Annotated in this window: 45 protein-coding genes (1 of these 45 running past the window's edge); 31 read left to right on the top strand and 14 right to left on the bottom strand. The window is 60.8% G+C overall.

Translation table 11 applies throughout. The features are described from left to right. The 5 genes from ccmI to DevBK_RS09350 all read left to right on the top strand — a co-directional run. Window positions 1–978: the 3' portion of a c-type cytochrome biogenesis protein CcmI gene (ccmI, locus tag DevBK_RS09370; RefSeq protein WP_317185230.1), read on the top strand. The gene continues 99 nt to the left of window position 1, outside the view; only the last 978 of its 1,077 coding nucleotides appear in the window; its start codon lies off the left edge, out of view; it ends in the stop codon at window positions 976–978. Continuing rightward, window positions 975–1,451 carry a cytochrome c maturation protein CcmE gene (gene ccmE / locus DevBK_RS09365; RefSeq protein ID WP_317185229.1) on the top strand — a complete coding sequence of 159 codons (477 nt, stop codon included), beginning with the start codon at window positions 975–977 and terminating at the stop codon, window positions 1,449–1,451. The genes ccmI and ccmE overlap by 4 nt, the downstream gene beginning before the upstream one ends. Further along, a complete protein-coding gene (locus tag DevBK_RS09360; protein ID WP_317185228.1) occupies window positions 1,448–3,421 on the top strand; it encodes a heme lyase CcmF/NrfE family subunit in 1,974 nt (657 codons plus the stop codon). The genes ccmE and DevBK_RS09360 overlap by 4 nt, the downstream gene beginning before the upstream one ends. After that, window positions 3,418–3,897: a cytochrome c-type biogenesis protein gene (locus DevBK_RS09355; RefSeq protein ID WP_317185227.1), complete on the top strand. Its 480-nt coding sequence runs from the start codon at window positions 3,418–3,420 to the stop codon at window positions 3,895–3,897. Before DevBK_RS09360 ends, DevBK_RS09355 begins: the two co-directional genes overlap by 4 nt. A 107-nt stretch (window positions 3,898–4,004) precedes the next feature. Next, window positions 4,005–6,818, top strand: a complete 2,814-nt coding sequence (locus DevBK_RS09350; protein ID WP_317185226.1) for a bifunctional [glutamine synthetase] adenylyltransferase/[glutamine synthetase]-adenylyl-L-tyrosine phosphorylase — start codon at window positions 4,005–4,007, stop codon at window positions 6,816–6,818. A 35-nt stretch (window positions 6,819–6,853) separates the two neighbouring features. Here DevBK_RS09350 and DevBK_RS09345 read toward each other — a convergent pair whose 3' ends face one another. Then, window positions 6,854–8,509, bottom strand: a complete 1,656-nt coding sequence (locus tag DevBK_RS09345) for a HAMP domain-containing sensor histidine kinase (protein ID WP_317185225.1) — start codon at window positions 8,507–8,509, stop codon at window positions 6,854–6,856. Window positions 8,510–8,778: 269 nt separating this feature from the next. Beyond that, entirely contained in the window at window positions 8,779–11,415 is a 2,637-nt protein-coding gene (pepN, locus tag DevBK_RS09340; protein ID WP_317185224.1) for an aminopeptidase N, read from the bottom strand. A gap of 313 nt (window positions 11,416–11,728) precedes the next feature. On the opposite strand from pepN, the gene DevBK_RS09335 reads away from it, so the two are divergent. Both DevBK_RS09335 and DevBK_RS09330 read left to right on the top strand, forming a co-directional pair. Beyond that, window positions 11,729–13,579, top strand: a complete 1,851-nt coding sequence (locus tag DevBK_RS09335; RefSeq protein ID WP_317185223.1) for an ABC transporter ATP-binding protein — start codon at window positions 11,729–11,731, stop codon at window positions 13,577–13,579. Between the two features lie 266 nt (window positions 13,580–13,845). After that, window positions 13,846–15,702 (top strand): ABC transporter ATP-binding protein, encoded by a 1,857-nt coding sequence (locus tag DevBK_RS09330; protein WP_317185222.1) that lies wholly within the window; start codon window positions 13,846–13,848, stop codon window positions 15,700–15,702. Between the two features lie 34 nt (window positions 15,703–15,736). Here the strand turns inward: DevBK_RS09330 and DevBK_RS09325 are convergent, their stop codons facing one another. Beyond that, window positions 15,737–16,108 carry a DoxX family protein gene (locus tag DevBK_RS09325; RefSeq protein WP_317185221.1) on the bottom strand — a complete coding sequence of 124 codons (372 nt, stop codon included), beginning with the start codon at window positions 16,106–16,108 and terminating at the stop codon, window positions 15,737–15,739. Between the two features lie 86 nt (window positions 16,109–16,194). Then, window positions 16,195–18,177 (bottom strand): putative bifunctional diguanylate cyclase/phosphodiesterase, encoded by a 1,983-nt coding sequence (locus DevBK_RS09320; RefSeq protein WP_317185220.1) that lies wholly within the window; start codon window positions 18,175–18,177, stop codon window positions 16,195–16,197. Window positions 18,178–18,405: 228 nt separating this feature from the next. Between DevBK_RS09320 and DevBK_RS09315 the strand changes: the two genes are divergently transcribed. Together DevBK_RS09315 and DevBK_RS09310 are read left to right on the top strand one after the other, a co-directional pair. Next, window positions 18,406–20,880 (top strand): beta-mannosidase, encoded by a 2,475-nt coding sequence (locus DevBK_RS09315; protein ID WP_317185219.1) that lies wholly within the window; start codon window positions 18,406–18,408, stop codon window positions 20,878–20,880. A gap of 98 nt (window positions 20,881–20,978) precedes the next feature. Further along, on the top strand, window positions 20,979–21,893 hold the full coding sequence (locus DevBK_RS09310; protein ID WP_317185218.1) for a DMT family transporter: 915 nt from the start codon (window positions 20,979–20,981) through the stop codon (window positions 21,891–21,893). Here DevBK_RS09310 and DevBK_RS09305 read toward each other — a convergent pair. From DevBK_RS09305 to DevBK_RS09295, 3 genes are all read right to left on the bottom strand, one after another. Then, window positions 21,890–23,191: an NAD(P)/FAD-dependent oxidoreductase gene (locus tag DevBK_RS09305; RefSeq protein ID WP_317185217.1), complete on the bottom strand. Its 1,302-nt coding sequence runs from the start codon at window positions 23,189–23,191 to the stop codon at window positions 21,890–21,892. The two genes, DevBK_RS09310 and DevBK_RS09305, sit on opposite strands and share 4 nt — an antisense overlap. Before the next feature lie 63 nt (window positions 23,192–23,254). Further along, window positions 23,255–24,628: an FGGY-family carbohydrate kinase gene (locus DevBK_RS09300; RefSeq protein WP_317185216.1), complete on the bottom strand. Its 1,374-nt coding sequence runs from the start codon at window positions 24,626–24,628 to the stop codon at window positions 23,255–23,257. A 75-nt stretch (window positions 24,629–24,703) separates the two neighbouring features. After that, window positions 24,704–25,153: a universal stress protein gene (locus tag DevBK_RS09295; protein WP_317185215.1), complete on the bottom strand. Its 450-nt coding sequence runs from the start codon at window positions 25,151–25,153 to the stop codon at window positions 24,704–24,706. Between the two features lie 141 nt (window positions 25,154–25,294). Here DevBK_RS09295 and dusA point away from each other — a divergent pair, with 141 nt between their 5' ends. Beyond that, the gene (gene dusA / locus DevBK_RS09290) at window positions 25,295–26,317 is read left to right on the top strand and encodes a tRNA dihydrouridine(20/20a) synthase DusA (protein ID WP_317185214.1); all 1,023 of its coding nucleotides are present in this window, start codon (window positions 25,295–25,297) and stop codon (window positions 26,315–26,317) included. Here dusA and DevBK_RS09285 read toward each other — a convergent pair whose 3' ends face one another. Continuing rightward, window positions 26,318–27,004 (bottom strand): TIGR02281 family clan AA aspartic protease, encoded by a 687-nt coding sequence (locus DevBK_RS09285; protein WP_317185213.1) that lies wholly within the window; start codon window positions 27,002–27,004, stop codon window positions 26,318–26,320. It lies immediately after the preceding gene. A 185-nt stretch (window positions 27,005–27,189) separates the two neighbouring features. Here DevBK_RS09285 and cobT point away from each other — a divergent pair, with 185 nt between their 5' ends. Next, the gene (cobT, locus tag DevBK_RS09280; protein ID WP_061908009.1) at window positions 27,190–28,212 is read left to right on the top strand and encodes a nicotinate-nucleotide--dimethylbenzimidazole phosphoribosyltransferase; all 1,023 of its coding nucleotides are present in this window, start codon (window positions 27,190–27,192) and stop codon (window positions 28,210–28,212) included. Here cobT and DevBK_RS09275 read toward each other — a convergent pair. Together DevBK_RS09275 and DevBK_RS09270 are read right to left on the bottom strand one after the other, a co-directional pair. Then, complete coding sequence (locus DevBK_RS09275) at window positions 28,193–28,825, bottom strand: DUF6683 family protein (protein WP_156464019.1); 633 nt, start codon at window positions 28,823–28,825, stop codon at window positions 28,193–28,195. The two genes, cobT and DevBK_RS09275, sit on opposite strands and share 20 nt — an antisense overlap. A gap of 71 nt (window positions 28,826–28,896) precedes the next feature. Further along, complete coding sequence (locus DevBK_RS09270; RefSeq protein WP_061908011.1) at window positions 28,897–30,420, bottom strand: sensor histidine kinase; 1,524 nt, start codon at window positions 30,418–30,420, stop codon at window positions 28,897–28,899. 272 nt (window positions 30,421–30,692) lie between these two features. Here DevBK_RS09270 and DevBK_RS09265 point away from each other — a divergent pair, with 272 nt between their 5' ends. Continuing rightward, window positions 30,693–31,172, top strand: coding sequence for an Lrp/AsnC family transcriptional regulator (locus DevBK_RS09265; protein ID WP_061908104.1), 480 nt, complete (start codon window positions 30,693–30,695; stop codon window positions 31,170–31,172). Window positions 31,173–31,175: 3 nt separating this feature from the next. Further along, window positions 31,176–31,580, top strand: coding sequence for a VOC family protein (locus DevBK_RS09260; protein ID WP_061908012.1), 405 nt, complete (start codon window positions 31,176–31,178; stop codon window positions 31,578–31,580). 1 nt (window position 31,581) lies between these two features. Here DevBK_RS09260 and moaA read toward each other — a convergent pair whose 3' ends face one another. Beyond that, entirely contained in the window at window positions 31,582–32,595 is a 1,014-nt protein-coding gene (gene moaA / locus DevBK_RS09255) for a GTP 3',8-cyclase MoaA (RefSeq protein ID WP_317185212.1), read from the bottom strand. 116 nt (window positions 32,596–32,711) lie between these two features. Then, on the bottom strand, window positions 32,712–33,302 hold the full coding sequence (locus DevBK_RS09250) for a L,D-transpeptidase (protein WP_244484042.1): 591 nt from the start codon (window positions 33,300–33,302) through the stop codon (window positions 32,712–32,714). A gap of 248 nt (window positions 33,303–33,550) precedes the next feature. Here DevBK_RS09250 and rpiA point away from each other — a divergent pair, with 248 nt between their 5' ends. The 5 genes from rpiA (at window position 33,551) to DevBK_RS09225 (ending at window position 39,780) form a co-directional block, all read left to right on the top strand. After that, on the top strand, window positions 33,551–34,249 hold the full coding sequence (rpiA, locus tag DevBK_RS09245) for a ribose-5-phosphate isomerase RpiA (RefSeq protein ID WP_061908013.1): 699 nt from the start codon (window positions 33,551–33,553) through the stop codon (window positions 34,247–34,249). Between the two features lie 34 nt (window positions 34,250–34,283). Continuing rightward, the gene (locus tag DevBK_RS09240; protein WP_061908014.1) at window positions 34,284–34,799 is read left to right on the top strand and encodes a DUF2059 domain-containing protein; all 516 of its coding nucleotides are present in this window, start codon (window positions 34,284–34,286) and stop codon (window positions 34,797–34,799) included. Window positions 34,800–34,904: 105 nt separating this feature from the next. Further along, window positions 34,905–36,281: a glutathione-disulfide reductase gene (gene gor, locus DevBK_RS09235; RefSeq protein WP_317185211.1), complete on the top strand. Its 1,377-nt coding sequence runs from the start codon at window positions 34,905–34,907 to the stop codon at window positions 36,279–36,281. An 89-nt stretch (window positions 36,282–36,370) separates the two neighbouring features. Continuing rightward, window positions 36,371–37,747 (top strand): class II 3-deoxy-7-phosphoheptulonate synthase, encoded by a 1,377-nt coding sequence (locus DevBK_RS09230; RefSeq protein WP_061908108.1) that lies wholly within the window; start codon window positions 36,371–36,373, stop codon window positions 37,745–37,747. Between the two features lie 110 nt (window positions 37,748–37,857). Further along, window positions 37,858–39,780 (top strand): PAS domain-containing protein, encoded by a 1,923-nt coding sequence (locus tag DevBK_RS09225; protein WP_317185210.1) that lies wholly within the window; start codon window positions 37,858–37,860, stop codon window positions 39,778–39,780. A 39-nt stretch (window positions 39,781–39,819) separates the two neighbouring features. Here the strand turns inward: DevBK_RS09225 and DevBK_RS09220 are convergent, their stop codons facing one another. Further along, complete coding sequence (locus DevBK_RS09220) at window positions 39,820–40,248, bottom strand: response regulator (RefSeq protein ID WP_061908016.1); 429 nt, start codon at window positions 40,246–40,248, stop codon at window positions 39,820–39,822. A gap of 216 nt (window positions 40,249–40,464) precedes the next feature. On the opposite strand from DevBK_RS09220, the gene DevBK_RS09215 reads away from it, so the two are divergent. From DevBK_RS09215 to gltX, 3 genes are all read left to right on the top strand, one after another. Then, window positions 40,465–41,451, top strand: coding sequence for a hypothetical protein (locus DevBK_RS09215; protein WP_062630857.1), 987 nt, complete (start codon window positions 40,465–40,467; stop codon window positions 41,449–41,451). 93 nt (window positions 41,452–41,544) lie between these two features. After that, window positions 41,545–43,212: an NAD+ synthase gene (locus tag DevBK_RS09210; RefSeq protein ID WP_317185209.1), complete on the top strand. Its 1,668-nt coding sequence runs from the start codon at window positions 41,545–41,547 to the stop codon at window positions 43,210–43,212. Further along, window positions 43,209–44,534, top strand: coding sequence for a glutamate--tRNA ligase (gene gltX, locus DevBK_RS09205; RefSeq protein ID WP_061908019.1), 1,326 nt, complete (start codon window positions 43,209–43,211; stop codon window positions 44,532–44,534). The genes DevBK_RS09210 and gltX overlap by 4 nt, the downstream gene beginning before the upstream one ends. On the opposite strand, the gene DevBK_RS09200 is transcribed toward gltX, so the two are convergent. Further along, window positions 44,479–45,639: a DUF2865 domain-containing protein gene (locus tag DevBK_RS09200; protein WP_062630859.1), complete on the bottom strand. Its 1,161-nt coding sequence runs from the start codon at window positions 45,637–45,639 to the stop codon at window positions 44,479–44,481. The genes gltX and DevBK_RS09200 overlap by 56 nt on opposite strands. A gap of 140 nt (window positions 45,640–45,779) precedes the next feature. Here DevBK_RS09200 and DevBK_RS09195 point away from each other — a divergent pair, with 140 nt between their 5' ends. The 10 genes from DevBK_RS09195 to DevBK_RS09150 all read left to right on the top strand — a co-directional run bounded on the left by DevBK_RS09195 (window position 45,780) and on the right by DevBK_RS09150 (window position 56,943). Continuing rightward, window positions 45,780–46,793: a fumarylacetoacetate hydrolase family protein gene (locus DevBK_RS09195; protein ID WP_317185208.1), complete on the top strand. Its 1,014-nt coding sequence runs from the start codon at window positions 45,780–45,782 to the stop codon at window positions 46,791–46,793. Window positions 46,794–46,931: 138 nt separating this feature from the next. Further along, window positions 46,932–47,381: a c-type cytochrome gene (locus DevBK_RS09190; protein WP_317185207.1), complete on the top strand. Its 450-nt coding sequence runs from the start codon at window positions 46,932–46,934 to the stop codon at window positions 47,379–47,381. Between the two features lie 280 nt (window positions 47,382–47,661). Further along, on the top strand, window positions 47,662–49,080 hold the full coding sequence (gene cysS, locus DevBK_RS09185) for a cysteine--tRNA ligase (protein ID WP_317185206.1): 1,419 nt from the start codon (window positions 47,662–47,664) through the stop codon (window positions 49,078–49,080). A gap of 315 nt (window positions 49,081–49,395) precedes the next feature. Beyond that, window positions 49,396–49,779 carry a VOC family protein gene (locus tag DevBK_RS09180; protein ID WP_317185205.1) on the top strand — a complete coding sequence of 128 codons (384 nt, stop codon included), beginning with the start codon at window positions 49,396–49,398 and terminating at the stop codon, window positions 49,777–49,779. After that, window positions 49,766–50,239 carry a GFA family protein gene (locus DevBK_RS09175; protein ID WP_061908023.1) on the top strand — a complete coding sequence of 158 codons (474 nt, stop codon included), beginning with the start codon at window positions 49,766–49,768 and terminating at the stop codon, window positions 50,237–50,239. The genes DevBK_RS09180 and DevBK_RS09175 overlap by 14 nt, the downstream gene beginning before the upstream one ends. Next, a complete protein-coding gene (locus DevBK_RS09170; protein WP_317185204.1) occupies window positions 50,239–50,739 on the top strand; it encodes a GFA family protein in 501 nt (166 codons plus the stop codon). Before DevBK_RS09175 ends, DevBK_RS09170 begins: the two co-directional genes overlap by 1 nt. 18 nt (window positions 50,740–50,757) lie before the next feature. Beyond that, window positions 50,758–52,401, top strand: a complete 1,644-nt coding sequence (gene cimA / locus DevBK_RS09165) for a citramalate synthase (protein ID WP_317185203.1) — start codon at window positions 50,758–50,760, stop codon at window positions 52,399–52,401. A gap of 146 nt (window positions 52,402–52,547) precedes the next feature. After that, a complete protein-coding gene (locus DevBK_RS09160; RefSeq protein ID WP_317185202.1) occupies window positions 52,548–54,344 on the top strand; it encodes a LysM peptidoglycan-binding domain-containing protein in 1,797 nt (598 codons plus the stop codon). A 278-nt stretch (window positions 54,345–54,622) separates the two neighbouring features. Next, window positions 54,623–54,937, top strand: coding sequence for an ArsR/SmtB family transcription factor (locus DevBK_RS09155; protein ID WP_244487048.1), 315 nt, complete (start codon window positions 54,623–54,625; stop codon window positions 54,935–54,937). A gap of 110 nt (window positions 54,938–55,047) precedes the next feature. Then, window positions 55,048–56,943 carry an ABC transporter ATP-binding protein/permease gene (locus tag DevBK_RS09150; RefSeq protein ID WP_317185201.1) on the top strand — a complete coding sequence of 632 codons (1,896 nt, stop codon included), beginning with the start codon at window positions 55,048–55,050 and terminating at the stop codon, window positions 56,941–56,943. Window positions 56,944–57,671: the final 728 nt, after the last annotated feature.

Genomic DNA, 57,671 nt, shown 5'->3' with positions numbered 1-57,671 from the left:
AGCGCAGATACCACCAGCCATTTCCGCCAATTGCTCGCCGGGATCGATAGCGATCTGGCAGCCGGCAAGATCAATGCCGATGAAGCGATTGGCGCCAAGGGCGAGTTGGCGCGCGAAATGATCCGGGCAAAGTCGGAAGCCAAGCCCGCTGCCGCCGGATTCGGCCGCGCCGCGCTTGTCTCCGGTTCCGCTCTTGTCGCCGCCATTGCGCTCGGTGGTTATGCTCTTCTTGGCAGCCCCAATATTCCCGCTCAGCCCCTCGCCTCGCGCGCCGATGTGGCGGCGCAAAACATGGATATCGACGCAGCCATTTCCCGCATTGAGACCCGGCTTGCAGAAGATCCCAATGACATTCGCGGCTGGACCGTCCTCGCGCCGGCCTTGGTGCAGGTCGGCCGCTTCACGGATGGCGCCAACGCCTATGGCCGTGTCATCGCGCTATCGCAACCGACGGCGCAACTCTTGACCGACCAGGCTGAGGCGCTGCTGCTTGCGGCGGATGGCGCAGGGTCTGATGAGGCTATGACGCTGCTGCGCCAGGCAACCGAACTCGACCCCACTGACCCGCAGCCGCAGCTTTATCTGGCCGCCGAGCTGACGCGGACTGCAAAATATGACGATGCCGCGCGCTATTGGCAGTCGGCAATCGACCTCGCGAGTGGGGCGGAGCCGTGGCTACCCGCTGCCCGGCAGGGGCTTGCAGTGGCGCAAAACGACGGTGTCGATGCGACGGCCGCCGATCAGGCAGAGATGATCGGCGGAATGGTCGAGAGTCTCTCCACACGGCTTTACGACGAGGGCGGAACCATCGAAGAATGGACGCAGCTCGTGCGCTCCTACATCGTGCTTGGCGATCTGCCGAATGCGCAAAAGGCTTATGATGCTTCGGTCGCAGCCTATCCCACGGCGTTCGAACGGGGTGAGCTCGACACGCTAGCCCTGAGCGCAGGATTGAAACTGAACGGAGACGCGCAATGACCATGCCTTCCGCAGTCCGCCGCAAAGGCTGGTCGCGCAAGCAGAAGCGTCTGGCTGTCATTGTCGGCCTCGGAGTCGTCCTGGCTATTGCTGCGGCGCTGGTGCTGACGGCGCTGCGCGACCAGATCGTCTTTTTCTATTCGCCATCCGAAATTCAATCGCGTGGTGTCGAGCCCGGTCACCCAATCCGTCTTGGTGGTCTCGTCAAGGATGGCACCTGGGTCCGCGCTGGGCAGGACAATAGCTTTGTCGTCACAGACGGCGGCACCGAGATCACGGCGCGCTATAGCGGCATCTTGCCGGACCTGTTCCGCGAAGGGCAGGGCGTCGTCGCCGAGGGCTCGGTCGGTCCTGATGGCATTTTCACCGCCACCAATGTATTGGCGAAACACGACGAAAACTATGTGCCCAAGGAGGTCGTCGAGGCGCTGAAGGCGCAGGGCGAATGGCGGCCGGAGGGCACAGCGCAATGAGCATCGAGCTCGGACATTTCGCTCTGATCCTTGCCTGCGCCATTGCGCTGGCATCCTCCATTGGCGGGCTGACGCTTTGGCGCAGCGGCGAACGTCTGGCTTCCGTCTTGGCGCAATCGGCTATTCTCCAGTTCGTGCTTGTGGCAGTCGCGTTTCTTGCCGTGGTGCAGGCCTTCGCGACATCCGACTTCAGCCTAGCGCTGGCGGCGAACAATTCGCACTCGCTGAAGCCGCTGATCTTCAAAATCTCCGGCGTTTGGGGCAATCACGAAGGCTCGCTGCTGCTCTGGATCCTGATCCTTGTACTGTTCGGTGCTCTGGTCGCGGCGTTTGGCCGGCGTCTCCCTGCGGACCTTCTCAATCTGGTGCTCGGGACGCAGAGCCTTCTGGTCGTCGCCTTTGGCGGCTTTACACTTTTCACGTCCAATCCGTTCGCGCGTCTTGCGCAGCCGCCGATAGAGGGCGCCGACCTTAATCCGATCTTGCAGGATATCGGCCTCGCCATTCATCCGCCGCTACTCTACGCCGGCTATGTCGGCTTTTCGATCTGCTTTTCCTTTGCTATCGCCGCGCTGATTTCCGGCCGTATCGATCAGGCGTGGGCGCGCTGGGTGCGGCCCTGGACCATGCTGAGCTGGATCTTTCTGACCCTCGGCATCGCCATGGGTTCGTACTGGGCCTATTACGAACTTGGCTGGGGCGGCTGGTGGTTCTGGGACCCGGTCGAAAACGCCAGCTTCATGCCCTGGCTGGCGGGCACGGCGCTGCTTCATTCGGCGCTAGTGATGGAAAAGCGCAATGCGCTCAAAATCTGGACGATCTTTTTGTCCATCATCACCTTTTCGCTGTCGCTGCTCGGCACTTTCCTTGTCCGCTCCGGCATCCTGACCTCGGTCCATACCTTTGCCAGCGATCCGACGCGTGGTCTCGTCATTCTCGCTATTCTCGCCGTGCTGATCGGTGGCGCCTTCCTGCTGTTCGCGCTGCGTGCCAGCGCCTTGCGGCAGGGTGGCCTGTTTGCGCCCATCAGCCGCGAGGGCGCATTGATCCTCAATAACCTGTTCCTGGCGACGGCTGTCGGCGCGATCCTTGTGGGCACGCTTTATCCGCTCGTGCTCGACGCGCTGATCGGCACCACGATTTCCGTCGGCGCGCCGTTCTTCGATCTGACTTTCGGCGCGCTGATGGCGCCGCTCTTGCTGGTTCTGCCGTTTGGACCGCTCTTGCCTTGGAAGCGCGCGGATATGGTGGCCGCGGGGCAGCGGCTGATCGGGGCCGCGGGACTGGCCATTTTCCTCACAATTTTGGTGTCTGCGCTCGGCGGCGTCTCGATTTCTCTCGCCCCGCTAGGCTTGCTGCTTGGCTTCTGGGTCACCTTCGGCGCTTTTGCTGAACTGATCGAGCGCGGCAAGATCGGGCGCATTCCAGTGCGCGAAAGTTTGCGCCGTCTGGCGGGCCTGCCACGCAGCATCTGGTCGACGGCGATTGGCCATATGGGCTTGGGGCTGACAGTGCTCGGCATTGTCTCTGTCAGCGCCTGGGAAACCGAACTGGTCACAACGCTCTATCCTGGAGAGACGACGCAACTTGCCGGCTATTCTCTGACATTTGACGATTTCTCCCAGATTCCGGGCCCGAACTATATGGCCGACACCGGCCATTTCACCCTGACCGCGCCTGGTGGCGGCACGACCAATCTTGAGGCCGAGCGGCGGACCTATGTCGCGAGCGGCATGCCAACGACAGAAGCGGCAATCGCCACCTTTGGGCTGTCGCAGTTCTATCTGCAGCTCGGCGAGCCGCTCGACAACACCCATGTCGTCCGCATCTGGCACAAGCCCTACATCCTCCTGATCTGGCTCGGCGCCATTGTCATGGCGGGGGCAGGGGTGCTGTCGCTAACCGATCGGCGGCTCCGCGTCGGCGCCCCACAGCGCGCCACCAAGCACGTCCTGGAACCGGCCGAATGAAGCGGCTCTTGGCCTGTCTTGCTCTGATGTTGGCTCTGGTATTTCCGGCCCTGGCGGTGTCGCCAGACGAAATGCTGTCCGATCCGGCGCTGGAGCAACGGGCGCGGGCTATTTCGTCGGGGCTGCGGTGTCTCGTCTGCCAGAACCAGTCGATCGACGACAGCGACGCCGATCTCGCTCGGGATTTGCGCATTTTGGTACGCGAGCGGCTGGTGGCCGGTGAGAGTGACGCCGAGGTCCAGCAATATCTCGTCGATCGCTATGGCGAGTATGTCCTCCTCAATCCAAGGCTCAACGAGCATACCTGGCTCCTCTGGATCGCGGCGCCGGCGCTGCTGGCTGCGGGCCTGGGCGGCATTTGGATCGCCAGCCGTAGGCAGTCTCCGCCCCAGGCTGGGGATGATCTGTCGGACGAGGAAAAGCGCGTCCTGGCTGAACTTTCCCAAACTGAAGGCGATAAGACGGGCAGGGCCTAGCCCGACTTGCTGGGTCGGAGGAGGCGGGTTATGCCTCTTTAATGAGCACCGTCCTTTCGCCTTTGCCATCCACTCCTCACCCAGCATTTGACGCGCTTTGCCCTGACTTGCCACCCTCGCTCGGCCAGCAGGTTCGGACGCATGCTGGTCTTTTAGGGCCACTGCTGCAGTCGGCGCCCTATTTGCTGGAACTGGCGCGCGTGCATGCGCAATGGCTGATGGACGCGATCGAAACGGGCCCCGATGTCGCTTTCGGCGCCCTGTTGGCCGAGGTGAGCAGTGCTGGCCGGTCGGGTGACGAGGCCGGGCTTGGGCAGTCCCTGCGCATCGCCAAGGGCCGGACTGCACTGTTGGCGGCGGTTGCCGAAACCGGTGGCGCATGGACGACGGCACGCGCGACGGAAGCGCTTTCCGACCTGGCCGACGCAGCGCTCGAAGCGGCGCTCGATCTCTTGATGGGGCAGGCCGCAGACAAGGGACAACTGGTTCTGCCGCGTGAGGAAGCTCTGGCGGCCAATTCCGGTCTCGCGCTCTTCGCCCTCGGCAAACATGGCGGGCGCGAACTCAATTACTCCTCCGATATCGATATCGTCGCCTTCTTCGATCCGCAAAAGCCTGTGCTTGTCGATCCGAGCGAGGCGACGAAGATATACTCGCGCATGGTGCAAAAGCTCGTCGGGCTGATGGAGGATCATCAGGCTCATGGCTACGTTTTCCGCACCGACCTGCGCCTGCGGCCCGATCCTGGTTCAACGCCGGTGGCGCTCTCGGTCGATGCGGCGATTGCCTATTACGAAGTGCGCGGCCAGAATTGGGAGCGCGCCGCCTGGATCAAGGCGCGGCCCTGCGCGGGCGACAAGGCGGTGGGTGAGGCGTTCATCAAGGAGCTAGCGCCCTATGTCTGGCGCAAGCATCTCGACTACGCGACAATCACCGATATCCAGGCGATGAAACGCCAGATCAATGTGTCGAAGAAAGTCGGCGATATCCGTGTCGAAGGGCACAATGTCAAACTTGGTCGTGGCGGTATCCGCGAGATCGAGTTTTTTGCGCAGACCCAGCAACTGATCGCCGGTGGCCGGGACAAGTCGCTGCGGGTGCGGCCGACTTCGCATGCACTGGCCGCGCTTGCCGAAGCCAATTGGATCGCGCCGACGACGGCGAAGGAACTGACCGAGACCTATTGGTATCTCCGCGCCGTCGAAAATCGGCTGCAAATGCTGCGCGACGAACAGACCCACATCATGCCCGATACGCCCGAAGCCGTTGCCGTTATCGGCCAGCTGATGGGCGAGCCTGATCTCGCAACATTCGAGAAGACCTATCGCGCCGCGCTCGAACGGGTCGCCCGCTATTATGCCGAGCTGTTCACCGAAGGCGAAACGCTGGGGACCGTCGAAGGCAACCTTGTTTTCACCGGCAGCGATGACGATCCGAACACACTAGAAACCCTCACCAATATGGGCTTCGTCGACGCCCACAAGGCAATCGAGATCGTGCGCAAGTGGCACTATGGCAGCTATGCCGCCACGCGCACTTCCGCGGCCCGCGCGCATTTGACCGAGCTTTTGCCAGCGCTGCTGACGACGCTCGCCGCGGCGGGAAGCGCCGATCTGGGTCTCGCGCGTATGGACGACTTTCTCTCGCGCCTGCCTGCTGGCGTGCAGCTTTTCGCGCTGCTGCGCAATCATGCGCAATTGCGGTCGCTGCTCGTCCAGTTCATGGCCTCGGCCCCGCGCATGGCGGAGGCGGTTATTCACCGCGCGCACGTGGTCGATGGTCTGATCGACCCGGCCTTTGCCGACGATGTCACCCATCGCGATGTGCTGGTTGGAAAGGTCGATACCTTCCTCGCCGATGCGCGCTCCTATGAAGATCTGATCGATCGCGCCCGCATCATCGGGCAGGAGCAGAAATTCCTCGTGGCCGCGGGGCTGCTCTCGGGCACAGTCTCTGCGACGGTTGCCGGTGAACAGTTCACCGCCTTGGCCGAGACCTTGCTAAACCGGCTTTTTGCCAGCGTAGAGGATGAGTTCGCGCGGCGCCACGGCCGAATTGCCGGCGCATCGACCGCCTTGCTGGCCTTCGGCAAGATGGCCAGCCGGGAGATGACGTTCGCTTCCGATTTGGATTTCATCCTGCTTTACGACGCTCCAGATGCAGAGTCCGACGGCGAGCGGCCATTGGCAACATCTCATTATTTTGCGCGGCTTACCCAACGTCTGGTTGCCGCGCTCGCTGCGCCGACGGCCGAAGGCGTGCTTTACGAGGCCGACATGCGGCTGCGGCCTTCGGGGAATGCCGGACCACTCGCTACCAGCATTGGCTCCTTCCATCGCTATCAGCACGAAGAAGCCTGGACCTGGGAACACCTGGCACTTGCGCGCGCACGCGTCGTCGCTGGGGCTCCGGCCTTGCGCACAAAAGTCGATGCCGAGATCGCCGAAGTCATGGCCATGCCACGCGACGTCGGGAAAACCATCGACGATGTGGTCTCCATGCGCGCGTTGATGGCCAAGGAGCGCAAGCCGCGCCATGCCTTCGATCTCAAGCTGGCGCCGGGTGGCCTCGTCGATCTCGAATTCATCGCCCAATCCGCTCAGCTCGTTGCGAGCAGGATGATCGATCTGCCACAGGCCGCGCCGCCGCGCGTTCTGATGCGCCTCGGCAAGCTTGGGCTGGTGCCGAGGGGCGAAAGACTGGCGGAGATCCACCAGATCTACGCGACCATTCTACAGGTGATGAGTTCAGCGCTGGTTGCGCCGTTCAGCGAGACGGCCTGGTCTCCAGCGTTCGAAGAGCTTTTGGCCCAACTCTGCCACTATCCCGATTTCCGGCTGCTCAAGGCCGATATTGCCCAGATGCAGGACGAAGTCTCAGCAGCAGCGGCTGAGTGGTACGAAAAAGCGCGAACGCTGTAACGCCTATCGGTCGGTGCGCATCGGACCAGTTGCGATCATGCTGCCACTGTCGCCTTGGATAGGTCTGCCCCGATCGGGAGGGAGATGGCAACGGTCGTGCCGATCGCAGGCGTTGAGTCGATCACCATGCGGCCGCCGCTCAATTCGGCAATGGCGCGGGAGATCGAAATCCCGAGGCCCGGGCCGACGCCTTCCTTGGTGAAAGTCGCATCGCCAAGGGCGAATGGCTGACCGAGGCTGCTGAGGCGTTCTTCGTTCATACCGATGCCGGTATCGGTCACTTCGATCACGACGCCATCTTCAGCCGCGAACGTAGCTAGGGTCAGCTCCCCGCCTGGCGGCGTAAACCGAATGGCATTCTCGACGATATTGGCGACCATACGGACGAGGGCCAGGCGATCGCCATTGAGCACGGCACCACAATTGGCGCTGACGGCAAGCTCGAGACCGGCGCGTTTGATCTGCGCCTGGAAACGGCGGCTTACGGAATCGATGACCTCATCAACCGGCACCTTGTCGGACCGGAGCACCTTCTGGCCGTTGTCGAGTTCGGCGAGGTCGAGAATGGCAGAGAACGAGTTGAGCAGATGCTCGCCGGAATTACGGATCGACTGCACATAATCGGCATAGCGCGGATCGCCGAGCTTGCCATAGGTTTCCCGTCCCATCAGTTCGGCAAAGCCGATGATGTGGTTGAGCGGCGTGCGGATGTCGTGGCTGAGATGGGCAAGGAAATTGGTCTTGGCGCGGCTCGCAGCCTCGGCCTTGATCTTTTCCTCATGATAGCGCCGCGCCAATTGGCGCTGCTCTTCTCGGATCGTCGTGAGCAGAACGTCGGCCCGGCGCCGTTTGGTTTCGTCCGACACGAGGGTCATGAACCCGCCATTGTCCAAAGGACGCTCTTCGATCATCAGGCAGGAGCCATCGACCTGATGCAATTCGAGTAGGCGATTGCCGCGATCTTCGCGCAGTAGCTTGAGGTAGCCGCCTGTCAACAAGCGTCCCAGCGCTTCCGAGTAGGTAATATCATTGTCGCGGAGTTTGAGGCGCGCGCGATAATCCTCATTGCAGACGATCATGCGGCCTTCTTCGGTCCAGCAGGCAGCGCCCATGGGGATGGCCGCCGTCAGGACTTCGAGCGTTTCGAGCTGTAGATCAACTTCGGTGTCGTCGTCGCGGCGGCGACGCAGTGTAAAGGCGGTCATAAGACCGGCAAGGGCGAGGGCTGCGGCGCCGCGGCCTGCGATGCCAGCCAGCGCGCCGGACTGTTCGCCTTCAATGCTGAGAAGCCCATGCTCGCCAGCGGGGACCAATTCGGAAAAGAGCGGTCGTTGCTCTGGTACGCCACCTTGGATGAAGCTGGCGCTGACGATCCCGGGATAATCACCCAGACTGCCCGCCAAAGTCGCTTCGGCGGTTTCCGGCGCAACGGTGGCGACGCGCGCTGCAACAGCGGTGCCCATCAGAGCCAGCTCGCGCTTTACCTCTGCCAATGTCGAATAGACGTCATAGGCAACAAAGAGTGTTGCGGCGATAAAAGCTGTTCCGGCGACTGACATCGTGACCGATGTTGTCTTGTTGCGCCGGCTGCGGGGTGCAGTCTTGCCGTGGTGGCGGACACGCCAGAAATTTCGTCCATTGCCCGCGCCGATTTCGTCAGCACTGGCGCCGGAGGTCTCCGACGACTGCATAAAATTCTCCAGAACTAGAAGAGGTTAGTCTCGAAGCGATTTGCCCGTTAACGATTAATGAATCATCCCGAGGGGTGTTGTCCAGAGTCCTCACAAGGGCTGTTTTGGGCTTGTCAAAAAACGCGAGTCTCTTGAGTCACTTAGGCTCAAAGAAAAATAGTTTAAGAAAAAGGGTCCCGAAGAACGTCTCCGGAACCCGCCTGTGGAATACTCGTCTGAGGTGCCCAGAAGCCGTGGCTTAGCGCCAAACAGCGAGCTGTGATTTGGGGTCAGCCGGCGAGGATTCGATCCAAAATCTCGCCGGTATTTCGGCTAAGCGCGTGCTGGCTCTTGAGTGCCTCAAGCGCTGCCCGCCCGATCTCGCGGCGATTGGCTTCAAGGAGCGGCAATGTCCGGAAGCCTGTCAGGATACGCGCCGCGACCTGCGGATTGACCTTATCGATTTCCGCCGCCGCTTCCGTGACGAAACGGAAGCCAAGCCCATCGGCGCGTGCGAACTGTTCGAGATTGCTCATGACAAAGCTGCCGAGCAGGGAGCGCAGGCGATTGGGGTTAGTCTTGGGGAAGTCCGGTGCCGAAAGGATAGCGCGAAGGCGCTCGATCACCCCGTCGTCCGGCGCCTGCGAGGACGCCACCAGCCACTTGTCGAACACCAGCGGATCGCCGCCGAAACGCGTTCGGAAATCCCCAAGTAGAGCAGGCGCGGCCTTGGTCCAGTTATGCGCCGAGATGGCCAGCGCAGCGTAGCGGTCCGTCATATTGGTCGCCGCGTAATACTGCGCCTCAGCCAGGTCCGCACCGAGATCCGACCCTGCCGTCAGCAAAGCAAGCAGCCGATTGCGCAGCGACCGGCGTCCGGCTTGCTCCGCATCGGGGCTATAGGGTCCGGAAATAGCGAGATCGCGATAGACGGATTCAAGCTGTGCCGCAATTGGGTCAATGATGGTTTTGACAAGGCTTGCCCGCGCCGCGCTGACCGCGCTTGGATCCACATTGCGCCCGATATGCCGCGCAATAACGGTTTCGTCCGGAATGCCGATCGCCTGCGCCTTGAAGGCCGGATCGAGGGATGGATCGTTGAGCGTATCCATCATCGCCTGCCGCAGGGCATCGATATCGCCGGTCGTCGGCTTCGCGCCAGTGGCGCTCTTGGCGAGCAATTGCGTTGCAACCGTCTGCATCGCGTCCCAGCGATTGAACGGATCGCTATCATGCCGCGCGAGGAAGAGTAGATCGCCATGACCGAGCCCCGTCTCGAGCTTGATGGGAGCTGAAAAGCCGCGGAACAGCGACGGCACGGGCCGATTTGCAACGCCGGAAAAAGTCAGAGTGACGCTTTCCTGGTCAAGGACGATGAGGTCACCCTCTACGCGACCGCCACTGACTTCGGACCAAGTCACAGGGTGTCCATTCGGTCCGATAAGCCCAAATTTGACGGGAATAACGAAAGGCGCCTTTTCCGGTTGGCCTGGAGTGGGCGCCGTCCGCTGGCTTAGGCTCAGCGTGTAGGTTTGGCTCGCGGCGTCATAAGTGTCGCGCGCGTTGACGATTGGCGTTCCCGCCTGGGTGTACCACTGGGCAAACTGATTGAGATCCACCTCATTGGCGTCCTCGAACACCTTGATGAAAGCTTCGATCGTTGTCGCCTCGCCATCGTGGCGCTCGAAGTAAAGGTCCATTCCCTTGCGGAAGCCAGCTTCGCCGAGGAGCGTTGCCAGCATGCGTACGACTTCAGCGCCCTTCTGGTAGACGGTTGTTGTATAGAAGTTGTTGATCTCGCGGTAATGATCAGGCCGCGGTGGATGCGCCAGCGGACCGCCATCCTCGGGAAACTGCGTTACGCGCAGGTTTTCGACATCGTGGATGCGTTGCACCGGGCGGCTACGCTCGTCGGACGAAAATTCCTGATCGCGATAGACCGTCAGACCTTCCTTGAGGCACAGCTGGAACCAGTCGCGACAGGTGATGCGGTTGCCGGTCCAATTGTGGAAATATTCGTGCGCGATGACGCGCTCGATATTGGCATAATTGGCGTCGCTCGCGATCTCGGGCAGCGCAAACACCAACTTGTCGTTGAAGATATTGAGGCCCTTGTTCTCCATCGCGCCGAAGTTGAAATCGCTGACAGCGACGATGTTAAACACATCGAGATCATATTCCCTGCCGAAGCGCTTTTCATCCCAGGCCATGGAGCGATTGAGGCTATCCATGGCATAGACGCACTCGGCTTCCTTGCCATGGGCGCAATAGATGGCGAGATTAACCTTACGGCCGCTCATCGTTGTGAAGCTGTCGGTAATCGAGCCCAGATCGCCGGCAACGAGCGCGAAGAGATAAGCGGGCTTGGGGAACGGATCTTCCCAAAGCGCGAAATGCATGCCGTCGGAAGCCTCGCCCTTGTCGACGAGGTTGCCGTTCGAAAGCAGCACAGGCGCGGTGTCTTTGGGTGCGGTGATCCGCACCTTGAACGTGGCGAGGATGTCGGGCCGGTCGAGATAGTAAGTGATGCGCCGGAACCCCTCGGGTTCGCATTGGGTGCACCAGGTCCCGCCCGAGCGATAGAGCCCCATCAGCTTCGTATTGGCGTCGGGCTGCAGGTTCACTTCCGTTTCGAGCACGAAGCGGCGGAACGGCGGCTCCACAACGGTCAGGCCGGTCTCGTTTGAGGCATAGGCCGAGAGCATCAGCGGCAGGCCGTCAATGGCAATGGAATCGAGCGTCAGTCCGTCGCCATCAAGCACCAGCGGCGTGCCCGGCGCCGTTTCAGGTCGCGGCTCCACCGTCATCTGCGTGCGCACCCGAGTCCCAGCCGCAGTGATCTTGAAGTCCATGTCCACGGCGACGATCGCGTAGGGCGTCGGGGCATAGTCCTTGAGAAAAATGGTGTGCTCGGTCTCGGTGCGCATTAGGCGATCCAATACAGCGTTATTTCTGGCGGTCTAATGTGGCCATCGGGTAACAGCCGACTCTCTCCATTTGTGTATTCTACGCCGCTCTTGGCTGCATAGCCCAATTCTTCGTGCCCATAGGGCGGTGCGAGGAGGAGGAACGGGCAATGCACCACGCAGCTCCTCTGCGCCACTTGGGGGCGTACCGAGCGCGGTCCTTGAAGTTTTCCTGGGTGGTTCGACCATTGCCAGCTCTGCTGACGGCCATTGTCATTGCCGTCGCATAGCGTTTGGCCACGGTGTCCTTCCGGACGGTAGGTATGGTGACGTTATGTTGAAATGGTTCGAAACGCGGCTCGACGCTTACCCTGCAGGTGAGCCGACGGAGCCGCCAAAGGGGCTGCTCGCCTTCTGCTTGCACTATAGCCTTGGCGCCAAGAAGTGGCTGGCCCTCATGGCCTTTGCCGCCGCAGCCGTTGCTATCGGCGAAATCCTCGTCTTCGGTTTCATTGGCGATGTGGTCAATTGGCTCGCCGACGCCGATCCCAACACGTTCCTTGAGACGGACGGTTGGAAGCTGGCGCTCATGGGCGCGATGGTTGTGTTCATCGTGCCGGGCTTTGCGCTTCTTTCGACGCTGACGATGAACCAGACACTCCTGGGCAACTTCCCCCAGCGCATCCGCTGGATGGCCCATCGCTATCTGATCCGTCAGTCGATGAGCTATTTCCAGGATGAGTTTGCCGGCCGTATCGGCGCCAAGCTGATGCAGACCTCGCTCGCCGTGCGCGAAGTGGTCATGAAACTTCTCGACATGCTTGTCTATGTCGTCGTCTATTTCACCGGCGCCGTGATCCTTGCCGCTTCCGCCGACTGGCGGCTGGCCATTCCCTTTATCGGATGGCTCGTTGTCTACGTCGCGCTGATGGTTTATTTCATCCCGCGCATGGGCAAGATTTCCCAGGCCCAGGCAGACGCGCGGTCGATGATGACCGGCCGCATCGTCGACAGTTACACCAATATCGCGACGGTAAAGCTGTTCAGCCATTCCAACCGGGAAGAGTCCTATGCCCGCGAGGCGATGGACGAGTTCTTGGACACCGTCTATCGCCAGATGCGGCTCTTCACCTGGCTCAACATGTCGGTGCTCTGGTCCAATGCGCTCCTGCTCTTTGCGGTGGGCGCGACCGGCATCTGGCTCTGGATGCAGGGGGTGATGAGCCCGGGCGCACTTGCTGTCGCTCTCGGCCTCGTCATGCGCTTCCAGGGCATGAGCCAGTGGGTTATGTGGGAAATGTCTTCCCTGTTCGAGAACATCGGCACGGTCAAGGACGGCATCAACTCCTTCTCGCTGCCGCGCGTCGTGTCCGACAAACCGGGCGCCAAAGCCATCGGTCGCGTTGCGGGCGACATCAAGTTCGACGACGTCTCCTTCCACTACGGCAAGGATTCCGGCGTCATCGAAGGCCTCAGCCTCAATATCCGCCCCGGCGAAAAGATCGGCCTCGTCGGCCGGTCCGGCGCGGGCAAGTCGACCATCGTCAATCTGCTCCTGCGCTTTTACGATCGGCAGGACGGCCATATCCTTGTGGACGGCCACGATATTGCCGAGGTCCAGCAGGAGAGCCTGCGCGCCAATGTCGGCGTGGTGACCCAGGATACCTCGCTGCTCCATCGCTCCGTTCGCGACAATATCACCTATGGCCGCCCCGATGCGACCGAAGAGGAGATGATCGAAGCGGCCAAGCTGGCCGAGGCCCATGACTTCATCCTCAACCTCACCGACTACAAGGGTCGCACCGGTTACGACGCCCATGTCGGCGAGCGCGGTGTGAAACTCTCCGGTGGCCAGCGCCAACGTATCGCTATTGCCCGCGTACTCCTGAAAAACGCACCGATCCTCGTGCTCGACGAAGCAACCTCTGCTCTCGATTCCGAGGTCGAGGCTGCCATCCAGAGCCAGTTCGAGCTGCTGATGCGCGGGAAGACGGTGATCGCCATCGCCCACCGCCTTTCGACCATCGCCATGATGGATCGTCTCGTGGTGCTCGACAAAGGCCAGATCGTCGAGCAGGGTACTCATGCCGAGCTCGTCGATTCAGGCGGCATCTATAGCCAGCTTTGGGCCCGCCAATCAGGCGGTTTCCTGGAAATGGATCAGGTGGAGGACGCGGCGCAATAAGCGCCGCTCCGTTTCCGACATAGAGTTATCAACCCGCTGCCCCGAGGGGCAGCACCAACCAAGGAGATCCCAAATGGGAGATATCATCATGACGCGACATATGGGCAACCCGAGTGCATTTGCCCTGAGCCAACCCAAACCCACCGATCGGCACCGAACCTGACTTGGAAGCCAGTATCGCTAGGAAGAGTGGAAACCAGCTTTCCTTCCCAGCAATACGACTAAGGATGCTCCTGTTAGGCGCGGCTCAATAAAATGAGCAGAAAATGTTCAACCGCGTCATCGAATTCTTCGACAATCTCTATTCGCCCGTCGCCCTGGCCAAGAACCGCCAGCCGCCCATGGGCCTCCGACCTTTCGTCAGCTACTTCATTGGCCAATTCAAGCGCGCCTTTGCTATCCGCATAGGCCTTGTCGCCATCGGCTCGGTCGCCGATGCGCTCATGCCCGTTTTCGTCGGCATGATCGTGGGCATGCTGGCCACTACCAATCCCGGCGAAATCTTCGACCAGCACGGCCAGACCCTTTTGTGGATGGTCTTTGTGGTGGTGCTCGTCCGGCCGCTGACCTTCCTCCTCGATACGCTGGTGCGCAACCATGCCATTGTGCCCAATCTCGTCGACATTATCCGCTGGCAAAGCCATTGGCATGTCATTCGGCAGAGCTGGACCTATTTCCAGAATGACTTTGCTGGCCGCATCGCCAACAAGGTCATTCAGGTCGGTGAAGCCATCGAGATCGGCGTCAACCTGACCATCGACGCCGCCTGGTATGCCTTGGTGTTCGTCGTCGTCGCCATCATCGTCCTGGCACAGCTCGATCTGTTGCTGCTGGTGCCTATCGGCGTCTGGCTGCTGCTTTATGCGGTACTTTTCACCATCACCATGCCGCTCATCGCTCGTTACTCCGAAGAGCTTTCGGAAAGCAAATCGGTGATGACCGGTCGCATCGTCGACAGCTACACCAATATCCAGACGATTAAGACCTTCGCCACCGGCAAGCACGAGGATCGGTATGTCTCCGACAGCGTGCTCGACCACGCCAAGAGCTTTCGCAAGCTCATGCGCGTCTTTACCTATATGTGGTCGACGCTCTTCCTGCTGAATGCCGGTCTGGTGGTCTCAGTCACCTGGCTGTCTCTTACCGGCTGGAACAATGGCACGCTGACTGCTGCCGCGGTGGCGACGGCGATTCCGTTCGCCCTTCAGATCATGAACATGAGCGGCTGGATCCTTGAGATCGGGTCGAACATTTTCCGTCAGATCGGCACGACGCGGGATTCGATGGATACTATTGCCCAGCCCCTCACCATGCTCGACGCGCCCGAAGCGGTCGCTCTGCCAGTCACGGCGGGTGGCCTGCACTACGACAATGTCAGCTTCAATTATTGGCGGGGCAAGGAAGGCAGCGTCATCGATGCCTTCAACCTGACGATCAAGCCAAGCGAAAAAATCGGTCTCGTCGGACGTTCGGGCTCGGGCAAGTCGACGCTGGTCAACCTTGCCCTGCGCATGTTTGATGTTCAGGATGGTTCGATCCGTATCGACGGCCACGATGTCCGCTCGGTAACCCAGGAAAGCCTTCGCGCCGCCATTGGTCTTGTCAGCCAGGACACCTCGCTGCTCCATCGCTCGGTCCGCGAAAATCTCAAATACGGCCGCCATTCGGCGACTGACGAAGAGATGATCCGGGCCGCCGAGCAGGCCAATGTGCACGAAGTCATCATGGGCCTGTCCGATCCGCAGGGTCGTCGGGGCTATGATGCCCATGTCGGCGAGCGGGGCGTAAAGCTCTCGGGCGGCCAGCGCCAGCGCGTCGCAATCGCCCGCGTTCTCCTCAAGAACGCACCGATCCTCGTGCTCGACGAAGCGACCTCCGCCCTCGATTCCGAAGTCGAAGCGGCAATCCAGGAGCAGTTGACCATGCTGATGCAGGGCAAGACGGTGATCGCCATCGCCCACCGTCTCTCGACCATCGCCGCCATGGATCGTCTGGTCGTGCTCGAAAAGGGCCGGATCGTCGAGGAGGGGACGCACGCCCAACTCCTCGCCTCCGGCGGGCACTACGCCATGCTCTGGGAACGCCAGTCTGGTGGGTTCCTTGATTTAGAAGCCGCGCAATAGCAAAAAGCCCCGGCAGCGATGCCGGGGCCTTTTCTCAGCGGATGATCGGAAAGAGATTCCGTATCCTGGGCTCGCGCAACCACAGCGCCACCCAAACCAAAATACCGAAATAGACGCTGAACAGCGTGTGGCTGAAAAGCGGATTATCGACCCGCAGATTGGCCGCCAGCGCCGCGCTCAAAAGCCCGGTCGTCAGCACGGCGCCCAATAGGCCCGTGCGCGGAATGATATAGAGCACAGCGCACAGCACCTCGATGAGGCCAATAAGCAGCATGTATTTTGCTGGCCAGCCAACGACGGTCATCGGCTCCAGTGCCAGCGTCGAATTCATCAGCTTTGGCGCTGCCGAAGCACCGAGAAGAAACAGCGTGACCAGCACGCTCAATACCCAACCTGTCCTGATCATCTTATCCTGTCCATCCCGGCTCACTGTTGAGCCACTGACCTTGCGACGATCTTCAGGCGGCAGTTTCGACACGCCATCGCGAAAATTCAACTCGTCGTGCCGTATTGGCGCAAGCGGTCGCTCTTTCTGCCGTCTCCTGGCCTCGCGGCCAGTTCAAGCGCCGCTTCCGGCGCCATGGGGCGGCCAAAGAGATAGCCCTGCATCACTGTGCCACCGAGCCCGACCAGAGCTTCAAGTTGCTCCTCGGTCTCGATCCCCTCGAACACGCAGGACATCCCAAGATTGCGGCAGAGGTCGATCATCGTCTTGACGATGGCGCGGCTCGTGCTGTCGGTCGTGACCTCGGCAACAAAGCTGCGGTCGATCTTGATCCGATGCAGCGGCAAACGCTGCACATGGGTAAGGCTCGAGTGACCCGTGCCGAAATCGTCGAGCGCAATCCGTGACCCGAGATTGAGGAGGCGCGACACCGCTTCATTTGCCTGATGCAGATCGCGCATCACCGCCGTTTCGGTAATCTCGAAATCGATCCGCGTTGGCTGGTCCGCAGCTTGTACCAGCGCAATCACCTCATCGACGGCCGCATCAGAGCCGATATCGTGCGCCGAAAGATTGACCGACAGGCGCACGCCACGCGGAAGGGTTTTGCTGACCTCGATCGCCTTGCGCAACACCACCTGTGTGATCCGCCCGATCTGCCCCATGCGCTCGGCCATGGGGATGAAGTCGGCGGGAGACACTTCGCCAAGATGTGGGCTGCGCCAGCGTGCGAGCACTTCGTAGCCCGTCGTCTCGCCAATCGAGACGTCGAATTGCGGCTGTAGCAGGATATAGATTTCGCTGTCGAGATCGGCAGCGTGCAGCATCTGCTCCATCCGGCGGATCTGCCGGAGGTCATGCGCATCGATGGCCGAAAAGATCATCCAGCGGCCGCGCATATCGCGCTTGGCCAGCCAACTCGCATAATCAGCATGATCGAACAGCGTCTCTGGCGTGTCATCGACGCTTGAAGCGGCAAACCCGATCGAGGCGGTGACATGGGCCGTGCCCTGCACCAGAGTGATCGGCTGGCTAACGATATCGCCAAGCCGCTTGCCAAGCCGCTCCAGATTTTTGCTGCCGGTGTTTTCCGTGACGATCAGCGCAAAATTATCACTATCGAGGCGGGCAAAAAACGAATGCGGTGGCTTGTTCTGGTCGAGCCGCTGCGCGATTTCCCGCAGCACCTGGTCACCCATGAATTGTCCAAACACCTCGTTGACGGCCTTGAACGCATCGAGATTGAGCCGCGCCAGCGCAATAGTCCGGCCCTCGCGCCCCGCTTCTTCGAGACAGGCGCCGAGCGTCTCGTGGAACGAGCGCCTATTGGGCACGCCGGTCAAGCTATCGAGCCAGGCGAGGCGGTGGTTTTCCTCAAGCAGCGCCTGTGTCTCGGCCTGCTTCTGGGCAATTGCCGTGCGCGAGGCAACGAGACCGGCAAAGTCCCGATAATTGCCGAAAAGGATCACCGTCAGCGTGGCCGTCACAAGCAACATGTTGACGGCGATGGCCAGCAGCGTCGGCTCACCCGCGGTGCCGAAAACCAGAAGAAATGGAACGATGACGATCGCGCTGATCGCCAGCGCCGCCTGACGCACGCGCAAAAGGCAGAACATGCAGCCGATCACAGTGATGCCCATGAAAAAGGCCACGTGGGACTGCTGATATTGATCGCCATAAGGAAAAAGGCTCAGCGACCACCAGGTGAAACCAACGGCCAGCATCGGCCCGAGGATGACCAGCATGCGCAGCCCGCGCCGTGCCTTCTCGACCGTCACCGGACGCTTCCCATCGCGCATCCAGATCACAATGCGAAGGGTGCAAAGGACGGTCAGGACGCCAGGGACGATCAGCGTCAATCCATGCGGCGCGACGGCATAGTGCGTGGCGGCCAGAATGATCGAATTGGTCAGCAGCATGACATACATCAGCGGCACTTGCAGGCGCAGGGCATCCCATTGCGCAAGCGTCAGCTCTGCCGTCGCCTGCCCACCGAATACGCTGCGGCAAAATTGCCGGAAAACTGCCATCGAACGCCCCTAACCAAGGAAGACTAAGCATTAACTTCCTAATAGATCAGTAAATCCAGTGTCGCATTCTCCGCACAAGCTGATCGCAACGATGCAAAAGATAAAAAATGCGCGCTCGCGGGCATTCCAACCGTTCCCTCTTCACGCTAAAAGCGCTTCCGAAATCGATTTCAGCAGCTGCGCCATCCGCTGCGAGAAGAGGCCGGGCCTGCCCGGCAGGAGGACGAATTGACCATCCCAAGCTTCAATACTGCGCTGAACCTGCACGGAAAATACGCGCTGACCGCCAACTCGCGCGATATTGCCACGACCATTAATCTGCCCGGCGATGTTCACGGCGCTCTCCTCGCCGCCGATCTCATTCCCGACCCCTATTACGGCGAGAATGAAAAGGTCGTGATGTGGGTCAATGAGACCGCTTGGACCGTCGAGCGCCGCTTTGAAGCCTCGGCCGCTGATATCAGTGGCTATCTCACCCTGACACTCTCGGAAGTCGATTGCATCGCCACCATCTTCCTCAACGGCGAAGAGATCGTACGGACGGACAATAGTTTCGTTCGCCACGATATCGACGTCACCGGAAAGGTCCGCGCTGGCGAAAACACGCTCCGCATCGAATTCGATATCGCGCCCGATGTCGCGAAGGCGCGCTCGGATGCGCACCCGTTCCCGATCCCCTTCACCTATAATTACCAGACCAATGGCCTGAAGGGCATCCACATGAACTTCATTCGCAAGGCAGCCTGCCATGCGGGTTGGGACTGGGGCATCTGCACCATGCCCATCGGGGTCTACGGCACAATGAGCCTCCGCAAATCGCGCCTTGCCCGCCAGGAAAGCGTCGAGGTCAATCAGGCCCACGGCGCCAATTCGGTCGAACTCTCGATCAAGACGCGCATCTTCGCCTTTGCCCATGGCGAAGTCGAACTCGAACACACGATCGCTGGCCAGACCATCACCGATAAGGTTTCCGTCCAGAAGGGCGAGAACGTCTTCACCCACAACGTAATCATCCAAAATCCAAAGATCTGGTGGCCGGCCGGGCAGGGCGAGCAACCGCTTTATGAGCTGACCACCAATCTTGAAGGCGAAGTGACGACCCGCAAGATCGGCCTTCGCAAACTCGAATGGATCATCGAGAAGGACGAGATCGACCACTCGTTCAAGTGTCGCATCAATGGCCGCGACATCACCATGATGGGCGCCAACTGGATCCCTGCCGACGCCATTCCCTCGCGCATCACGCCAACAGTCATCCGCGATCTGCTGGAGAGCGCGAAAGCTGCCAATATGAACATGCTCCGCATCTGGGGCGGTGGTCAGTACGAGCCGGACTATTTCTACGATCTCTGCGACGAGCTCGGCATCCTGCTTTGGCACGATTTCATGTTCTCGTGCATGAGCTATCCGTCCAACCGCGAATTCCTCGCCTCGGTCGAAACCGAAATCACCCAGCAGGTGCGCCGCCTCAGTCACCACGTCTCCATTGCCCTTTGGTGCGGCGATAACGAAGTCATCGGCTCGCTCAATTGGTATCCGGAAACCAAAGCCGATCCCGGCCGCTATCTCGCCAATTACGACCGCCTCAATTCGATGCTGCATCGCATTGTCGAGGATGAAGATCCCGCCCGACGCTTCTGGCCGTCTTCGCCATCGCTGGGATACATGGACTTTTCCGATGGCTGGCACTCCGACACCCGCGGCGATCTCCACTATTGGGACGTCTGGCATTCGGCGAAAAGCTTTGACGCCTATCGATCGGTTAATCCGCGTTTCGCCTCCGAATTCGGCTTTCAGTCCTTCACTTCGATGAACGTCATCGAAACCTTCTCGGAAGAAAAGGACCGCAATCCGTCCTCGCCGGTCATGGAAAACCACCAGCGCAACAATGGCGGCAATGCCCGTATCATCGAGACGATGACGCGCTACTTCCGCTTCCCGCGCGATTTCGACCAGATGGTGTTTTTGAGCCAGATCCAACAGGGTCTCGCCATCAAGACCGCCATCGAATATTGGCGCTCCACCAAGCCGCGCTGCATGGGCACGCTCTATTGGCAGATCAACGACATCTGGCCGGTTGCAAGCTGGTCCAGCCTTGATTACGGCGGGCAGTGGAAACTCATGCAATACATGGCCAAGCGCTTCTTCCGCCTGGTCAATGTCGTCGCCGTCCCCAATGCTGAAAACACCGCAATCAGCCTCAAGGGCATCAACGACACCGGCAGCGCGGCGTCTCTCACACTTGACGTTCAAGCCGTCAAAGTCACTGGCGAAACCCGGACGGTCTTTTCGGGCAAAGCCGCCGTCGGTCCCGACGCTGCTAGCGTTCTCGCAACTATGTCGCTCTCCGATCTTGCGGACGACGAGTTCCTCTACTTCTCATGGAAGGACGCTGCCGGAACAACGATCGGCGAAAACGACTACTTCCCCAAGCCCTATAAGGCCTATGAATTGGTCCAGCCCACGATCGCTTCCTCCTGGTCCGATCGCGACGGCCAGGCGGTCCTGACACTCGTTTCGGACAAGCCAGCCGTATTTGCGACAGCGACAGTCGATGTTCCCGGTTACTTCTCGGACAATGCGCTAACCCTGCTTCCTGGTAAGCCGGTCGAGCTGGTGTTCCACCCGCGCCACGGCGCGAGCGTCACTTCGGCCGATTTGCGGAACTCGCTGAAGATCCGCAACCTGGCCGAAACCTTCTAAACTTCCATACAAGTTTTTGTCGCCCGGCGATTGACTGGGCGGCAGCTTTCTTCCACCCTTGATCCGGGCCGCGCCTCCTGCGGCCGCATGGATAGAAAATGTCTGCTCCCTTCGCCCCGCCCCAAGAGCATAGGCTCCTCGGGATCGGCTTGGCGCTTGCCGCCTATTTCATGTTCACGGGCATCGACTCCTCCGCCAAATGGCTCGGGCTTGTCGGCATTTCGGCCGTGCAGATCGTGTTCCTGCGCTATGCCATTCATCTGGCTTTGGTGGCGACTGTCCATCTGCCGCGCCATGGCCGGGTCATGATCAGGACGGGGAGCCTTAAACTCCAGTTCTTTCGTGCGCTTGCTCTACTCGGGTCCACCGTCTGCAATTTCGTCGCGGTGCAATACCTGCCTTTGACCGTTACGGGCGCCATTGCCTTCACAGTCCCCCTGTTGATCTGCGCACTCTCCGTCCCCTTCCTCGGCGAAACCGTCGGTTGGCGGCGGTGGACCGCTATTGGCGTCGGCTTTATCGGTGTGCTGGTGATCGTTCGACCAGGCACCAACGCCTTTCACCCAGCCTCACTCCTCAGCCTTCTCGGTGCAGTCAGCACTGCGGCCTATATGCTGCTCACGCGCCGCGTCTCCGCTTTCGACAGCCCTGCGACCAGCCAGTTTTATGTTGGCATTTTCGCGACCGTGGTGCTGCTGCCGATCGTGATATTTTTTTGGTCCTGGCCGACGACGCCAGATGGTTGGATCGCCTTCTTCGCCGTGGGCATCTTTGGCTTTCTGGGCCATCAGTTGATCACCATGGCCTCGGGTCTGGCACCGGCGACTGTGCTGGCGCCATTTTCGTATTTTCAGATCATCTTCATGGCGCTTTCGAGCTGGCTGATTTTCGCCCAGCCGCCCGATTTCTGGCTCTATGTCGGCGCGCCGATCGTCATTTTGAGCGGGCTCTACATCTGGTTGCGCGAGCGGAGCTTGGCCAAGCCCGCGCCCTCAGTTGTTGTGCCCCACTAGCCGACCTTGCCCTCTTCGACTTCCCGCAAGGGCTCTGCAGAAGTCGCCCGCCCGTGGGTGATCAACCGCGCGCTGCGCTGGCCCGTCAGATAAATCCAGAGCCAGCTCATCGCGACGAAGATGCGGTTTTTGACGTCGACCAGAAAGTAGATATGCGCGATGCCCCAAACCCACCAGGCGAGCCCGCCGGTGAGTTTGGTCCAGCCAAAGTCGAGGACCGCTGCCCGCTTCCCGATCGTCGCTAGATCGCCGGCATGGCTATAAGAAAATGGATGCGCGCTCATATCGCCCTTGAGCCGCAGTAGTGTGGTCTTCGCCGCATGTGCCCCTGCTTGCTTGGCCGCAGGCGCCACGCCCGGCACAGGCTTGCCATTCTCCTGGATGATGCTCGCCGTGTCCCCGACGACGAAAATCTCCTTATGTCCCGGCAGCGACAGGTCCTTCTCGACCTTGACCCGTCCCGACCGATCCGGCTCCACGCCCAGCCACTCTGCCGCTGGCGACGCCGCAACCCCAGCGCCCCAGATAATGGTCTTGGTCTCAAGCCGATTGTCGCCATAGCTGACGCCATCGGCGTCGATATTTTTGACCTTTTGTCCTAGCTCCACCTCGACCCCGAGCCGCTCCAGCGCCTTGAGCGCATAGTCCGAGAGCTCGGGCTCGAAATTGAGCAGTACGCGATCGGCACCTTCGATCAGCACCACGCGCACATCGCCAGGCGCTATGGTCCTGAACTGCCCCGCCAGCGCCGACCGCCCCAGTTCGCTGATCGCGCCCGCCATTTCGACCCCGGTCGGCCCGGCTCCGATGATGGCAAATGTCAGCAGAGCCCGCCGCCGCTCTGGATCGGCCTCACGCTCTGCCGCCTCGAAAGCCAGCAGCAGCTTTCGGCGAATGCCGGTCGCGTCTTCGAGCGTCTTCAGCCCCGGCGCAAACTGCTCCCATTCGTCATTGCCGAAATAAGCGTGTTGCGCTCCGGTCGCGACGATCAGACTGTCATAGCGCTCCGGCTCGCCATCCTCGATCATCACCTGTTTGCTGGCAACGTCGATCCCGGTCACAGTCGCCATGATCACGCGGACATTAGTCTGGCGTCGCAGCACATGCCGGATCGGCCAGGCAATTTCCGATGGGCTCAGCGATGCCGTCGCGACTTGATAGAGCAGCGGCTGGAACAGGTGGTGATTGCGCCGGTCGATCAGCAGCACATCGACATGGGCGTGCTTGAACGCCTGCGCCGCGGCGATACCGCCAAAGCCTCCACCGATGATGATGATCCGGTGCTTTGGCGTCGTCATGGCGGCCTCCATATCTGCCTCAAACATTGGGTTTGGGCAGCGCGCCGTCAATGCCGCTTAAGTCTACCCGGTGACATGATCCCGCCAACGCTGCGCATAGGCCGGAAAACCTGGATGCCTCAGCGGCGCGATCGGCGAATCGTGCTGCTCATGCGCAGGCTGCCCTCCGAACAACAGGCTTGCCCCCAGGCTCGTTCCCGTCCCATCGCCCGAAGCGTGCACCGGCCGCTCGGCCAAAGCCGCTAGCGCCGCCGCAAATACGCCATTGCGCGCCAATGGGCCTTCGATGGTGATAGTCTGTCCCAGCCCACAGAGTTCGAGGCATTCGCGGGCGACGAGCGCGAGATAAAGCGAGGCTGCTGCCGTCCGCTCTCCATCGCTCAAGCCATCGGGCGCCACGGTCCAGCGCCCCTTCTTGCCTGCAAAGGGTCCGACACCCGGCGCAAAGGTCGGCAAAGCTTGAACATCGCGCGCGATGACCGATGTCAGATCAGCCTCTGTCGGCTCGACGATCTTATCCACCAGCGCGTCAAATTCGCGCCCACCCATGAACCGCGCAGTTGGCACGGGCCGTCCAAAAGCATCGACATTGGCAAGGCTATCACGCATCTGGTCGAGCTGCGCCGTGTCCCCACCCACTGTCATCGCAATGGCCCAAGTCCCAGTCGAAAGGATCGTGAATGGCGCAGCGCGACGCCCCAGATGCGGCACCAGAGACGCATTGGAATCGTGAATCCCACAGGTCACGGGCGTGTCTGCTGCAAGACCTGTCAGCGCCGCGATATCAGGCCTAATGGCGCCTAATATCGAGGCCGCCGGACGGATCGCCGGAAACAGCCCACGCCACCCCTGCTCATCCACCAGCGCAGAAAAATCTCCGCTGTCTGGCGCCCAAAGGTCAGTATGGCAGCCGAGCGAGGTGACTTCGCTGGCGAGCACGCCCGTCAACCGCCAAGCCCAATATTGGGGATAGGTGAGAATGCTCGTCACCCGAGCGAAGTCCTCGGGGAAGGCGCGCGATTGCCAAAAAATCTGCGCCCCGAGATTGAGGCCGTTCGGCAGTTTTGGTGACAGCGTCTCGGCAAATTTCGGCCGCGCTCGGTCATAGGCTTCGTCCGAAGCCGCCGGGCCATCATATTCATAGTCGAGCACCGGCAGCGCCAGCCGATCGCCAGCTATCAGCGCGGCGGTGGCACCATGCGTTGTGATGGAAATTCCATCGACGCCATGCTGACGATGCAACTGACCGAGACTATCGAGCACAAAATCCCACAACCCTTCCACGTCGGCATGCGGATAAGGCGCATCGCGAAGGACAGTATTGGGTCGGCTGAGCCCGCCCAATTGCGTCTCGCTTGCCGCATCGATCAAAACCACTTTTGCATTGGTCTTGCCGATATCGATCACGGCGATATGGCGGGGCAGGGACTGTGTCATGGCGCAGCGCTCTCCGTCGGGGCTTAAGCCCCATAGCGGAATTCAAACCGCCGCGCCATGGCTAACATGTTAGCGCTATTTGATGATCAGCACCGGTATATCGGCATGGGCCAAAACCTCTGCCGCCTGGCTGCCAAGTAGCAGCCGGCCAAGCCCGCGGCGTCCATGCGATCCCATCACGATCAGGTCCGCATTCAACTCCCGCGCGGCCGCGATAATGCCCTCGGCTGCCGGTAGGTTCGGGACGTGCTTGACGGACATTTCGAGCCCGGACGCTTCACCCAGCTTCAATGCTGCGGCCAAGGTCGCCTTTGCGGATTCCGCTTTGGCCTTGTCGAGTTCGCCGATCATATTGGTCGTGTCGACCATCATCATTTCCGGCCCCGGCGCCACGATCATCGACGTTTCGGTCACGGTCACCGCCGTCAGTCGCGCGCCGAGCTTTCCGGCAATATAGATCGCCTGAGTCAGCGCCTTGGTGCTGAGATCGGACCCGTCGATGGCGCAGATGATGTTGGAATACATTCATTCCCCCTTTGGCTTGGACTGGTGTGACATTGGACTAATGCATGCGTGTCCGCTTTGATCCAGATCAGTCCATTGCCCGCCGCCACGGAAAGGTCTATTCCACGCACCTCCTGATTAAAAAAACGTGTTTGCGCGCTGATGACCGACCAGAAGCGCGGCCATGCCGTTTCCCTCGAGACCGCACGCCGCTTCTCCGTTGCCCCGATGATCGACTGGACGGATCGGCATTGCCGTTACCTCCATCGCATCCTCACGCGTCGCGGTCTCTTGTTCACCGAAATGATCACAACAGGCGCGATCCTCAACGGCGATACCGAGCGCCTGCTGCGCTTTGATCCCGTCGAGCAGCCTGTCGCTCTCCAACTTGGCGGGTCCGATCCCGCCGATCTCGCCGCCTCTACCCGCATCGGCGACGAGTTCGGCTATGATGAAATCAACCTCAATGTCGGTTGCCCATCGGACCGCGTGCAGTCGGGCAAGTTCGGCGCTTGCCTCATGGCCGAACTCGACCTCGTTGCCGACTGCGTCCGCGCCATGCGCAGCGCAACCGACAAGCCCGTCACCGTCAAATGCCGCATCGGCATCGACGATCAGGACACCGAAGAGAGCCTGGATCGCTTCGCCGATAAGGTTGCGGAAGCCGGCGTTGCCGCGCTTTATGTCCATGCGCGAAAAGCCTGGCTTCAGGGATTGAGTCCAAAGGAAAACCGCACGATCCCGCCGCTCGATTACCCGCGTGTTCACCGGCTCAGCGCGCGCCTTGCACCCTTGCCGATTGTGATCAATGGCGGCATCGAAACCTTTGATGACATCGCTGTCCATCTCCAGCACATGCACGGTGTCATGATAGGCCGTGCCGCCTATCAAAATCCAATGCTGCTGGCCAAAGTCGATGAGCGCCTCTTTGGCGACGCACCACGCGACATTACCCTTGCCGATGTTATGCATGAGATGGCCGATTACGCCGAAACCCAGCTTCGCGACGGCGCCCGCCTAAACAATATCTCGCGCCATATGCTGGGCCTCGCCAATGGCCGTCCCGGTGCGCGCCAATTCCGCCAAATTCTCAGCGTCGATGCCTGCCGACCCAATGCCGGCACGGAAGTGTTCCTCCAGGCGCTGGCGGCTGTCGAAGACCGCGCCGAGGTCGCTGCCGAGTAATCAGTCGCGCAGCAAGAGCGAGTTCTGGCTCACGCTATATTGGCCCAGCGTTTCGAGGAACGTCTGGCCTAGAAGGCTCGTATCGAGCGCGCCATCCTCGGCCACAAAGGCCGCGATATTGCGCCGGCTGATCCCGCCAACCTCGATGTTCTTGAGCCGCGCCCGCGCCGCCATGCCCGTTCCATTGGCCGTCGAAACCGGCACCGTATAGCGCAATCCCTCAAGATCGATCCCCGCCGCCTCGGCATCGGCGCGCGTCAGCACCACGGCGCTTGCCCCGGTGTCAAAGATCATCGGCGTCGTATGGCCATTGATCGTCGCCGCGATTTCAAAATGCCCGCCAAAGCCGCGCCGGAATTCTGCCGTACGATTTTCGCTATCGACGACGGCGACACCCGGCTGCAATTCGCCAGTCACCCGACCGACGACACCCAGTAATTCGTCACGATAGGCGTAGCCCACGCCCACTGCTGCAAAGATCGCAACCCAAAGCCCGACCGCGCCCAGCAATTCTGCCGCGCGGCGCCGCCTGGAGAAAAGCCCGCCAGCAAATACAATCAGGATCACCACCATTGGCACGAGTTGGGCGGTCTGTGTCTGCGTCAGGCCGATCATGCTCCCGGCATCGGCAGATATCATCAGGGCAATACCCACGGCGACGAGAAGCGCAATCCCTATAAAGATCATCGTCGTCGTCGCTCCGTTGGCCTATGCCTATGGATTAAGGGGAGCAGCGCGGCCATTTCAAGGCTTGGCAGCAGCGAAGTTCCCCCGCCTTAACGCCGCAGGCACGCCTCGGCTCCAGTCTCAATTGCATTCGGCGCGGTTCTGAGCAACAAGTCCGCACCAATCGCCCTTCACCGGACTGCCCCATGCCTGCGCTCAATCCCGCCTTTGCCGATATTCTCGAACTGCTGATGGCTGTGCCGGATGGGGACGAAGCGGCCGTGGCGGCCGTGCGCGAACGCGATGCGGATTTGACCAAACCGGCAGGCTCGCTCGGTCGTCTCGAACAGCTCGTCGAGTTCCTCGCGCGCTGGCAGCACCGGAAAGTGCCGCGTCTCGATAATCCCATGGTCACGGTCTTTGCCGCCAATCACGGTGTCGCGGCGCAGGACGTGTCGGATTTCGCCCAGGAAATGACCGCCGAAATGGTCGCCAATTTCACCAATGGCGGCGCGGCCATTTCGCAGATTTGCGCTCTCCACGAAATCAACCTGCGCGTATTCGAACTCGCGCTCGAGCTCCCCACCGCAGACATCACCCAAGCCGCCGCGCTCGACGATCAGATGTGCGCCGCCACCATTGCCTATGGCATGGAAGCGGTCGCTGGTAAGCCCGATCTTATCGGCCTCGGCGATATGGGCATCGGCAACACCACCGTCGCCGCCGCCATTTTTGCCGCGCTCTATGGTGGCACCGGCGCTAATTGGGTCGGGCAGGGCTCCGGCAGCCATGACGCACACCGCGCCAATAAGATCGACGCCGTCGACCTGGCCCTCGCCTTCCACGCCGGCCAGCTCGATCATCCGCTCGCCATTCTGGCCCGCGTCGGCGGCCGCGAGATCGCTGCCATCCTCGGCGCCCTGATCGCTGCACGCCACCAGAAAGTCCCTGTCGTTATCGATGGCTATGTAGCAACCGCCGCTGCCGCCATTGCCCATGCGGTCAACCCCGAAGCTATCGACCACTGCCTATTCGCACACGTCGCCGACGAAGGCGCCCACGCACAGGTGCTCGAACGCCTCGGCAAGAAGCCGCTGCTCAATCTCGGAATTTATCTCGGCGAAGGCACGGGCGCAGCGCTCGGCGTCGTCCTGATCAAGACGGCGCTCCACCTCCACACCAATATGGCGACCTTCGAAAGCGCGTCGGTCAGTCGGCCGCTGGCGTGACAGGTCGTACCCTTGGCATGAACCCCTCTGAGCCGGGCTCAAGGGTCAAGAGATCGACGCCCATTTCCTGACGGAAGCGGGTGGCCGAGGCGAGGGCTAGCCTGCCGAGGGTTGCCACATCCTTGCTGGCCATCGCCTGGTTCAGCGCTGCATGCTCGACGAGGAATTTGAGGATATATCCCTCAGCCATTTCCTGCCGCTGCAGATTGTCGAGCGTGCGAAAACTTGCATCATTCGCCATGGCCGCGGCGATTTGCGCCCGTACTGGTCTGTTGTCGATCTTGCTGTTGTAGCGGGCATTGGCAGTCACCCAATTGAGTACCCAATAGGCGGTCAACGCATCGGCCACATTGCCGGTCTTTAGCCCGTCCTTGGCCACCAGATCCTGCCAGATTTCCAGCGCGGGTCGCTCGGCAAACGCTGCCGCAAGACTATTGCGCACCTCGACGCCGACCGACCAGCGAACCGAGTCGAGGAATTGGCGCTGGATACGCGCCGATATGATCGTTGAAGGCGGATAGCTGGTGTCGAAAACCTGGACCGGTTTCTCCTGCGCAAAGGCGAGGGTCGGGAGCAGGATCAACAACGACAAGAACCGAGCAAGCGACTTCAAATTCGATACCCCTAACTGGACCGCAATGGAGGGCCCGATAGGGGCAAATTTGAGACGCCAAATGCTCGGTTTCAACCAACCTGCGAGTAAATCTCGAGCTTGTTGCGACGCTCGGTCACCGGGGCCAGCGCATCCATCACGCGAGCACGCGGGAAGGTCGCAATGACTTCAGTGCCGAAGCGGAGCTTTGAGAACAGATCGAACCTGCCCTGATGGAGGTCCATGATCCGCTGCACGATCGGCAGACCGAGACCCGCACCCTGTTCCGCCGTCTTTTGGGCGAGTGACCCTTGGCCGAACGAGGACAGCACCGTCTCGATTTCGTTCTCCGGAATGCCCGGACCGTTATCCTTGACCGAAAGCAACTGCCCGCCATCGGCGCTGCGCGTTACGAGTAGCATCACCTTGCCATGCTGGGGCGTGAACTTGATGGCATTGCTCAGGAGGTTCAGCACCACCTGGCGAATGGCGCGTTCGTCACCCCAGATTTTCGGCAGGTTATCGCCATAGCTAAAGGTCAACTCGATACCCTTGGACTTGGCGCGCAATTGCATCATGCGCTGGCAATCGTCGGCGATATCGATGATCGAAACCGCTTCCTCATGCAGCTCATATTTACCGGCCTCGATACGGCTGAGGTCGAGCAATTCGTTGATGAGGTTGAGGAGATGCTGCCCGCTCGAATGGATGTCGCCGGCATATTCTTTGTATTGCGGCACCTGGTGCGTGCCCAACAGTTCGGATTTCAGCACTTCTGAAAAGCCGATGATGGCGTTGAGCGGCGTGCGCAGCTCGTGGCTCATCGTGGCGAGAAACTGGCTTTTGGCGATATTGGCCTGCTCGGCATGTCGCCGCGCCTCTTCCGACATCTGCCGCGCTTCTTCCAGTTCCGCGATCAGCGAGTCCTTTTCGGACTGGTGCGACAGCGTCTCAAGCTCCGAGCCATAGAGCTGACGAGCAAGGAACAGGAAAAAGATTTCGCCGCAGACGGCAACGCCAGCCAGCGTATAATTCATCGTGCCACCGAGCCAGACAAGGCTGATCGCCACGCTGATCGTCACCGGTAAAGTGCTCATCAGCGTCGCCGGGGGCAGCGTGTGCGTCGCGATCGCATTGGCCGCGATGCTCACCAGCACCATGGCAAACATCACCGGCGCCACATCCGTCGGAGCCACAAAGGCGGAAACGGCGAGGAGCGAAAGCGTCAAGCCATAGAAGGTTTCGGCGGCAACAAAACTCGTCGTCCAGTTCGCCGCATTGAATTTGCTGGGGTCCTGGTCGATGAACCGGCTCGCAACCAGCACCACCACCAGCAAACTGACGATCACCAGCCCCGCCCAAAGTGCGGAGAAAATGACTGGTACCCAAAAACTCGAGACGATGGCGAGGATGCAGACGACCGCTGCCATGGGCAGTGCTGCCTCACGACGCGAAGCGGCATAATCATGCATCAGTTCGAAGTCGAATTCCGCACGGGTGCCGGAGCTGGATGTCAGCTTCTGGCGTGCCTCAAGCACGGTCTTTTGGGCAGCGCGTTTCCCGTCACGGCCCATCAAGGCGCGCACGTCCGCGTTATTGGCCGGCTGAGACGGCATGAACGGTACTCATTACTAAACCACGCAGTAACAACGGGTCACTGCTACGCTCGCTGCCAACGTAGTCAGGGCGTGGTTAACATGACGTGAAACTGGAACGCCGCATCTGCGTTACCTGCTGCGGACGATCGTACGTCCACCAGAAGTCATATGATAAGTCGACGAAGCAATTTTATTGCGCAATGTAAGTCCTTATGGCAGTTTCCGCTGCGCGAATGCCCAATAAAATCGCTGCAAGAAAAATCTGATTTCGCCGAGAGGGCCGGATGGCACTGGATAAGATCGACCGCAAGATACTGACGCTGCTCCAAAAAGACGCCACAATGCCCGTCGCCGAGATCGGTCGCAAAGTTGGCTTGTCGACCACCCCTTGCTGGCGCCGTATTCAGAAGATGGAAGAAGACGGCGTCATTCAGCGTCGCGTTGCGGTGCTCGACCCCAATAAGGTCAATGTCGGCGTCACCGTTTTTGTCTCGGTCAAGACCAACGAGCACAATGAAGCCTGGATGCGCAAATTCTCCGGCGTGATCGATGAATTCCCCGAGGTGGTCGAATTTTATCGCATGAGCGGCGATGTCGATTATCTCATGCGCGTCGTCGTGCCCGACATTCAGGCCTATGATACGTTTTACAAGCGCCTCATCAGCAAGATCAATCTGACCGATGTCAGCTCCGCTTTTGCCATGGGCCAGATCAAGTACACGACAGCCCTGCCGCTCGACTTCGCCATAGTCGTGGACGACGACAAGTAAGCCATGCTCATTGCCTTTGAACATGTTGGTATGACCGTGTCGAACATGGATCGGGCGGTCGCATTCTATTGCGACCTGCTCGGGCTCACGCTCGCACAACGCAATAAGGTTGATCGTGGTGAGATCGGCTTTTTCGATACCGGCGCCGGCATGCTCGAAGTCTTTGCGCCCGATGCGGCCACCGTCGACCGCTTCCGCGACGTGCCTCTCCACGAAGCCGGCATCCGCCACTTGACCTTCGCCTATTCAGATTTGGCCAAGGTGCTCGGGCGCCTTGAAGCTGCCGGTGTCGAGGTGATCGAAGGACCACGTGGCGCTCGCAATACGCCACTGATCAAACAGCTCGCTTTCGTGCGCGATCCCGACGGCATCATGGTGGAACTGATCGAGCGCGGTGAAGGGCGCTAGGCTATCCGCCGGTGACGCTCATATGCCGCGCAACCGCCGGCGCCGGTGCGTTGCGATCAATGACGAAGTCATGCCCCTTGGGCTTGATCAGCATCGCATGGTCGAGTGCCGCATCGAGCCCCGCCCGACCCCCATCGCGCAATGCGTCGCGCAGGTTCACCTGATCATCCTGCCCAAGGCAGAGGAAGAGCTGGCCGGTCGCCGTCAGCCGCACCCGATTGCAGCTTTCGCAGAAATTGTGGCTCATTGGCGTGATGAAGCCGAGCACGCCGCCCGTTTCCGCCACATGGTCATAGCGCGCCGGTCCGCCGGTCTTTTTGGCTAATCGTGTCAGGGTGTACCGGTTCGCGAGACGCTCATGCAACTCTCGCAGCGGCAGATAGGTGTCAACACGGTCTAGCCCGACTTCACCGAGCGGCATGCCCTCGATTAGCGTTAGGCCCATGCCGCGCCCATGCGCCCAGGCCATCATCGGCTCGATCTCGTCATCATTGACGCCGCGCATCGCCACCATATTGATCTTGAGGCTCAGCCCCGCAGCCTGTGCTGCATCAATTCCGGCCATCACGTCAGCCAGCCGCCCGCGCCGTGTAATGGTCGCAAAACGCTCCGCATTGAGCGTATCGAGCGATACATTGATCCGCCGGACACCCGCTGCAAACAAGCCTTCAGCATGCTTTGCCAATTGGCTGCCATTCGTCGTGATCGTCAGCTCTTCGAGCCCCGATCCGATCCGCTCACCCAGCGTCCCCACCAAATCCATGATGTCGCGCCGCACCAACGGTTCGCCGCCCGTCAGCCTGATCTTGGTCGTTCCCCGCGCTATAAAGGCCGAAGCGATCGTCTCGACCTCTTCAAAGCTCAGCACATCCTTCTTGGGCAGAAAAACCATGTCCTCCGCCATGCAATAGACACAGCGAAAATCGCAGCGATCCGTCACCGAAATGCGCAGATAGCTGATGGTTCGGCCAAAAGTGTCGACCAGCGGACGTTTGGGAGCGAAAGGCGCGTTCATGGCTTCAATGTAAGCGGTGCCGCATGAGATGGAAACCATGGTCGAGCAATGTTGTTGCCCCGGACAAAACAAAAGGGCCGCCGAAGCGACCCTTTCAATTCCTTAGTCCATCAACCTTAGTGGTTGACGACGATCGTCGCGCCAACCTTGACGCGCTCATAGAGGTCCGCGACGTCATCATTGGTCAGGCGGATACAGCCCGACGAGACGGCCTGGCCGATCGACCAGGGCTCGGACGTGCCGTGCACACGGTAAAGCGTCGAGCCGATGTAAAGTGCGCGGGCGCCGAGCGGATTTTCCGGGCCGCCAGGCATATAGGCCGGAAGGTCAGGGACGCGCTTGCGCATGGCGGCAGGCGGAGTCCAGCCGGGCCATTCGGCCTTGCGGGTGATCCGGTGCGTGCCGGACCAGGTGAAGCCATCGCGGCCGACGCCGATGCCATAGCGCAGCGCCTTACCGTCTTCGAGCACGAGATACAGGCGGCGTTCGCCGGTCTCGACAACGATCGTGCCGACTTTATAGTTCGTCACATAGTCGACGAGCTCTTTCTTGATCGGGCTGCCGCCACGACGCGGGGTGGTGACGACCTTTTCTTCCCACGTATTCGTATCGGTGTTGTAGACGGTTACAGCCCGGCTCTGCGCAGTCATCGAAAGCGCCACCAGGACCGACAGACACACGGCCATTGCCGCTCTCGAAAACTTCATGCTCGTCCAGGCCTCTGAAAGTTCGGCGGCGGTTGATTCGCGTGCCGTAAGTAATGCCGCTATTTACATTTCTCAATTCTAGGCGAGAAGTCTTAACAGTCACCTTTTGGCCACATAAATGGCGGGTACGCCACACTCTGTTGCACGGAGGTGACAGTGCGTGTTCACCAATGATCCAGACCGGCGCTGCGCAAGGGTTGACAGCGGGGCAGGGGAGCTTGCATCACCCTTGGCCAAAGTGAGGAAAAATGTCCGAAGACCTCAAACGCGAAGCCGCACGCCGTGCGCTTGAAGATGTTCGCCCCGGCATGCGCCTTGGCCTCGGCACTGGCTCGACCGCCCGCCACTTCGTTGACCTGCTCGGCGAGCGCGTCGCGCAGGGACTCGATGTCATCTGCGTGCCGACATCCGAAGTCACTGCCGAGCAGGCACGCGGCCTCGGCATTCCGCTGTCCGATCTCGATCGTCTTGGCCGCATCGACCTCACCGTCGATGGTGCCGATGAACTCGATGCCAATCTCAATCTGATCAAGGGCGGTGGCGGCGCGCTGTTGCGCGAAAAGATCGTTGCCGCCGCGTCGAGCACCATGATCGTCATTGCCGATAGCTCCAAGGTCGTCGACACGCTGGGGCGCTTTCCTTTGCCCATCGAGGTCAATCGTTTCGGCCTTGGCGCTACCCGCGCCCTTGTTGCCGAAACGCTCAAGGCACACGGTGCCGAGGGTGCTCTCAAGCTGCGCGGCGAAGACAAGGGCGAAGTCTTCGTGACCGATGGTGGACACCTGATCCTCGATGCTTTTTTTGGCCGCATTTCGCAGCCAGAAGCGCTGTCACGCGATCTGCTCGATATTCCGGGAGTAGTCCAGCATGGGCTCTTCCTCAATATGTGCAGCAAGGCTTATGTGGCGGCGCCTGATGGCGTAAAAACACTTCTCAAGGGCAACTGACCTCAAGCCCGCAACTGAAGACATGGGGAACCGGATGAACATGGATTTTATGCGCGGCGCCAAGGCGATCTTCGCCGCAGTCGTCACTGCCGGCATGATCGGTCTGGCCGCTCCTGCTTTCGCGCAGGAAGTTGCGCCTGAGCAGTTGGCGCTCGCCCGCAAATATATCGATCTGACCGATCGTGGTGCTGTTTACGAAGTGACTGTCGTCGAAACCGGCGTGCGCACCATGCAGCAGATCGTGCAGCAGAATCCGGAAATCATCGATCAGACGAACGCCGCGATCACCAAGGTCATCGAGGAATATCGCGGCCGCAAGGGCGAACTGCTCGACCAGTTTGCGCGTGTCTATGCCCTGCGCTTCACCATGGAAGAGCTCCAGCAGATCGTGACCTTCTATGAATCGCCGACCGGCGCGAAGCTGGCTCAGGCCAATTCCGAACTGAACACGGATTTGCAGCGCGTCATGCAGGTTTTCTCGGGTAACCTGCAGCGCGAATTCTTCGCCAAGGTTCGTGCCGAACTCCGCGCACAGAATATCGAGCTCTGATCGATCGAACGTTTGAATACCGGCCCCGCCCTTGTGCGGGGTCTTTTTTTGTCGGCAAGATAAATTATCTATATCGTTAGATTACGATGAAGCATGGGGGCGAGCATGGCTTATGATTATGATCTCTTGGTAATCGGGGCTGGCTCTGGCGGCGTCCGCGCCGCCCGTATGGCTGCGACGTATGGCGCCAAGGTCGCGATCATCGAGGAATTCCGCGTCGGCGGCACCTGTGTCATCCGCGGCTGCGTGCCGAAAAAGCTCTATGTTTATGCCTCCCGCTTTTCCGATCAGTTTGATCTCGCGCCCAGCTTCGGCTGGCAGGTCGAGGCGAGCTTCGATTGGCCGACCCTAGTCGCCGCCAAGGAAAAGGAAATCACCCGGCTCGAATCCGCCTATACGGCCAATCTCGAAAAGCCGGGCGTCGAAATCATCAGGGATCGCGCCGTCGTCACCGGGCCCAATAGCCTGCGCCTCACGGGTTCAGGTCGTGAACTCACGGCTGAGCGCTTGTTGATAGCAACCGGGTCTCACCCCTTCATTCCCGAAGTGCCCGGCGCCGAATTCGGCATCACCTCTAATGAGGCCTTCGATCTTCCGACGCTTCCCAAGACCATCCTCATCGAGGGCGGCGGCTACATCGCTGTGGAATTTGCGACCATTTTTGCCGGTCTCGGCGTCGATACGACCCTAATCTATCGCGGCGATTGCATCCTGCGCGGCTTTGACGAAGACATGCGCCGTGGTCTTGAAGCCGCGCTCACCACCCGTGGCGTGCGCACCATCTATCAAACCACGATCGCCTCGCTCGCCAAGGCTGGTGATAAGGTCCAGGCGACCCTGAGCGACGGCATCACTGCGCCATTCGATGTCGTCATGTTCGCCACCGGGCGCCGCGCCAACACCACTGGCCTTGGCCTTGAAACCGCAGGCGTCAAACTCAACGACAATGGCAGCATCGCCGTCGACGCCTATTCGCAGTCTTCGACCCCCTCGATCTATGCTGTCGGCGACGTCACGGGCCGCGCGCAATTGACTCCCGTTGCGATCCGCGAAGGCTGGTACTTTGCCGAGACCGTTTACAACAACAATCCGCAGAAGGTCGATTATTCGCTGATCCCGACGGCCGTCTTCAGCGAGCCTGAGATTGGCGTTGTGGGCCTCTCCGAGGAAGAAGCCGCCACCCATGGCGATGTCGACGTCTACCTCGCGCGCTTCCGTCCCATGCAGAATACGCTCTCGACCCGCACCGAGCGCATGGTGATGAAGCTCATCACCGAAAAGGACGAAGGCAAGGTCCTCGGCGTCCACATCTTTGGTCCCGGCGCAGGTGAAATGATCCAGCTTGTCGGCGTCGCCATGAGCATGGGTGCGACCAAAAAAGACCTCGATCGCACCATCGCGCTCCACCCTACGGCCGCAGAGGAACTCGTGACCTTCAAGTCCCCGAGCTACACTTATCGCGAATGCAAGAAGGTGGGGTAGACGGCAAAGTCTGGTTTGGACTTGGCAGCCCGTGTAGGTATTGCTAGACCGCCCCAACCCGCAAGATGCCCCGCGTGAGCGAGATGACCATGACCACTTGGACCCCCAGCAGCTGGCGCGAAAAGCCTGTTCTTCAGGTTCCCGCCTATCCTGATGCCGCTGCCTTGGCTGAGGCCGAGCGTCAACTTGCGTCGTTTCCGCCGCTGGTTTTTGCCGGCGAGGCGCGTGAACTCAAGTCTCGCCTCGCGGCCGTCGCCCGCGGCGAGGCCTTCCTGCTGCAAGGTGGCGATTGCGCCGAAAGCTTTGCCGAGCACGGCGCGGACCACATCCGCGACTTCTTCCGCGTCTTTCTGCAGATGGCGGTGGTCCTGACCCACGGCGGCTCCAAGCCCGTCGTCAAGGTGGGCCGCGTCGCTGGCCAGTTCGCCAAACCCCGTTCGGCGGACACCGAAACCATCGAAGGCGTCGAGCTGCCGAGCTATCGGGGCGACATCATCAACGCCATCGAGTTCACCGAAGCCGCGCGCGTGCCCGATCCCGATCGCATGTTGCAGGCCTATCGCCAGTCGGCCGCGACGCTGAACCTGCTTCGCGCCTTCTCCATGGGTGGTTATGCCGAACTGACTCGCATCCACGAATGGACCATGGGCTTCATGAAGGGGTCCAACTGGAACGTCCGCTTCGAGGAAGTCGCTCGCAAGATCGATGACGCCATCACCTTCATGTCGGCGCTCGGTCTCAATCCGGACAATACGCCCGCGCTCAAGCAGACGAGCTTTTACACCAGCCACGAAGCCCTTCTGCTTGGTTATGAAGAGTCGCTGACCCGTCGCGATTCCATCTCCAACAATTTTTACGCGACCTCCGGCCATATGCTTTGGATCGGCGACCGCACCCGCCAGCCCGATGGCGCGCACGTCGAATACTTCGCCGGCATTCACAATCCCATCGGCATCAAGTGCGGCCCAAGCCTTGCCAATGACGATCTCCTGCGCCTCCTCGATCGCCTAAATCCGACCGATGAAGCCGGCCGCATCACGCTGATCTCGCGCTTCGGTGCCGATAAAGTTCACGAACATCTGCCGCGTCTCGTTGAGACCGTTCAAAAGGCTGGCCGCACCGTCGTCTGGTGCTGCGACCCGATGCACGGCAATACGATCAAGGCCTCGACCGGCTACAAGACCCGCCCCTTCGACCGCGTCCTCACCGAAGTACGCAATTTCTTCGAAGTGCACCGCGAAATGGGCACCTATGCCGGCGGCGTCCACATCGAAATGACCGGCGACGATGTCACTGAATGCGTCGGCGGCCTGTCGGCAGTAACAGAGACAACACTGGCCGATCGCTACAACACCTATTGCGACCCTCGCCTCAATGCGAGCCAGGCGCTGGAGCTGGCTTTCCTGGTTGCCGAGGAAGTGCACGCCCAGAAGCCCCCCGCCCAGCGGCGGCTCGCTGGCGAATAGACCGGCGCTTAGAGTGAACCTGAGAGGGGGCCGCGCGTTCATCATCGGCGCGCGGTCTTTTCTTTGTCCACTTTTAGGCCAAGACAGTGCCGCGCAAGAGTGAGTAGGTAATGCCGAGATCTCTGTTTCCCCTGGCCGCACCCGAGGTCCGCGCTGAACTCGAGCGCGATCCGACCGTCAAATTGCTCAATGACTATGATTGGTCAAGCAATCCCTTAGGCCAAATTCCCGATTGGCTGGAAAGCCTCAAAGGCGCCGTACGCCTGATGATGGTCGCTTCGACGCCCATGGTCATGATGGTCGGCCCGCAAGCCATCCTCATCTATAACGATGCCTATGGGGTCTTCGCCGGCCAGCGCCACCCCGAGATCTTTGGCATGCCAGCCCTCGAAGCCTGGCCCGAGATCGCCGATTTCAATCGCCAAAACGTCGAGCGCGGCCTGACCGGCGAGTCATGGACGCTGAACGACCAGGAACTACTGCTCAATCGTCACGGAGCGCCCGAAACCAGCTGGATGGACCTTCATTACAGCCCCATCATGGGGGATGATGGCTATTCCATGGGTACACTTTGTATTGTCCATGAAACCACGGCCCGTATCCTGGCCGAAAAGGCCCTCGCGCGTAGCGAAGAGCGCCTGACCCTTGCCCTCTCAAGCTCAGCCCTCGTCGGCACCTGGGATTGGGACACAATCAACAATGTCGTCACGGCCGACGATCAGTTCGCCAATCTCTACAATGTCGATTCCCAGATCGCCGGCCTCGGCGCGCCCATCGAGCAATATCTGCTGGCGGTCGAACATGAGGACCTGCCGCGCGTAAACGACGACCTCCAGCGCTCTTTCTCCACTGGCGCCGACTTTCGCAGCGAATACCGCGTTGTTGCCCCAGATGGCACGCGCCGGTGGGTTGTGGCTTCTGGCCGTCCCCGCTTCAATGCCGAAGGTCAGGTCTATCGTTTCCCCGGTGTTGCGATCGACATTACAGAACAACGCCGTGCCGCCGAGGCGCTCGCCAAGAGCGAGCTCGAATTCCGCACGCTTGCCGACACCATGCCGCAGATGATCTGGGCCACCCAGCCTGACGGCTACCACGACTACTATAACGCCCGCTGGTACGAGTTCACCGGCATGCAACCGGGCACCACCGACGGCGAAGGCTGGAACGACATGTTCCACCCTGACGATCAGGAAGAAGCCTGGAAGCGCTGGCGTCACTCGCTCGAAACCGGTGAGCCCTACCAGATCGAATATCGCCTCCGCCATCACAGCGGCGAATATCGCTGGACCCTTGGCCGTGCCCTGCCGATCGTCGACAACAACGGACGCATTCTGCGCTGGATCGGCACCTGCACTGACATCCACGAGTCGCGAAAGGCTGCCGAAGAGCGAGAACTTGTCGCTCAGGAACTCAGCCACCGCATCAAGAACATCTTTGCCGTTCTCACCGGGATCGTGTCGCTGTCGGCCCGTGGCCGCCCAGACATCAAGCCCTTCGCCGATCAGTTGCGTCAGCGTATCTTTGCGCTTGGCGAGGCCCACGACTTCGTGCGCCCCCAAACCTACCTGTCGGAAAGCTCGAAGGGGCACGGGACCTTGTCCGCCTTGGTCGCTCGCCTCCTCCGTCCATACGAGGGCGAAGATGGATCGAGCCGGATCCGCTATGCGGGTGACGACACCATCATTGACGATGCCGCAGCTACGCCCCTGGCGCTTCTCTTTCACGAGCTTGCCACCAATGCCGCCAAATACGGCGCGCTGCAGGGGCCCGATGGTTGGGTCGATCTCACAGGTCGGCGCGACGGCGACGACTTTCATCTCACTTGGAAAGAGCGCGGCGGCCCTGTCACCTCGGCCCCAGCCCAGCTATCCGGCTTCGGATCGCGCTTGATCGAACTGTCCGTCACCGGCCAGATGCGCGGTCAGATCGAGCGTCTGTGGGAAGATGATGGTCTCAAGGTCGAGCTGACATTACCGCTCGCTTCGCTCATGCGCTCAAGCCGCCTGCAGGTAGAAAAAACAGAGGACGCCTGAGGCGTCCCAAAATCGTCGTTAGATGTTTGTTTGTCTGGCTCAAGTGGCCTGTTGCGTTCCGCCACCGGGCCAATCGAAAAGACGTAAGCGTCTTGGCGGTCTCGCGTCAGCTTCAGCGCGTTTTGCCATGGCATAATCCACGACTTCGCGCAGGTCACGTTCGGCGATAGGCTTGGAGACTACCCCGATCGTGCCCGGAACGCCGGCGCCAAGTTGCGCTGGGTTGGCCGTCAGGAATATGACGCTTGCACCATGAGTCTGGGCCAGGATTTTGCCGATTTCGATGCCGGTGGGTCCATCGCGCAGGTTGAGGTCGACAAGCGCGATTTCAGCTTCGCTGGCGTGACGCAACGCGCTCTTCTTGTCAGCAGCGATGCCGATAGGCTCATGGCCCATTTCCGCGACGATCTGCTCGATCTCGGAAGCGACGAATATCTCGTCTTCAACAATGAGAACGCGACACGGCATCAAACGACAGTCTTCTGACTAATACCCATTAGACACAAACTCCTGAAGCGCAATGTGGTTGCATGCCGAAACGACGAAATCTCGACGTCGACTGTCAGGATGATCCTCGGAAGTTACCAAAGCGAAAACTTCCGGCGGACTGATTTAGCGGAACATTAACCCTAATGATCGATAAACGTTCCACGATCCAATGTTTGCGTACCAGGGGAGTTGGTGATGAAGCTCTATGCAGTCGGCGTTCTTGCAGGCCTTGCCACTGTCTCTTCTGCAACGGTATTCGCTGCTGACTATGGCGCACTCCCTCCATTGCGTCCGGCTTATCCGCAAGAGTGGGAAACCCCAGCCAGCGATCCACTCAGGATCGAACTGGGTGTGCGCTATTGGTACTCGATCGGCAAGCAGGACCACCAGATCGGCAACTATAGCCAGTCGGTCGACAGCAAGAGCCATGTTGGTGAAGTCTTCGCACGCGTCGAGGATCATTCGACCCGCTCCTACCTCGAAGCCTTCGGCGGCTACGGCGTCGCTCATGAGGGCACATACACCACCAATGGCGGTACCCCGCAGACACTACCCGCTTACCGCCTTGGCTATGCAGGCGCTGATTTTGCCTATCTCCCCTTCGGGGGGGATAGCGTCGGCCTGGGCTTCATCACAGGCTATCAGTACACCAACGATAGCCCCGATACGGGCCGAGCGAACTTCTACACGGGTGGCACGACAGAGATTGCCCCCGATATTTACAGGCTTTCGGGCGGCGACAGCAAAATCAACAATTTCGAGATTCATCAACTCAAACTGGGCCTCGCCACCAAGTTCGACACGGGTAGCTTTGACATCCTCGGCGAAGCGGCCGCCATTCCATATTCCTGGATTACCGGCACGTACGGTGCCTATCAGGGCGCACCGCTAGGTCCATACTTTGGTCAGGGGTCGGCTGCCGCCGTAAACGGTCATGCCTACGGCGCGACGGGCAAACTCATGGTTGGCTTCAAACCAACAGAAAATCTGGCGATCCGGCTTGGTGGACGTGCTACCTATTTGACCGGTCAGTATGACGTTACATACAATACGTACCAGGTGACCCAGCCGGCTACAGCGGGGGACCCACCAACGGTTTCGCAGCAGAACTACATCTCGAACAACAATCCCTTCTCGATGCTCCGCTATGGCGCGCTGCTCGAAGTCGCTGGCAGCTTCTAGTCCAGTGCTTGCTCTTGGCAGGGCCAGAGGCTAAGTCTTGCCCGCGTTCGGCCGCGGGCCGAGCGGCCCGTCCATATCCATTAGGCTGCTTCCGTGACCGACCAGCTCAGAATTGCGCTCGCCCAGCTCAATCCCAAGGTCGGCGACCTTCCAGGTAATCTCGCATTGGCGCGCAAGGCGCTGGCCGATGCCGTTTCGGCCAAGGCCAATATCCTGATGCTGTCCGAGCTTTTCCTCACCGGTTATTTCCCGGATGATCTGCTCTTCAAGCCTCAGTTTCTCGCCGATGCCAAGGCCGCCGCCGAAGCCCTGATCGCCGATACTGCCGGGACCGATGTCACATTGATCCTGCCCACCATCTGGCAGGAAAATTCCGCGCTCCACAACGCCGTGCTCGTCGCCGAAAATGGCGCGATCACCGCCAAGCGGTATAAGCGTGAACTGCCCAACAACGACGTCTTCTACGAAAAGCGCTATTTTACTGCCGGACCCTTGCCGCACCCCGTGACCATCAAGGGCGTCTCGGTCGGTATTCCGATCTGCGAGGATATCTGGCACCCCTGGGCCTGCGAACATCTGGTGCGTGAAGGTGCCGAAATCCTGCTGTGCCCCAATGGCTCGCCCTATTGGACGAACAAGCAGCACGTCCGCAAGGAACTGGTGCGCAAGCACGCTATCGAGCATGACGTCCCGCTGATCTACCTCAACCAGGTCGGTGGTCAGGACGAACTGGTTTTCGATGGCGCCTCCTTTGCCATCGCACCCGGCGACAAGCTCGTCCTCCAGGCAAAGTCCTTCGAAACCGACTTCCTTGTCTCCGATTGGCATCGAGAAGGCGAGAGCTGGACCTCGATCAATGGCCGTCTGGAAGAGTTGCCCTCGATCGACGAAGCGCCATGGCGCGCTGCCGTTCTCGGCCTGCGTGACTACGTCCATAAAAACGGCTTCAATCACGTCGTGCTCGGCCTGTCGGGTGGCATCGATAGTGCCGTCGTCGCCGCCATGGCCGTCGATGCTTTCGGACCTGAAAAAGTCCACTGCATCATGCTGCCCTATCGCTACACGTCTGAAGAGAGCCTCCGCGACGCCAAGGATTGCGCCACCCGCCTCGGCGTCCGTTACGACGTCGTCGCCATCGGTGATCCGGTCGACAACGCGCTCCGCGAGCTGGCGCCCGTATTCGGCGATCGCCCGCTCGATATCGCGGAGGAAAACATCCAGTCGCGCATGCGCGGCACGATCCTCATGGCCGTGTCCAACAAGCTCGGCTCCATGCTCCTGACCACCGGCAACAAGTCCGAAATGGGCGTCGGCTATGCCACCATCTATGGCGACATGAACGGCGGCTATAATCCGCTCAAGGACATGTTCAAGATGGAAGTCTATGCCCTTGCCGATTGGCGCAATAAGCACACGCCTGGTGATAGCCTTGGCCCGAGCGGTCAGGTCATCCCGCAATCCATCATCGACAAGGCCCCAAGTGCCGAGCTCCGCCCCGATCAAACCGATCAGGACAGCCTGCCACCCTATCCCGTGCTCGACGATATTCTCCGCTCCATCGTTGAAGAAGAGATGAGCCTCGGAGAAGTCGTTGCCCGCGGCCACGAGCCGGCTCTGGTCAAGCGTATCGAGCGCCTGCTCAATATCGCCGAATATAAGCGCCGCCAGTCCGCGCCGGGTCCGAAGCTGACCGCCCGGGCCTTCGGCCTCGGCCGCAAATATCCCATCACCAATGGTTACAAGGATCAGACCGTCGGATGACAGTCGTACGCTGGGCGCCGTCCCCCACGGGCCGCATTCACCTCGGCAATGCCCGTCCGGCGCTGCTCAACTGGTTTTTCGCCCGCCGCAATGGCGGACGTTACATCCTCCGCATGGACGACACGGACCTCGCGCGCTCGACGCGCGAATCCGCCGATGGCATCGAGGTCGATCTCGCTTGGCTCGGCGTCACGCCCGATCTCCTCGTCCGCCAGTCTGAGCGCACTGCGCTTTATGATAACGCCCGCGACCAGCTTATCGCCTCCGGCCGCCTCTACCCCGCCTACGAAACCGAAGACGAACTTGACCGCAAGCGCGCCCGCGCGCGCCTCCTCGGCAAACCACCGATCTATGATCGCGCCGCGCTCAGTCTGACGGACGAACAGAAAGCCGCCTACGAAGCCGAAGGCCGCAAACCCCATTGGCGTTTCAAGCTCGATGGTCGCCCGGTTCAATTCAACGATCTGATCAAGGGCCCGCAGACGGTCAACACCGCTTCCATGTCTGACCCGGTGCTGATCCGCGCCGACGGCTCCTATCTCTATACGCTCCCCTCCGTTGTCGACGATATCGACCTCGCGATCACCCATGTGATCCGTGGCGAGGACCACGTCTCCAACACCGGCACGCAGATCGAGATCATCGAAGCCCTGGGTGGCGCTGTCCCGACCTTTGCCCACCACAATCTTCTCACCGATGCAGCCGGCCAGGGCTTTTCCAAGCGCTTGGGCTCGCAGTCGATTTCCGATTTCCGCGATGAAGGCTACGAGCCGCTCGCCATCGCCATCATGGCGACCCTGACCGGCACCAGCATGCCGATCGAGCCCTATCCGAGCCTAGACGCCATCGCCGAAAAACTCGACTTCTCGATGATTTCGCATGGCTCGGCCCGCTTCGATCCCGCTGAACTCGACAGCCTCAACGCCCGCCTTCTCCACACCATGCCCTACGAAGAAGCGTTTCCGCGCCTCTCTTCGCTCGGGCTCGAAGGCGAAGCGATCTGGACTCTTCTGCGCGAAAACCTCGTGCGCTTCCCCGATATCGCCGAATGGTCAAAGGTCGTCACCGGCCCGATAGAGCCGGTCATTGCCAATGAAGATCAGGAATTCCTGGCTCTCGCCAAGGCTATGCTGCCGCTTGAACCTTGGGACGAAACCACCTGGTCCACTTGGACCACTGCGCTCAAGGGTGCGACCGGCCGAAAGGGCAAGGCTTTGTTCCTGCCCCTTCGCCTCGCCCTGACAGGCCGCCACGATGGCCCCGAGCTTAAGTCCCTGCTTGTCCTGCTTGGGCGTACGGCGTGTCTGGACCGACTACCCTGACAGCCTTGCCATCGAAGTGAACGATCCGCAGTTCCGCTTCTTCCGCGGTCTGATTGGCATTGGGCCGCACAGCCACTTCGCCGGGGCCTGACGGCCTCGGGCGGGGCAGGGGGACGTCGATCAGCGCCACTGAGGCAACGGCCTCGACCGGCGCTGGCGCCACAGCCTGCTGCGTCGGCACGCTGCCGCGCGGATCGCGCAGCGGCATCGGAAATTTCAGCCCATTGATGTCGAGCATCGTCCGGCCGCTGCCGCCATCGTCAGTCGCGACACTCACCGTGCCGGCCGATTGCGGCGCGACTTTGCAAGTCGCCTTGATGTCGAAATTGGTGCGATAGGCGAAGGCTGTCGGCAGGCTCGTATAGGCCGAACCCGACATATTCCGCATCTGCTCCGGCTCTTGCCCGGGATTGTCGTAATAATAGAGATCGACCTGCGTATTGGGACACATGGCCTGACATTGCTGGGCGTCATTCCCGACATATTCGGTCAGGGTCGAATAGCTGATGGGCCAGAAATAGCCGTCCGAGAGGCGCACGCACACTGTGCGGACCGTGTTGTAGCCCTGATTGCCCCAATAGTCCCCGCCGTCGATGAAATCGCCATTGGTGAAATCGCCCTCGGTGGTCGAACCGAAAACGCGGTCGAAAATCGATTGGCGATCCTGGCTGAAGGTGGCGCTCGAGCCGCCATTGCAACCAAAGCGCGCCATTTCCTGCAAAATGGCCTCGCGCTGCTGGGCGACGGCGTTGGCCGTGTCGACCGATTGCGAAACCTGCGCATAATCCTCGCGCAGCCGCAAAACTGTGCGTCCGATCTGCTGGCATTGCCGGGTTAAAACCTGGCCAGCGCGCGCCGCGTCATTGCAGCCTTCGCGAATATATTGGCTTTCCGCATTCTGCACATCGCGCTGCAATTGCTGCGCTGCCGAGGAATTGCCCCCACGCTGCCGGAAATCGCCATTGCGGTCGAACTGGCGCAGCGCGCCATTGAGCTGGTTGCACTGTGCCGATTGGGCATAGACGGTTTGCACATCGAGCGTAAACATCAGTGCTGCAAAAGCCAGCAGCAGAGGCACGCGAAGGCCGGAAAAAGATATGCGCACGAAATGGTCCTGTTCGGCGGCCGCAACCTGTGGCCATGTCTCGCCCTTAAGACATCGCTAGGGCAAGTTGCAACACTATAACAATGCCTGACCGCGCCGGTAGCGCTGCCGGGCAACACATAAAGGGAGATCGTTCGCTCATGAAACTCGCTACCCTGCGCGCCAACCGTCCGGATGGCCAATTGGTCGTGGTCTCCAACGATCTCACCCGCTGCGTGTCCGCCGGCCGCATTGCTCCAACGCTGCAGGCCGCGCTCGATGATTGGCAGCGCGTGTCGCCCGAGCTTTCGGCGCTTTCGGCCCAGCTCGACAAAGGCGAAATCGCCGGTCAACCCTTCGAACCCACTACTGCGCTCGCCCCCCTCCCGCGCGCCTATCAGTGGATCGACGGCGCGGGCTATATGAGCCACCTCGAACGCGTCCGGTCGCTCAAGGGCAGCCGCGATGCGGAGCTACAATCGGTGCGCCCCTTGATCTACCAGGGCGGCTCCGATTCGCTTTCCGCCGCCACCGATCCCATCGTCATCCCCGAAGATGATCTCGCGCTTGATTTCGAAGTCGAGCTCGCCGCCATTATCGGCCCCGTGCCCATGCGTCCGAGCCGCGAGCAGGCCGCCGCCGCCATTCGCCTGATCACGGTCTGCAACGACGTTTCTCTCCGCCGCCTCGTCGCCGATGATCTACAAAACGGCTTTGGGTTCTTCCATTCCAAGCCCTCGACCTCATTCGCTCCCGTCGTCGTCACCCCCGATACGCTCGGCGATCGCTGGCGCGACAACAAGCTCCATCTCCCCATTCGCGTTGAGGTCAACGGCACGCTCTACGGCCAACCCAATGCCGGCGTCGATGTCCACTTCGATTTCGTCGATCTCATCATCGAGGCCGCCCGCACCCGCCAGTTGACCGCCGGCACCATTATCGGCTCGGGCACCATCGCCAACCACCACGACGCGACGCTCCCCATCAAGGAAGACGGCATTGGCTTTGGCTGCATCGCCGAAGCGCGCACCGCCGAAAAGGTGAAATTCGGCAAAGCCCGCACGCCCTTCCTCAAGCCCGGCGATAGTGTCCGCATCGCCGCGATTGGCGCCGGCAATCGCTCGGTTTTCGGCGATATCCGGCAGACCGTCGTGGCACTTTCGCCGCGTCCCTAATTCGGTAACATTCCCGTGTTGACGTTGGGAGCGTCAACTCCGCGTGCCACTGTCGCATTGTCGAGTGGGGGAGCTTGGCGAACTCACTGGCCGTTGGAGCGGCTGATTCATATCAATCACTTTGAGGGTGCAGTTTTGATGGTCCGTTCGAAGTTCTCCGGTATTGCCATAGCCGCCTTGCTCGCTGCAGGCACGGTCGCGGTTGTGGCCCAGGACGCTTTTACGCCTCCGGCGACGCCTGAAGAGGCTGTCACCGTTCGCGAGGCGATGATGAAAGAAAATGGCGGCATCCTGCGCCAGGCCGGCAACCTCACCGGTGCTGATGCCGTCGCGGCCATGACGACCCTGCGCGACAACTATAGCCACATTCCGGCGCTCTTCCCCGAGGGCTCCAATGTCGGTGAATCCGAAGCACTTCCCGCCATCTGGGAGAATTGGGAAGCTTTCACCGCCATCGCCGATGCCGGCGTGACCGCTGCAGAACAGGGTATCGCAGCCGCCGAAGCTGGCGATGCCGCAGCCTATACCGAAGCCGTCAAGGCCATCGGCGCCACCTGTGGCCAGTGCCACCAGCAATTCCGGAGCTAACCCGTACGGGTTAGTTAACTCCACAAAGATCGTCCCTTGGGATGATGTTCGCCTCCAAAGCGAAATGGGCGGCCTTCGGGTCGCCCTCTTTTCTTTTGGCTCTTGATTTATTTGGCCCGCCCGGCCAATCTCCGCTCATGAAGACCAAGTGCACCATTATCGCCTGCATTATTACCTGCTAACCCAAGCGTTGGCGGAGCAGTCTTCTTCATCCAAAATTCTCTGAAGATAGAGGCCTCCCGCCAGAGCCCCAATGTGTCTGGCCCACAAGGACCTCTCGATGACCACGGCAAAGCCGCAGATCAGCCTCTACAACACGCTCACCCGCACCAAGGCGCCCTTCGCGCCCATGGATGCGAACAATGTGCGCATGTATGTCTGCGGCCCGACGGTCTATGACTTCGCCCATATCGGCAATGCCCGCCCGGTCATCGTCTTCGACGTGCTCTTCCGTATGCTGCGCCACGTCTATGGCGAGAGCCACGTCACCTATGTGCGCAACATCACGGACGTCGATGACAAGATCAACGCCCGCGCCCTGCGCGATTTCCCCGATCTGCCGCTCAACGAGGCCATCCGAAAAGTCACAGAAAAGACCGAGAACCAGTTCCTCGCCGACGTGAAGGCGCTCGGCACGCTCGCGCCTACGCACCAGCCGCGCGCCACCGAAAACATCACCGAGATGCAGACCCTGATCTCCTCGCTGATTGAAAAAAACCATGCCTACAATGCCAATGGCGAAGTGCTCTTCCGCACCCGTTCCATGGCCGACTATGGCCAGCTCTCCGGCCGTAATCTGGAAGACAATCTCGCCGGCGCCCGCATCGCGGTCGAAGCCCACAAGGAAGATCCGGCCGATTTCGTGCTCTGGAAGCTGTCCTCCGAAACCGAACCCGGCTGGGACAGCCCTTGGGGCCGCGGCCGCCCTGGCTGGCATATCGAATGCTCCGCCATGTCCGAGCGTTACCTCGGGAAGACCTTCGACATCCATGGCGGCGGCCTCGACCTGATCTTCCCGCACCACGAAAACGAGATAGCCCAATCCCGCTGCGCCCATGGCACTCACGCCATGGCCAATGTCTGGATGCACAACGGTTTTCTCCAGGTCGAAGGACAGAAAATGTCCAAGAGCCTCGGGAATTTCGTCACCATCAACGAACTCCTCGAAACCGGCGCCATGGGCGGCCGCGCCTGGATCGGCGAAGTCCTGCGCCTCGCCATGCTCATGACCCACTATCGCGAGCCCATCGACTTCACGGTCAAACGCCTGGAAGAAGCCGAAACCAAACTCCGCGACTGGCAACGCGCCGCCCGCGGCGCCACCGTGACCGAAGGCGACGAGCCCGACGCCTCCGTCGTCAACGAACTCGCCGACGACCTCAACTTCCACCGCGCCAGCGTCGCCCTCGATTTCATCGCTAAGAAAGCCAACCGCGAAGAAGGCAACGCGAAACACTGCCTCGCCGCCACCCTAAAATTCCTCGGCTTCAGCCTCGACAGCCTCCTCGACTCCAACGACGGCTGGGAAGCCCCCGCCCACATCGCCAACGCCATCGCCACCCGCCTCGACGCCCTCAACGCCAAGGATTTCGCCAAAGCCGACGCCATCCGCAACGAACTGGCAGAGCAGGGCGTAGCCCTGCTCGACTACAAGGATGAGAATGGCCAGCGGGCGACCAAGTGGGAAGTGAAGAGGTGAGCACAGAACACCCCTCATCCGTCGCTGCGCGCCACCTTCTCCCACAAGGGGAGAAGGAAGGTTCGGTGTTTGTCGATAGATCTCTCACACCCGCCAGCCCCCCTTCTCCCCTCGTGGGAGAAGGTGCCCGAAGGGCGGATGAGGGGCTTCGTGTCGTGCCGCAGGCAAATTTGCTCCGGTGGAGCAAATTTAGGCGAGAAGGCCATGAGAGCTACGCTCGAATGGCGGGGCTGCTGTGGAATTTTTTCGTTCTCCTGACACCCCCTGTCATCACCCACCCGTCCTCATGGCCTCCTCACCAAAGGAGTCTCCCCCATGCTTGATCACGTCGGAATTCTCGTCGCAGACTGGACCAAATCCCGCGCCTTCTACGACGCCGCTTTTGCCCCCCTCGGCTACACCATGCTTGCCGAAGTCTCGGAGCAATTCACCGGCGGCGTGAAAGTCGGCGGCTATGGCAAGGACAAGCCCGATTTCTGGCTGACCGAAAGCCAGGACGTCGGCCCCGGCCGCCACTATGCCTTCGCCGCCGCCGATCATGCCGCAGTCGACGCCTTCTATGCCGCAGCCATGGCCAATGGCGGTCGCGACAATGGCGGCCCCGGTCCGCGGCCGCATTATCACGAGCATTATTACGGTGCCTTCGTCATCGATCCCGATGGCAACAATGTCGAAGCGGTGTGTCATGCCCCCAAGTGAAGAACACGCCGGTGGTTGCCAGTGTGGCGCGGTGCGTTTCCGCGTCACCCGGCTCGGCCGGCCCTCGATCTGCCATTGCCGCATGTGCCAAAAGGCCTTTGGCGGCTTCTTTGGCCCGCTGGTCACGGCGCACAATGCTGCCTGGACCCGGGGCGAACCCAAATGGTTCCAGAGCTCCAACGCCGCCCGCCGCGCCTTTTGCGGCGAGTGCGGCACCCCGCTCGCCTATGAAACCCGCTTCGGCCTCGAACTCGCTATTGGCGCTTTCGACGACCCGACCGTTGCCGCCCCCGAAATCCAGGTCAACCCACACGACAAGCTGCCGTTTTTCGATGACCTGACCAAAATCCCCGTCCGCCACGAAGTCAGCGACGAGTGGCGCGATTTTCTCACTGGCATCCATTCCAATCAGCACCCTGATCACGACACCGCCGATTGGCCGCCCAAGGACGAAATCTGATGGACCGCTACACAATGGACGTCAGCGGCGGCTGCCAATGCGGCGCTGTGCGCTATCACGCAACGGAAATGTTCGACAACGCCCACATCTGTCATTGCCGCATGTGCCAAAAGGCCGTCGGCAATATCTTTGCCGCCCTCGTCGCGGCTCCACGCGAAGTCATCACCTGGACCCGCGGCACGCCCGCGCGCTTTCGCTCCTCCGATCACGTCGATCGCGGCTTCTGCAGCCAATGCGGCACGCCCCTGTTTTACGAGGACATCACTGGCAACCGCGTGAATTTCACCATCGGTTCGCTCGATCACCCAGAGCTGTTCCCGCCCCACATGAATGATGGCAACGAAGCGCGCGTGCCCTGGTTCGATACCTTGCCCACGCTTGCGCATGGCGGCGAAACCGGCACAGGGGACGACGACAACGCCTCTTGGGCCGCCGCAATCGCCGCTTCCAACCACCAGCACCCCGACCACGACACGGCCACCTGGCCACCAAAAACCTAAAAAGACTAGAGACCAAAAATGTCCCGAGACCGCCTCTACCTTTTCGACACGACCCTGCGCGATGGCGCGCAGACGGCCGGCGTAGAATTCTCGCTCGAGGACAAGATCGCCATTATTGGTCTCCTGGAGGAGCTCGGCGTCGACTATATCGAGGGCGGCTATCCCGGTGCCAATCCCGTTGATACGGCCTTTTTCGAAGAGAAGCGCACGAAGAAGGCCACTTTTACCGCCTTCGGCATGACCAAGCGGGCAGGGCGCTCCGCTGAAAACGACCCTGGGGTCCAAGCCCTCGTCAATTCCGCCGCCGCCGCAACCTGTTTCGTCGCCAAGGCCTGGGATTATCAGGTTGAACTCGCCCTCGGCTCCACCACAGACGAACATCTTGAAGGCCTAGCGGACACCGTGCGCAGCGCTACTGCCGCCGGCAAGGAAGTGCTCATCGATCTCGAACACTTCTTCGATGGTTTTAAAGCCAATCCCGAATACGCGCTCTCCTGCGTCACGACGGCCCTCGATGCCGGCGCCCGCTGGGTTGTCCTCTGTGACACCAATGGCGGCACCATGCCGGCCGAAATCCGAACCATCGTCGGCACGGTCCTCAAATTCGCGCCCGGCGACAAGCTCGGCATCCACCCGCACGACGATACCGGCCAAGCCGTCGCCAATGCGCTGGCCGCCGTCGAAGCCGGCGTTCGTCAGGTCCAGGGCACGCTCAATGGCCTCGGCGAGCGTTGCGGCAATGCCAATCTGATCACCCTGATCCCGACGCTGGTCCTAAAACCCTATTACGCCGAGCGCTTCGAAACCGGCATCACGCCAGCCCATCTCGAACGCCTCACCCACATTTCCCGCGCCTTCGACGATCGCCTCAACCGTGCCCCCGCACGCCAGGCGCCCTATGTCGGCGCCGCTGCTTTCGCCACCAAGGCCGGCATCCACGCTTCGGCCCTTCTCAAGGATTTTTCGACCTACGAGCACGTGCCGCCCGAAACCGTGGGCAACGAACGCGCCATCATGGTCTCCCAGCAGGCCGGAAAATCCAACCTGCTCACCGCCCTCGCGCGCCACGATATCACCCTCGAAAAAGACGATCCCCGCCTCGAAAAGCTTCTCGCCACGGTCAAGCAACGCGAAGCCCGCGGCTATTCCTATGACGGCGCCGATGCGTCCTTCGCCGTCCTCGCCCGCTCCGTCCTTGGCACGCTGCCAAGCTTTTTCGACGTCGAACACTATCGCGCCATGGTCGAGCGCCGCCACAATGCCCAGGGCGAAGAGATCACCGTCACCGAGGCTGTCGTAAAAGTCCGCGTTGCGGGCGAATTGCTGATGTCCGTTGCCGAAGGCAATGGCCCCGTCAACGCGCTCGATCAGGCCTTGCGAAAAGATCTCGGCATCTATTCTGCCCGGATCGAAGATCTTGAACTCGTCGATTTCAAGGTCCGTATCCTCGACGGCGGCACGGGCGCGGTCACCCGTGTACTGGTCGAGAGCAAGGACGGCACCGGCGAGCGTTGGACGACGATCGGTGTTTCTTCCAACATCATTGATGCGTCCTTTGAAGCTCTGTATGAATCAATCACATACAAGCTGTTGAAGACTGAGGCGGTGCAGTCGACCACAGTGATGGCGACTTCTCGGCCGGTGCAAAAAGCCACCGGCTGACAACCGTCCGGGAGGACAAACTGGCCGAAACTGCTCCAAAACGCCCACTTGCTCTCACCATTGGGGCAGTCGCCGTCACGTTACTTGTCATCCTCGGCATTTTCGCCGCGCCCACCATTTCAACCTGCTTCAATAGTCCCGATGGCATGGGTCAGTGCATCAGGGGCAAGTTCACCGAAGCCGGCCTCTTCCCGCCCGCGCCCGTCACCGAAGTTGCCGAAACCACAACGCCGGCGGCTCCAACGGAAACGCCCGCCACGCCTACCGAACCCGAAGGCGAGTTGACGGCGCCAGCGCTCGACGTCACCCCGCCGGCCGAAACCACGCCCGAAGTGCCGCAGGGCATCGTTGCGGCCACCTTCGGCCTTCTCCGCGCCGAGCCCGATGGCTCCGTCGTCATCGCCGGCAGCGGCCAGCCCGGCAGCGAAGTGGACGTCTTTTCCGACGACAAGCTTATCGGCACGGCAAAAGTGGAATCCTCAGGCGATTGGGTCCTCGTGCCCGATAGCCCACTGCCAACAGGCGGCGTTGAAATCACCCTTGCCGAACACGGCAAGACCGAGCGCGCCGATCAGTCTTTCGTCGTCGTCGTCGATGACGACAAAACCACCCAGCCGCTCGTCGTCGCCAGCACACCGGGCCAGGCCAGCGAAATCCTCCAGGGCCTTGATCGCCCGGCAGCGACCGCCGTCGCCGCCGCGCCCGAAGTGACACAGCCAGCAGCCGCAACGCCGGAAACCGAACCCGCACCAATGGACGTCGCCGAAGCGCCCGCCGTGACACCTCCAGCACCCGCTACCACCACACCAGAGCCCACCGCGTCCCCGGCTCCCGTTGCAACACCGGCACCCGCTGCCCCACCAGCAGTGCCGGCCGAAGCCGCCACCCCGCCGGCAGAGCTAGCCTCACCGGCTGCCCCTGAGGCCGCACCTGCCGCGCCCGCTCAGCCAGCAGCGACTGCCCCTGCGCCAAATACTCCCGCACCAACGGCCCCGGCCGCCGCTCCAAGCACCACGCCCCCGGCCGCGCAGACAGCAGAAACGCAACCCGCGCCGGCAACGCCAGCTGCTCCGGCAACCACACCCGCGCCCGTTGCTCCTGCAGCAACCCCACCCGCCGCCCCCGCCGCCCCTCAAGTCGCTGACGTCCCGCCCACCATCGACGCCATTGAAGTCGAAGGCGCCCGCACCTTCTTCGCCGGCAGCGGCCCCGAGGGGCGCACCGTCCGCCTTTATGTGGATGATACCTTCGTCGCCGATTCCAAGGTCGAAGGCGGTCGCTGGCTGGTCGAAGCTGGCCCCGTCCTCTCCGCCCCCAGCCAGCGCGTCCGCGCCGACCTCCTCGGCGCCAACTCCTCGGACGTCGTCGCCCGCGCCGAAGTCGATTTCGTCGTCGATGAACCTGCAGGGCAGGGCACCGAGACTGCCGTCGCCAGCGCTGACACCTCGACCACCGCTCCGACCGCCACATCGCAGCCGGCTCCAACGCCTGCAGTGGAGCCGTCCACCACTGCGGCCACCGAGCCCGCTACCTCGGAAACGCCTACGCCAGCAGCAGAGCCAACTGCTCCCGCTGCCGCCGCCAGCACAGAGACCCCCGCGACATCCGCCGCCGATGCTGACACACTCGCCACGACGACTGAACCCGAGGCGCCTGCGCCTGCCACCTCCGTCGGAACCGCAGAAACCCCAACGCCTGCTCCCGCGCAACCCGCCGCCGAGCCTGCCGTCCCCACCATGGTCGCCGTCTCCGTCGGCGGCCCTGATGCCCAGCGCTTCGCCTCCGGCAAAGCCATCATCCGCCGCGGCGACAATCTTTGGACCATCGCCCGCCGCGTCTATGGCGAGGGCATCAAATATACCACCATCTACGACGCCAATACCGGCCAGATCCGCGACCCCGACCGCATCTACCCCGGCCAGGTTTTCAGCCTCCCCCAATAAGAAATGGCGCCCCCGGGCGCCATTTTCGTTTGACGCGGACATTCACATCACCCCCTCCCGACCTCCCCCATCAAGGGGGAGGTGAGGCATCGCGTGTGGGGCTGGGTATTGCCACACCCGCCAGCCTGACACCTCCCCTAGAGGGGGGAGGCCGGGAGGGGGTGACCTTTGCCACCCAAAACCACCTTTATCTCCGCCCCAGCGCACCCCAGGGATTGACCTTCCCCCCAATCCTCACCATGTTCATCGCAATTCACCGATTGAATTCGGCCAGCCCCATGCAAGACGACGACATTGCCAACATCATGAGAGCTTTGGGCCATCCGGTCCGGCTCAGCATTCTGCGGTTCCTCGCGAGCCAGCAGCAGCGCGAATGTTGCTGCGGCGATGTCACCGAATCCCTGCCGCTCGCCCAGTCCACTGTCTCCCAGCACATAAAGGTGCTGCTCGATGCCGGGCTAATCGAACGCAAGCCCACCGGCACGCGCAACCGCTACATGATCCGGCAGGATCGCCTGGCCGAACTCGGAACCGCCTTTGGCGGTTTGATCGATGGTCTCAATCTCCGAGCCCCACTACAGCAGGTCTCCTGAAACTGATTCTCGGTTTCGGGAATTACGATCTGCACAAAACCAATGATTAGGGCGCACAAAGCGAGCCTGAAAAACTCGCCCTGCGCTTTGAGGAAAGCGGAACTGGCCTAATGGCTGACAAACCCAATGAAAAGAAGCCGTCCGTTAACGCGGACGAAGGCTCGGTATTCTCTACCGTCCGCAATCTCTGGCCCTATATGTGGCCCGATGGCCGGCCCGATCTCAAGCTGCAGGTCGTGCTCGCCATCGGCGCTCTCCTCCTCAGCAAGGTCGCGACCACCCTCGTGCCCTTTGCCTATAAGGGCATCATCGACAATCTCGATGGCACTGATGTCGATAGCCAGTTGATGATGGGCCTGGCGATTCCCGTGGTGCTCGTCATCGCCTATGTGCTGGGCAATGTGCTCGATGCTGGCTTCCAGCAGTTGCGCGACGTGCTCTTCGCCGGCGTCGGCCAGCATGCCGTCCGCAAACTCGCGCTCCAGACCTTCCACCATATGCACCGCCTCTCGCTCCGCTTCCATCTTGCGCGGCGCACTGGCGGCCTCTCCCGTGTCATCGAGCGCGGCGTTAAAGGCATCGAAACGGTCGTCCGTTTCGCCATGCTCAATATCGCGCCTACCATCGTCGAGTTCATCGTCGTCGCCATCATCTTCGTCTGGCTCTTCGGCGTCAGCTATCTCGGCGTCCTGGTGGTGATGATCTGGGCCTATCTCTATTTCACTATCAAGGCCTCGAATTGGCGCATTTCCATCCGTCGGGACATGAACAATTCCGACACCGACGCCAATGGCAAGGCTATCGATAGCCTGCTCAATTATGAGACGGTCAAATACTTCGCCAATGAGAAGATGGAAGCCGAGCGCTATGACGGCGCCATGGCGAGTTACGAAAAGTCCGCGATCCGCATCTGGACCTCGCTCGGCTGGCTGAACTTCGGCCAGGCCGTCATCTTCTATGGCGGCTTCCTGATCATCTCGATCATGGCCATCAATGGCGTCATGGCCGGCCGCCTGACGCTGGGCGATTTCGTGCTGCTCAACACTTTTCTGATGCAGATCTATCGTCCGCTCAATTTCATCGGCTTCGTTTATCGCGAGCTCCGTCAGGGCCTCACCGATATCGAAGAGATGTTCAAGCTCCTCGATCAGAATCCCGAAATCGTCGACAAGCCCGATGCGACCCCGCTCAAGGTCACCGGTCCCGTCATCCGCTTCGAAGACGTCACCTTCCACTACGATCCAGATCGCCCGATCCTAAAGGGCGTCAGCTTCGAAGTGCCGGCCGGCAAGACGGTCGCCATCGTCGGCCCCACTGGCGCCGGCAAGTCGACCATTTCGCGCCTGCTCTATCGTTTCTATGACGTCACCGGCGGCCGCATCACCATCGATGGCCAGGACCTCCGCGATGTCACGCAGGAAAGCCTGCGCTCGACCATCGGCATGGTCCCCCAGGACACGGTGCTCTTCAACGACACCATCGGCTACAATATCGAATATGGCCGCCCCGGTGCATCCGAGGAGGACATCCGCTCTGCCGCCCGCATGGCCCAGGTCGGCCCCTTCATCGAAAGCTTGCCCAAGGGTTATGAGACGCCAGTTGGCGAACGTGGCCTAAAACTGTCCGGCGGCGAAAAACAGCGCGTAGCCATCGCCCGCACTATCCTGAAAGCCCCCTCGATCCTGATCCTCGATGAGGCGACTTCCGCCCTCGACACCAAGACCGAGCGCGATATCCAGGCAGCTCTCGATGAAGTCTCGCGCAACCGCACCAGCGTCGTCATCGCCCACCGTCTCTCGACCGTGATCAATGCCGACGAAATCCTGGTTCTCCGCGAAGGCCTCGTCGCCGAGCGCGGCAATCACAGCCAGCTCCTCGCCCAAAACGGCCTCTACGCCCAAATGTGGAGCCGCCAACGCGAAGCCACCGAAGCCGAAGAAGCCCTCGCCCGCACCCGCGAAGACCCGGACGGTTTTGTAAAGCGCGGCACGCCCGCTGCGGAATAGTCTATGACTTGAACCAAAGCGTACCTCTCCATTCTGCGTCATCCCCGCGAAAGCGGGGATCTCTTTTTGGACTGTGATTGAAGAGCAGCAGCAACCCCACGGAGTGTCACCCCGGCGAAGGCCGGGGCCTATCCTGATATTTCAAGATTGCTCGCCGCCCGCGTGAGGATGACAGAGGATGAAGTCAAAGCGCCCGGTGCTGAGTGCTTAGAGCGCAATCAAGCCGTCAAACCTTGCCCCCTCCGCTCTCTCCGCCTAACCTCCCGCAATGGCCATCCACCTCACCCCCGCGCGCCCTGACCAGAAGCCGATCATAGCCAATCTGATCCAGCTCTATCTCCACGACATGACCGCCTTCATGCCGTTTCCGGTCGGCGCGGATGGCCGCTACCAATACGACTTCCTCGAGCGCTTCTGGCGCTTCCCCTACCTCATCATGTCCGATGAAGAGATCGCGGCCTTCGCTCTTATTATCGATGAATGCCCCCTAACAGGCCGCGCTCCCTGCTGGTTCATGGCCGAATTCTTCGTTCTTAAAACCCTTTCGCCACATCGGCACCGGCCGCTCCGCCGTCACCCGAGCCATCGCCGCCCACCCCGGCCAGTGGCACATCGCCGTTCCTCACGCCAACACCGCCGCCCAATTCTTCTGGCCCAAAGTCCTCACACCCCAAGCCCCAACCACCCGCGACATTCACTTCGACGGCGAGGATTGGCGGCTCAACGAG

The organism is Devosia sp. BK, assembly GCF_032907385.1.
Lineage (GTDB): Bacteria > Pseudomonadota > Alphaproteobacteria > Rhizobiales > Devosiaceae > Devosia.
The sequence above is the reverse complement of the archived record's forward strand: the minus strand, read 5'-3'. Positions and strand labels throughout refer to the sequence as shown.

Coding starts and splice junctions, on each gene's coding strand:
- DevBK_RS09160 (WP_317185202.1), top strand. CDS start 52,548: ATGGGTCAGTGCATCAGGGGCAAGTTCACCGAAGCCGGCCTCTTCCCG.
- DevBK_RS09330 (WP_317185222.1), top strand. CDS start 13,846: ATGTTCAACCGCGTCATCGAATTCTTCGACAATCTCTATTCGCCCGTC.
- rpiA (WP_061908013.1), top strand. CDS start 33,551: ATGTCCGAAGACCTCAAACGCGAAGCCGCACGCCGTGCGCTTGAAGAT.
- dusA (WP_317185214.1), top strand. CDS start 25,295: ATGACCGACCAGAAGCGCGGCCATGCCGTTTCCCTCGAGACCGCACGC.
- DevBK_RS09355 (WP_317185227.1), top strand. CDS start 3,418: ATGAAGCGGCTCTTGGCCTGTCTTGCTCTGATGTTGGCTCTGGTATTT.
- DevBK_RS09155 (WP_244487048.1), top strand. CDS start 54,623: ATGCAAGACGACGACATTGCCAACATCATGAGAGCTTTGGGCCATCCG.
- DevBK_RS09295 (WP_317185215.1), bottom strand. CDS start 25,153: ATGTATTCCAACATCATCTGCGCCATCGACGGGTCCGATCTCAGCACC.
- DevBK_RS09175 (WP_061908023.1), top strand. CDS start 49,766: ATGCCCCCAAGTGAAGAACACGCCGGTGGTTGCCAGTGTGGCGCGGTG.
- ccmE (WP_317185229.1), top strand. CDS start 975: ATGACCATGCCTTCCGCAGTCCGCCGCAAAGGCTGGTCGCGCAAGCAG.
- DevBK_RS09240 (WP_061908014.1), top strand. CDS start 34,284: ATGAACATGGATTTTATGCGCGGCGCCAAGGCGATCTTCGCCGCAGTC.
- gor (WP_317185211.1), top strand. CDS start 34,905: ATGGCTTATGATTATGATCTCTTGGTAATCGGGGCTGGCTCTGGCGGC.
- DevBK_RS09190 (WP_317185207.1), top strand. CDS start 46,932: ATGGTCCGTTCGAAGTTCTCCGGTATTGCCATAGCCGCCTTGCTCGCT.
- DevBK_RS09360 (WP_317185228.1), top strand. CDS start 1,448: ATGAGCATCGAGCTCGGACATTTCGCTCTGATCCTTGCCTGCGCCATT.
- DevBK_RS09320 (WP_317185220.1), bottom strand. CDS start 18,177: ATGGCAGTTTTCCGGCAATTTTGCCGCAGCGTATTCGGTGGGCAGGCG.
- DevBK_RS09170 (WP_317185204.1), top strand. CDS start 50,239: ATGGACCGCTACACAATGGACGTCAGCGGCGGCTGCCAATGCGGCGCT.
- DevBK_RS09225 (WP_317185210.1), top strand. CDS start 37,858: ATGCCGAGATCTCTGTTTCCCCTGGCCGCACCCGAGGTCCGCGCTGAA.
- DevBK_RS09310 (WP_317185218.1), top strand. CDS start 20,979: ATGTCTGCTCCCTTCGCCCCGCCCCAAGAGCATAGGCTCCTCGGGATC.
- DevBK_RS09180 (WP_317185205.1), top strand. CDS start 49,396: ATGCTTGATCACGTCGGAATTCTCGTCGCAGACTGGACCAAATCCCGC.
- DevBK_RS09220 (WP_061908016.1), bottom strand. CDS start 40,248: ATGCCGTGTCGCGTTCTCATTGTTGAAGACGAGATATTCGTCGCTTCC.
- DevBK_RS09285 (WP_317185213.1), bottom strand. CDS start 27,004: ATGATCTTTATAGGGATTGCGCTTCTCGTCGCCGTGGGTATTGCCCTG.
- cobT (WP_061908009.1), top strand. CDS start 27,190: ATGCCTGCGCTCAATCCCGCCTTTGCCGATATTCTCGAACTGCTGATG.
- cysS (WP_317185206.1), top strand. CDS start 47,662: ATGACCACGGCAAAGCCGCAGATCAGCCTCTACAACACGCTCACCCGC.
- cimA (WP_317185203.1), top strand. CDS start 50,758: ATGTCCCGAGACCGCCTCTACCTTTTCGACACGACCCTGCGCGATGGC.
- DevBK_RS09230 (WP_061908108.1), top strand. CDS start 36,371: ATGACCACTTGGACCCCCAGCAGCTGGCGCGAAAAGCCTGTTCTTCAG.
- DevBK_RS09335 (WP_317185223.1), top strand. CDS start 11,729: ATGTTGAAATGGTTCGAAACGCGGCTCGACGCTTACCCTGCAGGTGAG.
- DevBK_RS09260 (WP_061908012.1), top strand. CDS start 31,176: ATGCTCATTGCCTTTGAACATGTTGGTATGACCGTGTCGAACATGGAT.
- DevBK_RS09325 (WP_317185221.1), bottom strand. CDS start 16,108: ATGATCAGGACAGGTTGGGTATTGAGCGTGCTGGTCACGCTGTTTCTT.
- DevBK_RS09215 (WP_062630857.1), top strand. CDS start 40,465: ATGAAGCTCTATGCAGTCGGCGTTCTTGCAGGCCTTGCCACTGTCTCT.
- DevBK_RS09195 (WP_317185208.1), top strand. CDS start 45,780: ATGAAACTCGCTACCCTGCGCGCCAACCGTCCGGATGGCCAATTGGTC.
- DevBK_RS09345 (WP_317185225.1), bottom strand. CDS start 8,509: ATGCAGTCGTCGGAGACCTCCGGCGCCAGTGCTGACGAAATCGGCGCG.
- DevBK_RS09250 (WP_244484042.1), bottom strand. CDS start 33,302: ATGAAGTTTTCGAGAGCGGCAATGGCCGTGTGTCTGTCGGTCCTGGTG.
- DevBK_RS09150 (WP_317185201.1), top strand. CDS start 55,048: ATGGCTGACAAACCCAATGAAAAGAAGCCGTCCGTTAACGCGGACGAA.
- moaA (WP_317185212.1), bottom strand. CDS start 32,595: ATGAACGCGCCTTTCGCTCCCAAACGTCCGCTGGTCGACACTTTTGGC.
- gltX (WP_061908019.1), top strand. CDS start 43,209: ATGACAGTCGTACGCTGGGCGCCGTCCCCCACGGGCCGCATTCACCTC.
- DevBK_RS09300 (WP_317185216.1), bottom strand. CDS start 24,628: ATGACACAGTCCCTGCCCCGCCATATCGCCGTGATCGATATCGGCAAG.
- pepN (WP_317185224.1), bottom strand. CDS start 11,415: ATGCGCACCGAGACCGAGCACACCATTTTTCTCAAGGACTATGCCCCG.
- DevBK_RS09270 (WP_061908011.1), bottom strand. CDS start 30,420: ATGCCGTCTCAGCCGGCCAATAACGCGGACGTGCGCGCCTTGATGGGC.
- DevBK_RS09305 (WP_317185217.1), bottom strand. CDS start 23,191: ATGACGACGCCAAAGCACCGGATCATCATCATCGGTGGAGGCTTTGGC.